The sequence below is a fragment of the Shewanella carassii genome (assembly GCF_019670705.1).
GTDB classification, from domain to species: Bacteria; Pseudomonadota; Gammaproteobacteria; order Enterobacterales; family Shewanellaceae; genus Shewanella; species Shewanella carassii.
Genome location: NZ_AP024618.1, coordinates 2,825,255 through 2,882,925, shown reverse-complemented (window position 1 = coordinate 2,882,925; position 57,671 = coordinate 2,825,255). Strand labels below are relative to the sequence as shown.

Annotated in this window: 48 protein-coding genes and 1 pseudogene (2 of these 49 running past the window's edge); 23 read left to right on the top strand and 26 right to left on the bottom strand. The window is 52.9% G+C overall.

The genetic code is table 11. The annotated features are described in order from the left end of the window. From K5621_RS13100 to K5621_RS13060, 9 genes and pseudogenes are all read left to right on the top strand, one after another. Window positions 1–438, top strand: partial view of a 3-oxoacyl-ACP synthase III gene (locus K5621_RS13100; RefSeq protein ID WP_096141333.1) — the 3' portion only. Its footprint begins 612 nt before the window's first position; the window shows 438 of its 1,050 coding nt (coding positions 613–1,050); its start codon lies beyond the left edge, outside the window; it ends in the stop codon at window positions 436–438. A 102-nt stretch (window positions 439–540) separates the two neighbouring features. Further along, window positions 541–1,527 carry an alpha/beta fold hydrolase gene (locus K5621_RS13095; protein WP_221049450.1) on the top strand — a complete coding sequence of 329 codons (987 nt, stop codon included), beginning with the start codon at window positions 541–543 and terminating at the stop codon, window positions 1,525–1,527. Window position 1,528: 1 nt separating this feature from the next. Then, complete coding sequence (locus K5621_RS13090; protein ID WP_221049449.1) at window positions 1,529–3,370, top strand: fatty acid CoA ligase family protein; 1,842 nt, start codon at window positions 1,529–1,531, stop codon at window positions 3,368–3,370. 112 nt (window positions 3,371–3,482) lie between these two features. Then, window positions 3,483–4,553 carry a 2-alkyl-3-oxoalkanoate reductase gene (gene oleD, locus K5621_RS13085; protein ID WP_425332446.1) on the top strand — a complete coding sequence of 357 codons (1,071 nt, stop codon included), beginning with the start codon at window positions 3,483–3,485 and terminating at the stop codon, window positions 4,551–4,553. A gap of 166 nt (window positions 4,554–4,719) precedes the next feature. Beyond that, window positions 4,720–5,109 (top strand): annotated as a pseudogene (locus K5621_RS13080) (ATP-binding cassette domain-containing protein); the annotation flags it as partial. A 240-nt stretch (window positions 5,110–5,349) separates the two neighbouring features. Further along, on the top strand, window positions 5,350–5,655 hold the full coding sequence (locus K5621_RS13075) for a hypothetical protein (RefSeq protein WP_025009827.1): 306 nt from the start codon (window positions 5,350–5,352) through the stop codon (window positions 5,653–5,655). A 228-nt stretch (window positions 5,656–5,883) separates the two neighbouring features. Continuing rightward, on the top strand, window positions 5,884–7,605 hold the full coding sequence (locus K5621_RS13070; protein WP_221049446.1) for a phospho-sugar mutase: 1,722 nt from the start codon (window positions 5,884–5,886) through the stop codon (window positions 7,603–7,605). Window positions 7,606–8,113: 508 nt separating this feature from the next. Further along, on the top strand, window positions 8,114–8,497 hold the full coding sequence (locus K5621_RS13065; protein WP_025009828.1) for a VOC family protein: 384 nt from the start codon (window positions 8,114–8,116) through the stop codon (window positions 8,495–8,497). A gap of 228 nt (window positions 8,498–8,725) precedes the next feature. After that, window positions 8,726–9,433, top strand: coding sequence for a helix-turn-helix transcriptional regulator (locus K5621_RS13060; RefSeq protein ID WP_100145426.1), 708 nt, complete (start codon window positions 8,726–8,728; stop codon window positions 9,431–9,433). 71 nt (window positions 9,434–9,504) lie between these two features. Here K5621_RS13060 and K5621_RS13055 read toward each other — a convergent pair whose 3' ends face one another. The 5 genes from K5621_RS13055 to K5621_RS13035 all read right to left on the bottom strand — a co-directional run bounded on the left by K5621_RS13055 (window position 9,505) and on the right by K5621_RS13035 (window position 11,874). After that, complete coding sequence (locus K5621_RS13055) at window positions 9,505–9,894, bottom strand: hypothetical protein (protein WP_167387694.1); 390 nt, start codon at window positions 9,892–9,894, stop codon at window positions 9,505–9,507. A gap of 27 nt (window positions 9,895–9,921) precedes the next feature. After that, window positions 9,922–10,230 (bottom strand): AzlD domain-containing protein, encoded by a 309-nt coding sequence (locus tag K5621_RS13050; protein WP_221049445.1) that lies wholly within the window; start codon window positions 10,228–10,230, stop codon window positions 9,922–9,924. Then, complete coding sequence (locus tag K5621_RS13045; protein WP_243891476.1) at window positions 10,227–10,997, bottom strand: AzlC family ABC transporter permease; 771 nt, start codon at window positions 10,995–10,997, stop codon at window positions 10,227–10,229. The genes K5621_RS13050 and K5621_RS13045 overlap by 4 nt, the downstream gene beginning before the upstream one ends. Further along, the gene (locus K5621_RS13040) at window positions 10,994–11,116 is read right to left on the bottom strand and encodes a helix-turn-helix domain-containing protein (RefSeq protein WP_308419683.1); all 123 of its coding nucleotides are present in this window, start codon (window positions 11,114–11,116) and stop codon (window positions 10,994–10,996) included. Before K5621_RS13040 ends, K5621_RS13045 begins: the two co-directional genes overlap by 4 nt. Before the next feature lie 308 nt (window positions 11,117–11,424). Continuing rightward, window positions 11,425–11,874, bottom strand: a complete 450-nt coding sequence (locus K5621_RS13035; RefSeq protein ID WP_221049444.1) for a hypothetical protein — start codon at window positions 11,872–11,874, stop codon at window positions 11,425–11,427. A 681-nt stretch (window positions 11,875–12,555) separates the two neighbouring features. Here K5621_RS13035 and K5621_RS13030 point away from each other — a divergent pair. From K5621_RS13030 to K5621_RS12990, 9 genes are all read left to right on the top strand, one after another. Beyond that, on the top strand, window positions 12,556–13,074 hold the full coding sequence (locus tag K5621_RS13030) for an Hcp family type VI secretion system effector (RefSeq protein ID WP_025009852.1): 519 nt from the start codon (window positions 12,556–12,558) through the stop codon (window positions 13,072–13,074). A gap of 155 nt (window positions 13,075–13,229) precedes the next feature. Further along, the gene (locus tag K5621_RS13025) at window positions 13,230–15,302 is read left to right on the top strand and encodes a type VI secretion system Vgr family protein (protein WP_221049443.1); all 2,073 of its coding nucleotides are present in this window, start codon (window positions 13,230–13,232) and stop codon (window positions 15,300–15,302) included. 4 nt (window positions 15,303–15,306) lie between these two features. Continuing rightward, window positions 15,307–15,834 (top strand): DUF4123 domain-containing protein, encoded by a 528-nt coding sequence (locus tag K5621_RS13020; protein WP_039035440.1) that lies wholly within the window; start codon window positions 15,307–15,309, stop codon window positions 15,832–15,834. A 1-nt stretch (window position 15,835) separates the two neighbouring features. Next, complete coding sequence (locus K5621_RS13015) at window positions 15,836–16,126, top strand: PAAR domain-containing protein (protein WP_025012114.1); 291 nt, start codon at window positions 15,836–15,838, stop codon at window positions 16,124–16,126. Between the two features lie 10 nt (window positions 16,127–16,136). Beyond that, a complete protein-coding gene (locus K5621_RS13010) occupies window positions 16,137–16,493 on the top strand; it encodes a hypothetical protein (protein WP_221049442.1) in 357 nt (118 codons plus the stop codon). Next, entirely contained in the window at window positions 16,483–18,282 is a 1,800-nt protein-coding gene (locus tag K5621_RS13005) for a lipase family protein (RefSeq protein ID WP_221049441.1), read from the top strand. The genes K5621_RS13010 and K5621_RS13005 overlap by 11 nt, the downstream gene beginning before the upstream one ends. Window positions 18,283–18,284: 2 nt before the next feature. Continuing rightward, entirely contained in the window at window positions 18,285–19,406 is a 1,122-nt protein-coding gene (locus tag K5621_RS13000; RefSeq protein ID WP_221049440.1) for a hypothetical protein, read from the top strand. A gap of 100 nt (window positions 19,407–19,506) precedes the next feature. Next, on the top strand, window positions 19,507–20,538 hold the full coding sequence (locus K5621_RS12995) for a hypothetical protein (protein ID WP_221049439.1): 1,032 nt from the start codon (window positions 19,507–19,509) through the stop codon (window positions 20,536–20,538). Between the two features lie 126 nt (window positions 20,539–20,664). Beyond that, the gene (locus K5621_RS12990) at window positions 20,665–21,690 is read left to right on the top strand and encodes a hypothetical protein (protein ID WP_221049438.1); all 1,026 of its coding nucleotides are present in this window, start codon (window positions 20,665–20,667) and stop codon (window positions 21,688–21,690) included. A 4-nt stretch (window positions 21,691–21,694) separates the two neighbouring features. Here K5621_RS12990 and panP read toward each other — a convergent pair whose 3' ends face one another. The 15 genes from panP to K5621_RS12915 form a co-directional block, all read right to left on the bottom strand. Then, window positions 21,695–23,341 (bottom strand): pyridoxal-dependent aspartate 1-decarboxylase PanP, encoded by a 1,647-nt coding sequence (gene panP, locus K5621_RS12985; RefSeq protein WP_221049437.1) that lies wholly within the window; start codon window positions 23,339–23,341, stop codon window positions 21,695–21,697. Between the two features lie 140 nt (window positions 23,342–23,481). Then, a complete protein-coding gene (locus K5621_RS12980; protein ID WP_221049436.1) occupies window positions 23,482–24,642 on the bottom strand; it encodes a glycerate kinase in 1,161 nt (386 codons plus the stop codon). A 54-nt stretch (window positions 24,643–24,696) separates the two neighbouring features. Beyond that, the gene (locus tag K5621_RS12975; protein WP_025886739.1) at window positions 24,697–26,055 is read right to left on the bottom strand and encodes a GntP family permease; all 1,359 of its coding nucleotides are present in this window, start codon (window positions 26,053–26,055) and stop codon (window positions 24,697–24,699) included. Window positions 26,056–26,211: 156 nt separating this feature from the next. Further along, window positions 26,212–27,360, bottom strand: a complete 1,149-nt coding sequence (locus tag K5621_RS12970) for a sugar diacid recognition domain-containing protein (protein ID WP_039033869.1) — start codon at window positions 27,358–27,360, stop codon at window positions 26,212–26,214. 8 nt (window positions 27,361–27,368) lie between these two features. Next, window positions 27,369–27,989 (bottom strand): uracil-DNA glycosylase family protein, encoded by a 621-nt coding sequence (locus K5621_RS12965; protein WP_221049435.1) that lies wholly within the window; start codon window positions 27,987–27,989, stop codon window positions 27,369–27,371. 78 nt (window positions 27,990–28,067) lie between these two features. Continuing rightward, window positions 28,068–28,646 (bottom strand): hypothetical protein, encoded by a 579-nt coding sequence (locus K5621_RS12960; protein ID WP_221049434.1) that lies wholly within the window; start codon window positions 28,644–28,646, stop codon window positions 28,068–28,070. 199 nt (window positions 28,647–28,845) lie between these two features. Continuing rightward, window positions 28,846–29,934 carry a M35 family metalloendopeptidase gene (locus K5621_RS12955; protein WP_221049433.1) on the bottom strand — a complete coding sequence of 363 codons (1,089 nt, stop codon included), beginning with the start codon at window positions 29,932–29,934 and terminating at the stop codon, window positions 28,846–28,848. A gap of 189 nt (window positions 29,935–30,123) precedes the next feature. After that, a complete protein-coding gene (locus K5621_RS12950) occupies window positions 30,124–32,211 on the bottom strand; it encodes an MtrB/PioB family decaheme-associated outer membrane protein (RefSeq protein WP_221049432.1) in 2,088 nt (695 codons plus the stop codon). Between the two features lie 12 nt (window positions 32,212–32,223). Continuing rightward, window positions 32,224–33,213: a DmsE family decaheme c-type cytochrome gene (locus K5621_RS12945; protein ID WP_221049431.1), complete on the bottom strand. Its 990-nt coding sequence runs from the start codon at window positions 33,211–33,213 to the stop codon at window positions 32,224–32,226. 67 nt (window positions 33,214–33,280) lie between these two features. Then, a complete protein-coding gene (locus K5621_RS12940) occupies window positions 33,281–35,263 on the bottom strand; it encodes a multiheme c-type cytochrome (RefSeq protein ID WP_221049430.1) in 1,983 nt (660 codons plus the stop codon). A 308-nt stretch (window positions 35,264–35,571) separates the two neighbouring features. Then, window positions 35,572–37,704, bottom strand: coding sequence for an OmcA/MtrC family decaheme c-type cytochrome (locus K5621_RS12935; protein WP_221049429.1), 2,133 nt, complete (start codon window positions 37,702–37,704; stop codon window positions 35,572–35,574). 713 nt (window positions 37,705–38,417) lie between these two features. Continuing rightward, window positions 38,418–40,604 (bottom strand): OmcA/MtrC family decaheme c-type cytochrome, encoded by a 2,187-nt coding sequence (locus K5621_RS12930; protein WP_221049428.1) that lies wholly within the window; start codon window positions 40,602–40,604, stop codon window positions 38,418–38,420. 95 nt (window positions 40,605–40,699) lie between these two features. Further along, window positions 40,700–42,631: an OmcA/MtrC family decaheme c-type cytochrome gene (locus K5621_RS12925; RefSeq protein WP_221049427.1), complete on the bottom strand. Its 1,932-nt coding sequence runs from the start codon at window positions 42,629–42,631 to the stop codon at window positions 40,700–40,702. 19 nt (window positions 42,632–42,650) lie between these two features. Then, window positions 42,651–44,762 (bottom strand): MtrB/PioB family decaheme-associated outer membrane protein, encoded by a 2,112-nt coding sequence (locus K5621_RS12920; RefSeq protein ID WP_221049426.1) that lies wholly within the window; start codon window positions 44,760–44,762, stop codon window positions 42,651–42,653. 10 nt (window positions 44,763–44,772) lie between these two features. Then, window positions 44,773–45,756 carry a DmsE family decaheme c-type cytochrome gene (locus K5621_RS12915; RefSeq protein WP_221051192.1) on the bottom strand — a complete coding sequence of 328 codons (984 nt, stop codon included), beginning with the start codon at window positions 45,754–45,756 and terminating at the stop codon, window positions 44,773–44,775. 429 nt (window positions 45,757–46,185) lie between these two features. Here K5621_RS12915 and K5621_RS12910 point away from each other — a divergent pair, with 429 nt between their 5' ends. The 3 genes from K5621_RS12910 to glnS all read left to right on the top strand — a co-directional run bounded on the left by K5621_RS12910 (window position 46,186) and on the right by glnS (window position 50,555). Continuing rightward, window positions 46,186–46,425 carry a FeoA family protein gene (locus tag K5621_RS12910; protein ID WP_039033911.1) on the top strand — a complete coding sequence of 80 codons (240 nt, stop codon included), beginning with the start codon at window positions 46,186–46,188 and terminating at the stop codon, window positions 46,423–46,425. Beyond that, on the top strand, window positions 46,418–48,712 hold the full coding sequence (feoB, locus tag K5621_RS12905; RefSeq protein ID WP_100145472.1) for a Fe(2+) transporter permease subunit FeoB: 2,295 nt from the start codon (window positions 46,418–46,420) through the stop codon (window positions 48,710–48,712). The genes K5621_RS12910 and feoB overlap by 8 nt, the downstream gene beginning before the upstream one ends. A gap of 163 nt (window positions 48,713–48,875) precedes the next feature. Further along, window positions 48,876–50,555 carry a glutamine--tRNA ligase gene (glnS, locus tag K5621_RS12900; protein ID WP_221049425.1) on the top strand — a complete coding sequence of 560 codons (1,680 nt, stop codon included), beginning with the start codon at window positions 48,876–48,878 and terminating at the stop codon, window positions 50,553–50,555. A gap of 60 nt (window positions 50,556–50,615) precedes the next feature. Here glnS and K5621_RS12895 read toward each other — a convergent pair whose 3' ends face one another. Further along, window positions 50,616–51,212: a Yip1 family protein gene (locus tag K5621_RS12895; RefSeq protein ID WP_100145476.1), complete on the bottom strand. Its 597-nt coding sequence runs from the start codon at window positions 51,210–51,212 to the stop codon at window positions 50,616–50,618. A gap of 187 nt (window positions 51,213–51,399) precedes the next feature. Here K5621_RS12895 and miaE point away from each other — a divergent pair, with 187 nt between their 5' ends. Beyond that, on the top strand, window positions 51,400–52,164 hold the full coding sequence (gene miaE / locus K5621_RS12890) for a tRNA isopentenyl-2-thiomethyl-A-37 hydroxylase MiaE (protein WP_221049424.1): 765 nt from the start codon (window positions 51,400–51,402) through the stop codon (window positions 52,162–52,164). Between the two features lie 153 nt (window positions 52,165–52,317). Here the strand turns inward: miaE and K5621_RS12885 are convergent, their stop codons facing one another. Continuing rightward, complete coding sequence (locus K5621_RS12885) at window positions 52,318–53,055, bottom strand: UDP-2,3-diacylglucosamine diphosphatase (protein ID WP_221049423.1); 738 nt, start codon at window positions 53,053–53,055, stop codon at window positions 52,318–52,320. Between the two features lie 10 nt (window positions 53,056–53,065). Then, window positions 53,066–53,560, bottom strand: coding sequence for a peptidylprolyl isomerase (locus K5621_RS12880; protein ID WP_100145482.1), 495 nt, complete (start codon window positions 53,558–53,560; stop codon window positions 53,066–53,068). A 144-nt stretch (window positions 53,561–53,704) separates the two neighbouring features. Here K5621_RS12880 and cysS point away from each other — a divergent pair, with 144 nt between their 5' ends. After that, window positions 53,705–55,084, top strand: coding sequence for a cysteine--tRNA ligase (gene cysS, locus K5621_RS12875; protein ID WP_100145484.1), 1,380 nt, complete (start codon window positions 53,705–53,707; stop codon window positions 55,082–55,084). 164 nt (window positions 55,085–55,248) lie between these two features. Here the strand turns inward: cysS and fabV are convergent, their stop codons facing one another. From fabV to K5621_RS12860, 3 genes are all read right to left on the bottom strand, one after another. Beyond that, on the bottom strand, window positions 55,249–56,451 hold the full coding sequence (fabV, locus tag K5621_RS12870) for an enoyl-ACP reductase FabV (RefSeq protein ID WP_221049422.1): 1,203 nt from the start codon (window positions 56,449–56,451) through the stop codon (window positions 55,249–55,251). Between the two features lie 116 nt (window positions 56,452–56,567). After that, complete coding sequence (locus K5621_RS12865; protein WP_100145488.1) at window positions 56,568–57,353, bottom strand: peptide ABC transporter ATP-binding protein; 786 nt, start codon at window positions 57,351–57,353, stop codon at window positions 56,568–56,570. Next, window positions 57,334–57,671: the 3' portion of a peptide ABC transporter ATP-binding protein gene (locus K5621_RS12860; protein ID WP_100145490.1), read on the bottom strand. The gene runs 670 nt beyond the window's last position; 338 of the gene's 1,008 nt are visible here — the last part of the coding sequence; its start codon lies beyond the right edge, outside the window — the gene reads right to left on this strand; it ends in the stop codon at window positions 57,334–57,336. Before K5621_RS12860 ends, K5621_RS12865 begins: the two co-directional genes overlap by 20 nt.

Genomic DNA, 57,671 nt, shown 5'->3' with positions numbered 1-57,671 from the left:
CAGTTGCTCGGTGCCAGTCAGTTGGCGGCGCCGGAGCATCATCAGATGTGTCAGTGGGGCTTTGTCGAGGTCGGTAACCGCCTCTACCGTGAGGTGATGCGCACAGATGCTGTTGCCCTTCTGAAGGAGGGAGTGGAGCTGGCACGCCAAACTTGGGAGCAGTTTTTGCAGCAGCGCCAGTGGCTTGCCGGACAGGTGGATAAGGTTATCTGTCATCAGGTGGGGGCTGCCAACCGAAAACAAGTATTGGGCGCCCTGGGCATTGCCGAGCACAAAGAGTTTCCCACCTTTGCCCGCCTTGGCAATATGGGCACAGTCTCTTTGCCTGTGTCGGCGGCGCTGGCCCACGGTGAAGGCTTTTTGCAGGCAGGCGACCGGGTGAGCTTTCTTGGCATAGGCTCTGGACTCAACTGCATGATGCTGGGGCTGCGCTGGTAAGCCCTTGATACAGGCTTTAGACAATGCCCATTTGACAGTGTCCATTCGACAGAGCCCATTAGAATAGTGCCTAAATAACCAAAATTAACAACAGGATAGCCAATGGCCACCCTAGATACACTCTTCCCGTTCAAGCGTCATTTCATCACGCTCGGCGGCCACAAACTGCATTATGTGCATGAAAAACCCGCCGGGATTAACGGCCGACGCCCCGATGCCGTGGTGATGGTGCACGGTAACCCCAGCTGGTCTTTTTACTACCGTAACCTGGTGCAGGCGTTAAGCGACCAATATGAATGTGTGGTGCCGGATCATATCGGCTGCGGCTTGTCCGACAAACCGGGCGATGATGCCTATGACTACACTCTGGCGCAGCGTATCGACGATCTGGAAGCACTGCTGGACAGTCTGGATATTCGCAGCAATATCACACTGGTGCTGCATGACTGGGGCGGCATGATAGGCATGGGCTATGCCGCCCGCTATCCCGAGAGGATTAAACGCCTGGTGCTGCTTAATACCGCCGCCTTCGGTTTGCCAGAGAGCAAGCCCTTGCCGCTGGCGCTGAAAATCTGCCGCGATACCGCGCTTGGCACCCTGCTGGTGCGGGGCTTCAATGCCTTCTCGTCCGCCGCTTCCTATGTGGGAGTCAAACGTGCGCCCATGGCTGCGGATGTGCGCCGCGCTTATGTGACACCATTCAACTCCTGGCAAAATCGAATCTCGACTTTGAGGTTTGTACAGGATATTCCGCTCAAGCCCGGCGACAGAAACTGGGACTTGGTGCAGTCGATTGATGCCAGTTTGCAGCAGTTTACCCAAGTGCCGACCATTATTCTTTGGGGCCTCAAGGACTTTGTCTTTGACCAGCACTTCCTTGAAGGTTGGCAGCAGCGTTTGCCCCAAGCCGAGCTGCACGCCTTTGCCGACTGCGGCCATTATATTCTTGAAGACGCCAGTGATGAGGTGATAGCCCATATTCGCCGCTTTATCGCTGAAACGGCAGTGGCTAAAAGCGCCGACGAACAAGCATCTACCCCTGAAGAAAATGCATCGGCGGAAATCACCCCAGCCGGGAGCGCTGACTGAGATGCTCCCACCCGCCGAAGACTCGCAAGCGGCTGCCAATGAACCGGCCCCAGAGGCAAACTCCGCCAAGGGGCACAACCTGTGTCGCCACCTGAAGCAGGCGGCCATTAGCCAGAGCGAGGACCTGGCGGTTGCCGTGCAGCGCCGCCGCGGTGGCAAGTTCAGTTACCAGGAGCTTGATTTCAAGACCCTGGACAGCGACAGCGACCGGCTTGCTAGCGCCTTGCTCGACTATGGCTTCAAGCCCGGGATGAAAGCCGTGCTTATGGTGACTCCGGGGATAGAGTTTTTTGTGCTTACCTTTGCCCTATTCAAGGCGGGGATCATCCCTGTGATGGTGGACCCAGGTATGGGGATCGCCAAGCTCAAGCAGTGTCTGGCGGAAGCCGAGCCCGACGCCTTTATCGGGATCCCCAAGGCCCATGTGGCCAGATTGCTGTTCGGTTGGGGCAAACCCAGTATCCGCTTGTTGCTGACGGCTGGTGAAGGCTTTCTTGGCCGTAACCCTCCTTGGGGTGGCAGCAGTGTCAGCCGTTTGCTGGCCAGGGCACCCGAGTCAGTCACATTTCCCATGGCACAGCTAGGCGCGCAGCAGATGGCGGCTATCTTGTTTACCAGTGGCAGCACCGGCACTCCAAAAGGCGTGGTCTACAGCCACGGCATGTTTGAGGCGCAGATAACCGCGCTGCGAAATGACTATGGCATTCGTCCCGGCGAGCGGGATCTGTCTACCTTCCCACTGTTTGCCCTCTTTGGTCCGGCGCTGGGGATGGCATCAATTGTGCCTGAAATGGATGCCAGCAAACCGATAACCGCCAGACCGGAAAACCTGTTTGCCGCCATAGAGCACTATGCCTGCAGCAATATGTTTGTGAATCCCGCCTTGCTCGACCGTTTGGGACGCGGCGGAAACGGGCGCCAGCTGCACAGCTTGAAGCGGGTGATATCCGCCGGTGCGCCGGCCGACCCCAAGGCGATAGCGCGTTTCTCCGCCATGTTGGCCGAGGATGTCGAAGTGCTCAACTCCTATGGTGCTACCGAATCCCTGCCTGTCTCCATGATTGGCAGCAAGGCGCTTGGCGCTACCGCCGCCATCACCGACAAGGGCGGCGGCATCTGTGTCGGTAAGCCGGTATCCGGAATAAGGGTCAGTATCATAGGGATCAGTGAAGAGGCCATCGACAGCTGGTCGCCGACTCTCGAGTTGGCGACGGGGGAGATAGGCGAAATCGTCGTTGACGGCGCTGTGGTCAACCAAAGCTACTATCGCCGTGAAGGCGCCAACAAGCAGGCCAAGATTGCCTATGAAGGCCGGCAACTGCACCGGATGGGCGATCTCGGTTATCTTGATGCCGAGGGTCGCTTGTGGATGTGTGGCCGCAAGGCCCACAGAGTGGATGTCATTAAGGACGGTGAGCTGCAAAAACGCTATCTGTCTATTCCCTGTGAGCGGATTTTCAATACCCATCATCAGGTTAAACGTTCGGCACTGGTTGGCGTTGAACTGATGCAGAATAAGCGTGGCGGCGGGGGGACAGTCCAAGAGAGCACTTTCCTTGATAGCACTTCTCTTGATAACACTTCCCCTGATAGCACTGTGCCCGAAAAAGTACCGCTTATCTGCGTCGAGCTTGAGCAATCCCTGTCGCCAGCCGAGCAGCAACAGCTGTTTACCGAGTTGCAGGCACTTGCCGACAAGCAGCCACTGACCCGGGGCATCAGGCATTTTATGTTGCATCCGGGGTTTCCCATGGATGTGCGCCACAATGCCAAGATATTTCGCGAGCAACTTGCCGTTTGGGCGCAAAAACAGTTGGCTGGAAACGGCTGGAAGCCAAAATAGATAACAGAGACAGAAACCCACTATGGCCACATCTGCACCACAATCTCAATCACCTGAGTCAATAGCCTCGTCGCAGGATTTGCCAGCGGCTTTATTACAAGAGACTGCGGCTTTGTCACAAGAAAACGGGCATGATGAACTTCATCCCGAGCTGTTGGCGCTGGCCCGGGAACTCGCGACCCGAGTCAAGCGGGTGTTGGTGACAGGCGCCGGAGGCTTTTTGGGAGAAGCCATATGTCGGCCGCTGCTGGCCGCCGGTATTCAAGTAGTGGGGGTGGCCAGGGGCCATTATCCGGCGCTCGAGGCCATGGGCGCCACCATGGTGCGCGCCGATATTTGCGACAAGCAAGCATTGAAACAAGCCCTCGATGGCTGTGAGCTTATCTTTCACGTTGCCTCCAAGGCTGGAGTCTGGGGCAGCAGAGCAAGTTATTTTCGCCCCAATGTGTTGGGGACAGAAAACATCATCGCCTGCGCCCGTGAATTGGGGATTGGTTATCTGGTCTATACCAGCACGCCGAGTGTCACCTTCGATGGCAAGGATGAGGCAGGTATCGATGAGTCGGTTCCCTACGCCAGGCATTATCTCAATCATTACGGCGCCTCCAAGTCGGAAGCGGAAGAGTTGGTGCTGGCCGCTGCCCAAAACGGCTTGAAGACAGTGGCTATTCGGCCGCACCTGATTTGGGGGCCTGGCGATCCTCATTTGGTGCCCCGCGTGCTGGAACGAGGTCGCAAGGGCCGACTCAAGTTGGTGGGCCGTGAAGACAAGTTGGTGGACACCATTTATATCGACAATGCCGCCTTTGCCCACCTGAGTGCGGCCAGAAGCCTGCTGGCCGAACCTTGTCGCTGCAATGGCAAGGCCTATTTTGTCAGTAACGATCAGCCCCTGACGATGGCGGCCATGCTCGACAGCATTCTTGCCTGTGACAACTTACCCGCGGTGGAAAAGCGGGTACCTGCCTCTTTGGCCTACGCCATTGGTGCCATGCTTGAAGGACTATACCGACTGCTGGCTATCAAGCAGGAACCGCTGATGACCCGCTTTGTCGCCAAACAACTTTCCTGCAGCCACTACTACGATATCTCAGCCGCCAAGCGCGACTTGGATTACAGGGTCATCGTCAGTATGGAGCAGGGAATGAATAAGCTAAGGCGCTCTCTTGGCCACTCGAACTAAGCTCAAGAACATCATAAGCAAATGATATGTTGCCGCGGTTGCCCGGTACAAAACCTGTGTTTATTTATATCGAATTCAAGGCTAAACACATCAGCTTCCCTCTTGCCGACAGTCGCCTTAGCCTGGGGCAAGTCAGCCTTGAGCACCTTCCTGAGGTGGCAATCCAGGCAAATCCTCTTTGATGCGCGCCATAGCCGCATTGCAAAGTGCCGATAGCGGCAGCATTAGTTTCGACGGTATAGACATTCTCAAACAGCCGCAAAAATTGCGCCAGTACCTGGGGTATCTACCGCAGGATTTTAACGTTTATCCCATGATAAAGAAGGGCGCCGAGCAGAAGGTACCGCCGGATGAGTGGATTGATATTGGCGCCTTTAAGATCTACCCGGACAAGCCCAAACAGGATGAACAGGTGTTGTCGCTGCAGAAATACCGGCTCAAGAATGGCGAGAATCATCTTGAACTTGTGCTGAGCGAAAAGCCTGCCTATGTCGGGGTCGATCCCTTCATCAAACTGGTGGACCGGGACTCGAAAGACAATATTTTCAAGCTCTGATCTTTAACGGCCTACTTGGCGTTTTTACATTTAGGCTTTGTCAGTGAAATCAGCGACTGTCGCAGACAGGCTGCCATTCATCTCCCCGATACTCTGGGCTCGACTATAGTTTATGGATATGGCCAGTCGATGACCGCCTCACCTGACTCGCCATAGAATCACTATGCTTTCGCCAATTCCGCTGTACTCGAACGGCTGACAGCGCTTTGAGTGACTCAAACTTCTATAAGGAATGGGATTATGTCTATGGTCAGTGCCAAAGAGTTTGCCGACTGGCTTTATAAGCGTTTCGAGCAGGTAGAGCATGGGGTCAGCATGAGCCGTGAGGATATCAACCAGCTTACCGGCAGGCAGAATTTCTCCATGGTGTTTGTCCATGATATCCACTATGAATTGATGCAACACGGCATGGCATTTGTGACAGATACCTCCCGGGAACAGTTCTTCCTGGTGCGTGTCTGTCCCATGCCCTGGCGACAACAACTGGAGCAGCAATTTGACAAGGAGATCTTCAATAACGTTATCTCCATCAATATGTCCCGCTGAAATAGTTGCACCTATCTGTTTGTAAGTCACAGGTGTTATGACGGGAGCCCGCTCTACAAGAGTTCTCATTGCCGCTGCAAACACCACATACGGATGGCAAAGGGCTGACTTAAGTAGGAGGGCCTACGTTAAAGTCCGAACAAAATCATAAAATTAATGCAAATTCACTTGTCGCGGACCCGAGTTTTTCTTACTTTGGAATGAAACTGATTATCAAAGAGGCCACCTATGAATACTCATCTGGAGCTGCAACTGAAACATTGGCTGGAGATAGATCCCGACCCTAAAACCCGGGATGAGCTGTTGAGTCTTAAAGCCGAAGGCAATGAAACTGAATTGGCCGCTCGCTTTGCCGGTCGCTTGGCCTTCGGCACCGCCGGTCTCAGGGGCGTGGTTGGCGCCGGTCCCATGCGGATGAACCGTTTGGTTATCCGTCAAACCACAGCGGGCCTAGGGCAGTATCTGCTTGCCCAGGTTAAAGATGCCGCCAGTCGCGGTGTGGTGATAGGTTTCGATGGTCGTCATGATTCACGTACCTTCGCCCATGATGCCGCCAGTGTGTTGACCGCCATGGGAATTAAGGTGCGCCTCACCGCCAAAGTGGCCGCCACGCCGCTGGTGGCCTTTGGGGTGAAACACTTTGAAGCTGCCGCCGGTATCGTAGTGACCGCCAGCCATAACCCGCCGCAATACAATGGCTACAAGGTCTATTGGGGTAATGGCGCGCAGATCATTCCGCCACATGACTCAGGTATTGCTGCCTGCATTGACAAGGCTGCCAACGAAGAGCTGCCTTGGCTGGAGCAGAGTGAAGCCACCAAGCAGGGTAAACTCATCTGGCTGCAGGATGATTTCTATCAGGACTATCGCCGCGGTGTGTTCCATGCCGATGTGTTGCAGCACAAAACGGCGCCCGAAAGGGTGAGCCTGGCCTATACCGCCATGCATGGTGTTGGCGCAGAAATGGCTAAGACAGTGCTCAAGGATGCCGGTTTTACTCAGGTTTATTCTGTCGCTGCCCAGGAAAAACCGGACGGTGACTTCCCAACGGTTAAGTTCCCCAACCCGGAAGAGAAGGGCGCCATGGATCTGGTGATCGCCGAGGCCAAGCAGCATCAGGCGCTGCTGGCCTGTGCCAACGATCCGGATGCCGACAGGCTGGCGGTAGCAGTGCGCCGTGATGATGGCGAGTACCAAATGCTCACCGGCGATCAGGTGGGGGCCTTGCTGGGCCACTATCTGTTGTCCAAGGCGCCGGCCAATCAGCGTCTGCTGGGAACCACCATAGTCTCTTCAACCTTGCTCTCCAAAATCGCCAAGGCCAAGGGCGGTGAGTTTTATACCACGCTCACGGGTTTCAAGTGGCTCACCAATGTTGGTATGCAGCGCCAGAGCGACAGCAATAAATTCCTGTTCGCCTATGAAGAGGCGCTGGGCTATACAGTGGGCAGCATGGTGTGGGATAAGGACGGCCTGTCGGCGCTGGTGGCTTTTGCCCAGCTGACAGCCGAGCTGGTGGCACAGGACAAAACCATCTGGGACAGACTGGAAGAGATCTATCGCGACTATGGTTTGCACCTTAATACTCAGGTGAGCATAGCGCTCAAGCCGGGAACGCCGGATATCGGGGCCCATCTGCGGGCCAATCCCCCCGAGTCTATTGCGGGCATGGCAGTATTGGTGACCGAGGATCTCAAATCGGCCGAGCGACGTTACGCCGATGGGCGGCGGGAGATCATTGAATTACCGGCCAGTGATGTGCTGACCTTCCACCTTGAAGGCGGTGCCCGGGTGATAGTGCGGCCCTCAGGAACCGAGCCCAAGATCAAGTGTTATTACGAGGTGGTTGAGCCTATGCAGGCAAGCGACAGCCTGGCAGATGCCGAAAGCCGGGCCAGAGCTGCGCTGGATGCCTTCGTCAGCGGCCATCAGGCGTCACTGCCCAAGTAACCTACTGCCCGGAAAGCCGCTGAGAAGATAGATGAAGGCCCGCACTGCGGGCCTTTTAGGGAAGGTGCGAACAAGTCCCATGTGTGCTCTGCGTCGGTTTACGGACCTGGATGCAAGGCGTGGTTCGCCGCAAATGGCCCTAGTCCTTTGCAAGAAGCAGAACACAGCAGGCAGGTCTATAAGCCACGCCCTTTGGGGCTTTCACAGCAACAGGCTCTCTGCGTTATCCGACTTTGACAGGCCCCGGCATGCCTTCAGTCAGATGCCTTGAGCGCCAATTGCTGTGCAAGCCACTCTCTACATCAAGAGAATGCCACGAGGACTTATTCGCACCTTCCTTAGGTCATGCTTATTACCATGCGAATTTTATTGATGTTTTCGCTCAGACTACTGACAACAGGTTGTCAGCAGCACCAGTGCATACTTGTTTTCGTCCTGAGAGCCAAGCTTGTCAGGACGGCGGAGGATGGTCCTCCTGCCACAACTGAATCAACATGGAGATGTGAAAATGTCAGCAGAAATCCCTTTGGTCTGGAGTGAGATCCCGGTTGCCGATATGGCTCGCGCCAAGCGTTTTTATCAAGAGGTGCTGGGACTGCACTGCAGCGAAGACCCTATGCCTGAGTGTGAGTATGTCAGCGTCAGCCGCACCAGTGGTGATACCGCTTGCTTTGGGCTGATTAAACACCCGCAGATGGCCCCTTCAATGACGGCATCCGTGGTTTACCTCCACCTGGGTGACAAGCTGGGTACCACCATAGGTCAGCTGGAAGCACAGGGTGTGCAAATCCTCTTGCCACCTATGCCCATCAAGGAAGGTGAATGCGGCTATTGTGCCCAAATAGCCGATTCCGAAGGCAACCGACTTGGCTTGTGGGCCATGCAGTTGTAAGCTCAGCGCTGTTATCTTTATCGGGACCGACGCAATGTCGGTCTTTGCTTGAATGAATACCATAGCGCATAGGAGTTTACTCAGTTAGCAAGAATGAAAGGGTGGCAGGCTAGTAGGGCAATGCGTGGTGTATAGGGATAAATCGACATTGGTCTGCGCTGTAAGCCTGGCGTTTCAAGCCAAACTTTGGAAGTCAAATCAAACATCTATAAGGAATGGTATTAAGTCATGCGCCGCGCCGACCGTTTGTTTCAAATAGTGCAGATCCTGCGCCACCGCCGTTTGACCACTGCGGCCGTATTGGCCGAGCGCCTGGAAGTCTCTGTCAGAACCATCTATCGAGATATTCAGGATCTCTGTCTCAGTGGTATCCCCATCGAAGGGGAGGCCGGGCTTGGCTATCTGCTGCGTCAGGAGGTGAGTGTCCCGCCGTTGATGTTCAATGAGGCCGAACTGGAAGCGATTCAATTGGGGATCCGTATGGTGCAGACCTGGGGCGGCAATGAGCTGGGCAAGGCGGCCAAACAGGCGCTTATCAAGGTTGAAGCCGTGGTGCCTGAGCGTTTGCGGGCGCTGCAGAGTTTGATGTTCTCACCGGACTTCTATCTGGATCAGCAAGAGTTTGTTTATCTTGACCCACTGCGTATTGCCGCCAGGCTGCGCCACTTTGTGTTGCTCGACTATCAGGATGTAAAAGGTATTGCCAGTCAGCGCAAAATAAGGCCGCTGGCTATCTACTTTTGGCGCGGCACCTGGACCTTGTTGGCCTGGTGTGAACTGAGAGACGACTTTCGCTCCTTTCGGGTCGACCGTATCGTTAATCTGTCACAGTTGCCGGAGCGTTTCCCCATTACCCCGGGCCAGGAGATGGAGGACTTTGTCCGCCGTATGGAGGATGACTATCAAAGACAGGAGCAAAGCCAGGGCGAAAGTTGATCTTACTGACGCTTGACCGACAGGGCGCTGGCGTGAAAAGCCAACTTTGAACATTCAAAATGTCAGTTCCCCTAAGACATTATTCCTTGCTCCTGCAACAGGTAAGCTATCAAATCTTTCAGGTAATCAAAGCTTTCAAAGGTTTCCCGTAAGTCGAAAAAATTCACTACCCGGTATTCGGCACTGGGGAGGTGAAACACTATGCTGTCCAGGTTGCCTTCATGGCCCAGCTGTAAAAAGTCATCCTGCTCCAGGCTGCAGTGCAATAGTTCGTCGATTGAGTTAAGGATGACATTGTTAATTTGGATGCCATTGGCATACCTGAGTAAATCCAGATAGTCGCGGGGCAGTGAACCTGGTGGAATAGATTCCCAGACATTAAGCAACTGATCGATTTGCGCCTCCGTTGCCGGTGGATTGCAGTATAAATCGTCTTGGTGCTTCTTTAGCGTATCGAGCAAAATGTTCGTCCTCATACAGCGCTGATGCTATTGGGTATAAATCCAGAAAAACACCGCCATGCTGACGATAGTGGTCAGCAGGGTGTTGCGGGTCAGCAGTGCCAGTAAGGCCGCCAGCAGGGCACAGCTGAGGTAGGGATTGCTCAGGCTCAGTTGCAACTCGCCGTCTCGCAGAAACACTATGGGGGCGAAGATGGCGCTTAATACCGCCGGTGCCGAAAAGCCAAGGAAAGCCTGGGTTTTCTTGCCAAGCCGTATCGGCAGCCCGGGCTCAAGCAGTAAATAACGGCTGAGTATTACCAACAGCGCCATGGTCAATATGGTTACCCAAATCATGCCTGCTCCTCGCCTTTATCTTGTGTTGTCTCAACCGGTTTAACTGGACTGCTGCCCAAGAGGCTTTGATAGAGATACCCCACAGCCATGGCGGTTACGGCGGCGATCAGCAGGCCTCCCGGGATTGCCAGTGCTTCACACAGGACGCTCAGCAACATGGCAGTGAGCACACATAAGGCGGTGGCAACATTGACTATCCTCGGCACCACCAAAGCGATAAAGGTGGCTGCGATGGCAAAATCCAGTCCCAAAGAGCCGAGATTATCCATAGAGCTGCCGGCGAGAATTCCGGCCAGGGTTGCCAGATTCCAGCCAAGATAAAAACTCAAACCAGCTCCCAGGGCGTACCAGGGCCTAAGGGTACTTTCCTTGCTTTGATTGGCCACCGCAAAGAGTTCATCCGTGAGCAGAAAACCCAGTGTCAGGCGCCAGCGCAGTGGCAAGGGGCTGATGGCTGGACGCATCGCCATGGCATACAGCAGATGACGCGAGGTGATCAATGCCGTGGTAACCAAAATGGCCAGTAGGCCTGAACCTGCCTTTATCATTCCGAGGGCGACCAATTGCGCCGAGCCTGCGAAAACAAATAGGCTCATGGCTTGACTCTCTACGGCGCTGAGGCCGGTTTCTAGTGCCAGCGAGCCGGCCAATATTCCCCAGGGGATAACAGCTAAAGTCAGCGGCATTACCGCCAGGGTACCCCGTAAAAATTCGCGGCCCCGGTTAAGTTCCTGAACGCATGATGATTGCTGATTGTGTATGGTCAATCTTGACTCCATCTTGATGATTTTTCTGTTTGAACAAATTGGCCCGGAGTGGTGCCGAATGCCCGTTTGAATTGACGGTTCAAATGGCTTTGGTCGCAAAATCCTGAGTCTTGTGCCACCTGGATGGGGGACTACCGGGGATTGTTACGGCCAATCCTGGCCGCCATGAAGCAACAAGAATAAGTGTTAAGGTATGATTGAGTGAAAAGGGGGCCACACACTTAGACCAAGTCTTAAACTGTAACTAAATTAATTGGTTAAGTTTTGCGCAAAGGTCACTTTGGATATAAAGGTTAATCCAAACCCCAGTAAATTTTAAAAAGAAATTTATCAAACTAACTCTAACTTGTACCTATATCGATGCTCAAACTCAGGGCGACCTCATTGCAGATGTCTTTACCCGGTAATAAGCGCATCAACCCATTCATTACATTATCAATTCTTTAACTGCTTCTTCTATTGTGAGTTTCTTTTCTGATTTAATCTCTATCGAATCGGTCAATGGTGGAAAGTCTGTTCTACAGAAAGAAGGTGATACTTTATATGAGTAATCTCTTTCTCCTTCTTTGTAGGTTATTTCGTCGCCATGTAGTGATATAGGACAATCAACATCGAATTGTAGGACAAAAATGGATTTTATAATTACATTGCCATTCTCTTCTATTATTTCATTATTGATAGAGTTGAATAGATCCGAAAAGAACCCTCCTAACATATCATCAGCATCAAACTCGTTTATATTAGGGTTGGTACATGTGAGTCTTATGCTTGGAGATAGCTCTAAACCGCCAATTTCTATGATTGGGTAATGTTTATCCTCCACTATTTTTGTTATATCCGATGCGCGTACTTCTGTGTGGCAAAAAACGTAAAACATTTTACTTCTATCATTTTTCTTTAAAAACAATTGGATGGACTGTTGGTATGAAATTATATTTCTCGCTAAATGTCAATGCGAATCGGCAGTTTAGCACGGCAGTTGCAGGGGCCATGATGATGGATTAGATAGTCAAAGTCCGCTGATTATCAAATCTTGGTTCATGAAAATGTCCAATCTCCTACTTCCATCTAACTTATCAACTGGCCGAGACAGAGAGGTAACACGACAAATATGATTGACTTGATACAGACACTATTGAGTTGCCATGAGGCAGCTGAGGCTCCAGTGTTCAAGGCTCACCAAGGTCAGGCCTATGTCTATGGCGCTCATCATGATTCCTCTGCCGGCCTCTCTATTTCGCATATTATCCGGCATATTAACCCGGGACCTTGCGTTGGATATTCTGTACACATACCCGTGCCGGTAAGAGAGGGATTGCGACGGTCAATCTTGTCCGCCATAAAGCAGCAAAAAATAAGTTTTTAAGGTATGCCTGACTGATTGGGCAATTTCTTGCCCGCCGGGCAATTTTTTGCTCAAGTTCGGGCAATTTTTTGCCCAGCCAATTAGGCTATTTTTTAAACAGTAACGAAATCAATTGATTAAATTTTGGCACGAAGGTTGCGTTAGCTAGGAAGGTTAATCCAAACCTCAGTGAATTTTAAAAAGGAATTTATCATGCCAACACCATGTTATATCTCTATCGAAGGCCAAACTCAGGGCAACCTCACTGCCGGCGCCTTTACTGCGGAATCTGTCGGTGACATCTTTGTGGAAGGCCATGAAGACGAGATGCTGGTTCAGGAGTTCAACCACATTGTGACTGTGCCAACCGACCCTCAGTCTGGCATGCCTTCCGGTCAGCGTGTGCACAAGCCGTTCAAGTTCACCGTCGCGCTGAACAAAGCCGTTCCCTTGATGTACAACTCACTCTCTTCCGGTGAGAAACTGACCAAGGTTGAGCTCAAGTGGTACCGCACTTCTATCGAAGGTAAGCAAGAGCACTTCTTCACGACCAAGCTGGAAGGCGCCACTATCATAGATATCAACTGCAATATGCCTCACTGCCAGGATCCCAATAAGGCTGACTTTACTCAGTTGGTTGAAGTGTCCATGGCTTATCGCAAGATAGACTGGGATCACGTCAGCGCCGGAACCTCTGGAGCCGACGATTGGCGCAAGCCCATCGAAGCATAATTCATTCAGCAACTGTTTTCTAAGAGGTGTTCCGGCTGATAGCCGGGCGCCTCTTGTTATCTGATGTAAAGGTTTTGCAAATAGGTTTTCGATGACATTAAAAGAGTGATTCTATCGGATTAGAGTCAGGACGAACTCGAACAAGGATACCGGCTATGTTTTATCTTGGCAGTGGTTTGCGGTTTCATTTCAAGGCAGAAGCGGAGGCGGACGATAGTTTCAACCTGCTGTCGTTTGATTTTGATGAGCAGTTGTCCTCGCCCTTCAAGGGAGAGTTGATATTACTGAGCCGCAGGGATGATATTACTGCCGAGCAGATAGTCGATAAGAATGGCGTCTTGAGTATTTGGCAGGACGGTGTTCGAGTCAGGAGTTTTCACGGCATAGTCAGTCGTTTTGCCAAGGAAGACTCGGGCCATAAACAGACCCAATACAAGCTGACCATGGAACCTGCCATGGCGCGGCTGCGGCTGCGGCAAAACAGCCGTATCTTTCAGGAAAAGTCCCTCAAACAGATTTTCAGCACCCTGCTTGATGAAATGGGTATCAGTGATTATGCCTTCAGTTGGGATGCACGCTACGAGTCGGAAAAGCGCGAATACTGTGTTCAGTATCGGGAGTCGGACTTTGACTTTATCACCCGTCTTGCGGCTGAGGCCGGGGTGTTTTGGTATTTCGAATTCAGTGACGACAAACATACGCTGATTTTCTGTGATGCCACCAGCAAGCTGCCAGCGGCCAAACAACTATTCCCCTATAACACCTTGAGCGGCGGTGACAGCGAAGTGCCTTTTGTCCGCAGCTTCAGTTACGCCAAGCAACTGGCGAGTGCCAAGGCTGAACTCAAGGATTACAGCTTCAAAAAGCCTGCTTATAGCTTTTTACAGGATGATATTGCCAATCAGCTCGACTTCCAGCAAGCGGGATCTGAAGTGCTTTATGAGCACTATGATTATCCTGGGCGTTACAAGGATGACGCCCAGGGAGAGCTTTTCACGCGCGCCAGATTGCAGGCGTTACGGAATGAAACCCAAATGGCATCGGCAATGTCCGATATTGTTGATGCCGGTGCCGGTATCAAGTTCAACTTGGGCGAACATCCAGATGCGGCGTTTAACCGTGATTGGTTGCTTGTGGGGGTAAAACACAGCGGAATACAGGGCGCAGCGGCAGAGGAGGGGAACAGTAGCACCCCGACTCAGTATCAAAACCAGTTATTGGCAATTGAAGGGCACCTTCCCTGGTTACCGCTTCCGGCCACCAAACCCTTGGTGACAGGGCCACACATGGCTATTGTCGTGGGGCCGGATAATGAAGAGATCTTTTGTGATGAATTTGGTCGGGTCAAGGTGCAGTTTCCCTGGGACAGATATGGCCGGGCCGATGAGCACAGCAGCTGTTGGGTTCGTGTCAGCCAGGGGTGGGCCGGTGGTCAGTACGGTTTTATGGCGGTTCCACGCATTGGTCATGAGGTCATAGTCTCTTTTCTTGAAGGCGATCCGGACCAACCTATCATTACCGGTCGCACATACCATGCTGCCAATCCTGTGCCCTATGTATTGCCGACCAACAAAACCAAAACCGTGCTCAAGACCCAAACCCACAAGGGGCCGGGATTCAATGAGTTGAGTTTTGAGGATGCCGCCGAAAATCAGCTCATCTATTTGCATGCCCAGAAAGATCATAAGCTGGAAATCAACCACGACCAGCACTATCAGGTGGGTAACGATAGAGAAAAGCACATAGGACGGGATCAGCGCCTGAACGTGGGGCAGGATGAGTTTCTGGAAATAGGTCGAGATCAGCAGGCATTGATTGGTCAGGATCAAAAGCTGGAAGTGACCAGAGACAGGCAAACCCTGATCAAGCGTCATTATCGCCTCGAAGTCATGGATCGTCGTCACGAGTACTCCAGAGCCAATCACGATTTGGAAGTGGGCGGCCATTACACCCAGAAGGTTGAGGGAAAGGTGTTATTGGAAGCCGGTGAAAGCGTACTGGTGCACACCAAGTCGCTCACCCTCAATGGCTCGGAGAAAGTCACTATTCAGGGGCCAGGAGGCAAGATACTCATAGATTCCGGCGGGATCACTCTCGAAGCTCCCAATATCAAGCTCAAGGGGCCAGTGGCTGTAACAACCGGAGCCAAGCCTCAATTGGCGACGTTGAAGAGTGCCGCAGAAGAGGGCAACCCGATAGTCGATCTTTGTCCCGATTGCGGAGAATAACAGTATGACTATGGTGAAAGAAAATAGCCTCAAGGCGTTTGGGCCCAACTACTTGGTCTTGGATGCAGCGCTATGCCCCGAGCCCTTGTGGTTTGCCAAAGGGGCCGGAGCCGAGTGTCATAGCCTATTTGATTACAGGGATCAGGCATTGGTGGATAACGGCCCCTGGTTACTCCATCTTGCGGGACAGGATGAGCTGATACAACTGATGCTGGAGAAAGACACCCATGGTCACAGCGCGCTGTGGTGCAAGAGTGAGCTAGCCCTGCAGTCACTGAAAGAAGCACTGGGGCAAAGGTTGTATGCCGTCAAGCCTGATGGTGAAACTACTCGTTTTCGTTTCTACGACCCCAGGGTCTTACATCACTATTTAACCGAAGAAACGCAGGCCAGAAGGGATGCATTTCTGGAGCCTTTGGGGTCAGTGCTCTATGCATCGCTTAACCCCTTTCATTTCAATAGCCATTGGCTGAATTGGCAAAGGGAGCCGGACGGATACGGCTGCCAGGCGATATCGATTAAGGAGGATTAATATGGGGACTCCGGTTGCTTTGAAAGGACATCAACATATTTGCCCTATGTTCAGCGGCAATACCCCTCATGTTGGTGGACCGATAAACCAGGGAGAAAGTGCTCTGACGGTCAACGGTATTCCTGTGGCCTTAACCGGGCACAAGTGTGACTGCCAGGTTGGCGGGCCAGATACCCTGGTTCAGGGACATCCGAGTTTGACGGTCAATGGCATTGCCGTGGTATTGCAGGGTGCGTCCACGGCCCATGGCGGCAAAGTCATTCAGGGAGATGCTGCCTTGACAGTGTCTTAAGGAGAAGCGAATGAGCTGGGAATTGAGTCAGGAAATCATGGATGCGATGCCAAACTGGCAAAGGCGAAACCAGATCCATGCCCTCGCACGTCACCTGTTATCACTGGAAAGTCCACCAACAGATGAGCAGGCATGCTATGACTGGCTCGAGCAGCAAGTGAGTCAGGCTTATCAATATGGATTCACCGAGCTGGGCCATCTGCGCTTGGTGGCCGAGGCCTTGTTTTTGGCACAAGTGTCACTCGATGACCCGAAAGTGAGTACCATAGTCACCAAGACCGGCTTGCCTTCAGGACGAGCGGCTATCTTGTTGCAGTGGGCCAAAGAGCGGCAAGCGACCGTTAAGGAGTCTGGTTATGAGTTGTAACGCCGATTGTAAATGCCGCAAGGGTATTGTGGCGCTGGTGTTCGTCCCCGGCATTATGGGCACCCGATTGATGAATAAAAAGAGTGGCGACTCAGTATGGGATCCTGCTGCCGGGGGAAAGTTCAGTGGTCCCAGCAGTACCGCCATGGAGCTGAAGGCCGAACGTGAAGCCGAGCTTGCTGCGGCGCAGGCGGACGATGATGATGGTTTCTTTGAGGGGATAGGTAAATGGTTTAATCGAAAGTGGATAGGGATAAAGGAAAAGGGACGCGGAATAGCGGAAACCGGCCGTAAGTACCGAACCAAAGCCGCCGCCTGGCATCGGATCAAAGATTTGATTTTTGCCGGCCCGGTGCAGCGTAAGGCCTTGTTGGTTAATGGTAAAACTAAAAAGAAAGGGGATCCGATAATCGATCGGGATGATCATTTATTGGTGGAAGACCCAGGCACCGAAGACTATTTCAGGGTCTATACCTCAGTACCCAAGTCGCAGATGGAACTCAAAAAGCGTCGGGGTTGGGGCGAGGTGTTGTGGGACAGCTATGGCCCGCTGCTTCGATATCTTGAGTCGAAGGAGCCGTTATTTAAACGCCTGTATCCCGGGCTGCAATTCCCGGTATTTGCCGTGGGCTATAATTGGATGCGCAGCAATGAATACGCCGGGAAGCGACTCAAGGATAAACTTGAGGAATTCAGGACACAGTTACTCGAAGAAGATAAAGAAGGCGATAACCTGGGGCTGACCAGGGACGATATTAAGTTTGTGGTCATCAGTCACTCCATGGGCGGATACGCCTCCCGCGCCGGCTTTATCCTAAGCGGCTTGGAATCTCAAGTCGAAGCGGTTATCCATGGCGCTATGCCAACTCACGGCAGCCCCTCCACCTATTTTCAGTTTCGCTGCGGCGCCGTCGGCCACGGTGCTGTGGGGCAGGTCGTCAAAATGGTGCTGGGCAAGAACGCCGCCGATACCACGGCAATACTGGGCTTTTGTCAGGGCGGGCTGGAGCTGATGCCCAATAAGCTCTATGTGGATGCGGCCAATAAGGGGGAGTGGCTGTTTGTCAATAAGGACCCGGCGAAACAAGCCGTCAAACGAGAACTGTTGCAGATAGGCTATGGCAGTGGCATTTATGATTTCTACCGCCGTTTCGATACCTGGTATAGCCTGGTGCAGCCTCCCTTGTTGGCACCTGAGCTGGGCACATCAACGGATGAGCAGTTAATAGAACATAAGAAAGCATTTACAAAACGTATCACTGATTGTGAGAAATTTCATGACCAACTGGCGGCTAACTTTCACGCAACGACCACACTGCTCTACAGCAATAACCCGGACACCAAGGCGTTTGACACCTGTGAGTGGCAATTGCAGAACAGCTTGACCCCGGGGCTGGAGACGGCGGCGGTGGAGCGCTGGCAAGTCATAGGCGATGAAAACCATGACTGGCTCTCGGTCAAGGGCGAAGTCAAGCTGCTGAGCCGCAGTGAGCTGGCCGAGCATGAACGCAAGTTAAAGAGCTGGATGGAGCAGAACCGCTATGGCCATCACCATGCCCACATGCCGCCTAGGGCTCAAAGCGCCAGCTTCAGGTTGGGTAGCGAGACGGCCAAGGGTGATGGTACCGTGCATGAAGGCGCGGGCAAGTATCCCAAAGGGGTGCAGACTATCGGCTTGGTGGCGACCCAGGATCACCAGGGGTTTTACAATTGCCCCGATGTCAGGGAACTGATGGTCGGTGTGCTTCAGTCTTGGCTGCCGGATATTCACCAGAAATTCAAGGGGTAGAGATGGCAGAGGGTTATCGCAAGATTATCAAGCAAGGGCTGCTCGGCAGTCTGGTAATGGTTTGTTTTTGGCAGGGAGAAGTTGTGATGGCGCAAGCGGAAAAAATGCAGCAAGGACCGGCGAGTATGGTTTTTACCAAACACTGCGTGGGCCGTTTTGAGTTTGAGTTACCCCAAGAGATGCAACTGCTCACCTCGGGTTATGGTCAACCGCAGTTCTCTATCGATATCTATCATCAGGATGATAAGGCAGAAAAGAAAGGGGTGATCACCGGTGAGCATAGGCTTGAGCAATGGCTGGAGTATGTGGAGGAATTGCGTAGTAAGGCTGCGAAATATGGGCCTACCAAGTACGTGATTAGAGACCTGGAACCTGAACTTAAGACATTAGTTTATAACGAAGATTCCAGAGTTTTAATGAATGATCCTAATGCTAAACATGATTTCTCTAGCTTTTTCTTCAAGGATTTTCCGGAGCAGCAGTTGGGGCTCAGCATTGATGGCCGTGCTAACAAATTCATTGCCCGTAATGCCCCCAATGTGGATGAGATATTGCAGCAGCGGCTGCAATGGATGCGTCAGGCGATAGAGAAGATTGAATATCAGCCCTGGCCGCATAAGCAGGCGGGTGTCTGTTTGCAAAGAAATATCTTGATCGCCAATCTTCAGCCACCGATTACCCCTTCAGGGCCTTATCCAACGAGCGCGTATAAGGAAGGCTCTTATCACGAAAACTATCAGGCGGAGTTTTTTAACGGAAAGGATTCACTGTTTGAGATCATCGTGAACGTGTATGGCAAAGGCGAGGAAAAGGGCTTGAAAGAGGAGCTCAGCCGCTACAGCGGTATGATGGCCTTTTTTGCCAGCAGCAAGACCAAGGTGGCCGGGCGGGAAGGACGGCTGTTTATCAGTGATGGTAAATACTCGGATACCCAGCGGGAGTTCACCTGGGTCAGCACCGACAGCAAAATCAACAGTGTCCGTTATGCCCATATGGAGATCAGCGGCAAGATAGAGATCAAGGACTTTCCGCAGATGGCGCCCTTGAATGCCACCGAGATGATAGTAGGGCTGCTCAAAAGCGTGCGGGTGCGGGAAAACGGTATGGTCGGGGTGAAGGACTAGCGAGAGGAATGAAAGGAAGGCGCCATTGATAAGAAGATGCTTAAGTTTACTGTGGCGAAAGCTGTGGCCCTGCTGCCTGGTTTGTGCAGGTTTCCCGCTTTTGACGTACGCCGAGGAGATACCGCCTGGGCCGGCCGGCATGGTGTTTACCAAACACTGCGTGGGCCGTTTTGAGTTTGAGTTACCCCAAGAGATGCAACTGCTCACCTCGGGTTATGGTCAGCCGCAGTTCTCTATCGATATCTACCATCAGGATGATAAGGCGGAAAAGCAAGGAGTGATAACCGGTGAGCATAGGCTTGATCAATGGCTGGAGTATGTGGAGGAGTTGCGCCTAAAAGATGCTGAGCTTCATCCAACCAAGTATGTTATCAAAGATTTGGAGCCGGATTTGAAAACAGTAGTGTTTTACACAGATTATCGAAGATATGGTCCAGATAAAAAACACTACTTTGCCAGCTTCTTTTTCAAGGATTTTCCGGAGCAACAGTTGGGACTCAGCATTGATGGCCGTGCTAATGAGTTCATTGCCCGAGATGCCCCAAATGTGGATGAGATATTGCAGCAGCGGCTGCAATGGATGCGTCAGGCGATAGAGAAGATTGAATATCAGCCCTGGCCGCATAAGCAGGCGGGTGTCTGTTTGCAAAGAAATATCTTGATCGCCAATCTTCAGCCACCGATTACCCCTTCAGGGCCTTATCCAACGAGCGCGTATAAGGAAGGCTCTTATCACGAAAACTATCAGGCGGAGTTTTTTAACGGAAAAGATTCACTGTTTGAGATCATCGTGAACGTGTATGGCAAAGGCGAGGAAAAGGGCTTGAAAGAGGAGCTCAGCCGCTACAGCGGGATGATGGCCTTTTTCGCCAGCAGCAAGACCAAGGTGGCCGGGCGGGAAGGGCGGCTGTTTATCAGTGATGGTAAATACTCGGATACCCAGCGGGAGTTTACCTGGGTCAGCACCGACAGCAAAATCAACAGTGTCCGTTACGCCCATATGGAGATCAGCGGCAAGATAGAGATCAAGGACTTTCCGCAGATGGCGCCCTTGAATGCCACCGAGATGATAGTAGGGCTGCTCAAAGGCGTGCGGGTTAGAGAAAACGGCATGGTCGGAGTGAAGGACTAGCTATAAGAATGAAAGGTTGGAACTCTTGATAGGAGCGAAACTTTGATAAGAGCATGCCAGAAGTCCTTAAGTTCACTGCGGCGAAAGCTGTGGCCCTGCTGCCTGGTTTGTGCAGGTTTTCCGCTTTTGACGTACGCCGAGGAGATACCGCCAAGACCGGCCGGTATGGTGTTTACCAAGCACTGCGTGGGACGTTTTGAGTTTGAGTTACCCCAAGAGATGCAACTGCTCACCTCGGGTTATGGTCAGCCGCAGTTTTTTATCAACATCTATCATCAGAACAATACCGACCGAAAGAAAGGGGTGATAACCGGTGAGCATAGGCTTGAGCAATGGCTGGCTTATGTGGAGGAGTTGCGTATTAAAGACGCCGAACACTATCCGACCAAATATGTTATCAAAGATCTGGAGCCGAACTTGAAAACGGTGGTGTACTATAAAGACCGCAGAAAGTTAAACAAAGATCCAAACGCCAAGCATTTTTTTGCCAGCTTCTTTTTCAAGGATTTTCCGGAGCAGCAGTTGGGGATCAGTGTTGAAGGCAGTGCCAATGAATTCATTGCCCGCAATGCGCCCAATGTGGATGAGATATTGCAGCAGCGGCTGCAATGGATGCGTCAGGCGATAGATCAGATTGAATATCAGCCCTGGCCGCATAAGCAGGCGGGCGTCTGTTTGCAAAGAGATTTATTAGTTGCCAATCTTCAGCCACTCAAAGACGAACTCGGAGATTATCACGAAAACTATGGGGCAGAGTTTTTTAATGGTGCAGACAAAGGCTCAATGTTTAAGGTGTTAGTGAATGTGTATGGCAAAGGCGAGGAAAAAGCCTTGAAAGAGGAACTGAGCCGCTACAGCGGGATGATGGCCTTTTTCGCCAGCAGCAAGACCAAGGTGGCCGGGCGGGAAGGCCGGCTGTTTATCAGTGATGGCAAATACTCGGATACCCAGCGGGAGTTCACCTGGGTCAGCATCGACAGCAAAATCAACAGTGTCCATTACGCCCATATGGAGATCAGCGGCAAGATAGAGATCAAGGACTTTCCTGCAATGGCGCCCTTGAATGCCACCGAGATGATAGTGGGGCTGCTCAAAGGCGTGCGGGTGCGGGAAAACGGCATGCAGGGCGTGGCTCAGCATCGCCCTCAATAAATGTTTAGTTGCAGGCTTGCTTTAGCACCTGCAGTAGCCCGGTTTCAGAAGCTGCCAGCTCAGTTTGTTCGTTTAATACATCTGCCAGTATGGTGTCTGTGGTCAGCGGGTTGGCCAGCACCACCCGGAATACAGTCACGGTTTCTCTGTGATAACGGGCGGGTTGGATCCGGGTGCGGGACACAAAAGATTTGCCTTGTTCACGTTGTTTCTTCTGGATGGCACGAGTGAGGTCATCAAGAATGCCATTGATCTCTTTGACCTTTTCAAGATTGCCCTGTGCCAATTGCCGGCTCAGAGCGGTTTGTGCCCAAGAGGGGCACCAACGGTAGGTGAGCAGGCACAACTCGGGCGCACTCACCAGTTCAAATTCGCTGTGTTGCTCAATCAAGCCGGCAAAGAAGCGGGCCTTTTCCAGCGAATTATTGATCAGTATTTCATAGCCTTCCTTGCCGATTATCTGCATGCAGGCATGCACCAGCATGGCCATTCCGGGGCGGGAACCTTCCAGAGTCTGGCTGCCCAAATCCTTGGAACCTTTACGCAAAATATATTCGGCATGATGCACTATCGCCCGCGCCAGTTCAGGCTGTTTGAACAGCACCATACCGGCACCCATAGGAACATACATCTGTTTATGGGCATCTATGGTCACTGAGTCGGCCAGTTCTATCCCTTTGAGCAGATGGCGATATTTGCTGGATAACAAGCTGGCTCCGCCCCAGGCGGCATCAACATGAAAGTGGCAATTGAGCTCGGTTGCCAACTCGGCCAGCTCAGGCAGAGGGTCTATATTGCCGGTTTCTGTGGTGCCGGCGACGCCGACTATCGCCATGACTCGGATGCCCTGTTGGGCCAGCTTGGTGGCCGCCTCGCGCATGGCGTCGACATCGACCTTATTGTTGGCATCGGTCGCGATTGAAACTATGTTATCCCGGCCAATGCCCAACAGATCGGCGGCTTTGCCCAGGGAGTAATGGCCGCGCTCGGACACCAGTATCGCCAGGCCCTTCCAACCGTAGTGGCAGAGCGCCGCGCCTAAGCCTTCGCGGTTGATACCGCGAAATTGGCCGTCAGCCTTGAGCAGTTGGTTGCGGGCAATCCATAGGGCGGTGATATTGGCCACAGTGCCGCCGGAGCAGAAGGCTCCCAGAGCATGATTGGCGCTGTGCATCCACTGGTGATAGAAGTCGGTGGTTTCGCCATAAATGAGGTGATGCATCATCCCCAGCACCTGCCGCTCCAAGGGAGTGAAGGCCTTGGAGGTTTCGATTTTGACCAGATTCTGATTCAGGCCCACCATCATTTTCGACAAGGGCAACACGAAGTAGGGCAGTGCCGATGTCATATGGCCGATAAAGCTGGGGGCGGCGGTGTGTACTGAATGCGCCACCAAATTCTGCATCATCTCTTCTGTGTAGTCAGAAACAAATCTGGGTTGACGCGGGATTTCAAAGGCCTGGAAATCCTTTTCGATTTCACTCAGGGGCTTTTCCAGTGCGGCAATATTCTGGGTCAGGAAACCGGCGAGATCTTGAGACAATGCCTGCTCTATGCGGCTCAGGGTCGATTCCGGTGCTTCGGGCACGGTAAAGATACGCATCAGAGAGTTTTCTGAGGCGGTGGCCTGGCGTTGCTTGCTGGCGGTCATTGGGCTTTGGTCTCACACTGTATCTGCCTGTGTCTGCACAGGTCTTGAAATGGCAGCTCACTTTACTGCAAGGATTGCGGTCAGACAAGTTGAAACTGAAACGAAAAAGCGGCGGGCCACAGAGGTTGACCCGCGAAAAATCAATTGGCGTTATTCAGTTGCAGAGCCAGCAGAGCGGCGATATTGCTCGAGGTGCGCAGCAGATTGGCTCTGGCTTCGGCCAGCGCCTTGGGCAAGTCGCTGGCCGAGGGAATGATATCAAAAATGGCGCTCATTCCCTGCTCCAGCACCAGCTCTGAACCCACGCCCAGACAGCCGGCAATACCAATCACGGGAATATTGCGCGCCTTTGCCAGGCGCAAAACTCCCATGGGTGTCTTGCCATAGATGGTTTGTCCATCTATGCGTCCCTCGCCGGTGATAACCAATGCGGCGCCTTCGAGTTTGGCATCAAGCCCGACGGCCTGCATGACTATGTCGATACCGGGGCGCAGCTCGGCGCCCAGAAATGCCATCACCCCAAGTCCCATGCCACCGGCGGCGCCGGCACCACTTTGCAGGCGCTTATCTTCAAAGCCGCTCTGAGCCAGGATATCGGCAAAGTGGCCGAGGGCGGCATCAAGTTCGGTGACCATTTCCTCAGTGGCTCCCTTTTGCGGCCCGAATACCGCCGAAGCGCCGCGCTCGCCACATAAAGGGTTGTCCACATCACAGGCCACTTCAAAATGGCAGTCAGTTAGCGCCGGATGCAGTTGGCTGCAGTCCAGTGTTGCCAAGGCCGCGAGTGCCGCCCCCCCTGGGCCTATCTCCAGCCCGGCACTATCCAATAGTTTGGCGCCCAGCGCCTTGGCCATACCGGCGCCGCCATCATTGGTGGCACTGCCGCCAAGGCCGATGATGAAGTGGCGAATGCCACGCTCTATGGCATCGATAATCAGCTCGCCGGTGCCGTAACTTGTGGTGAGCCTTGGATTACGAAGCGCCGGGCTGACATGATGCAGCCCGGAGGCGGCCGCCATTTCGATAACTGCAGTTTTGGCGCCATGAGTGCCTTCTGTACCCAGAATACCGTAATGGGCCTTCACAACTTGTCCGAGTGGGCCACAGACTTCAAGCTCGACCAGGTGACCGTTGGTCGCATCGACCATAGATTGCACTGTGCCTTCGCCGCCGTCGGCCACCGGCACTTTGAGGTACTCGGCATCCGGCAGCCTGAGTTTAAAGCCCGCTTCAATTTCATTGGCCACTTCGAGAGCGCTCAGGCTTTCCTTGAAGGAATCCGGTGCTATCACTATTTTCATCTGATTTCCTGTACAACGGGCTGCCGGTGAAACCGGCAGCAGCAAGGGAAGAGTTTAGAGCAGAACCAGGCTAAGCAGCCAGACGAAGATGATGGCGGTGATCCCCTGAATTAGGGTCGCCATAGTCTGAGCCCGGTAGGCCTGGGCTACGCTCATACGGCTAAACTGAGTAACCACCCAGAAAAAGCTGTCGTTGGCGTGGGACACTGTCATGGCTCCGGCGCCTATGGCCATGACGGTCAGCACCCGGCCCATTTCGCTGCCAAGGCCGATATCACCCAACATGGGGGCCACCAGAGCCGAAGTGGCTACCAGCGCTACAGTGGAGGAGCCTTGAGCCGACTTCAGTGCCGCTGCCACCAGGAAGGGCATAAAGATACCTATACCCAGAGCCGACAGTGAAGTACCGATAAAGTCACCGATAGGCGTGGCTTTGATCACAGCGCCAAAAGCGCCGCCGGCCCCGGTAATCAGCAGTATGGGGGCGGCAACAGCCAGGCCCTGTGAGATACGATCGGAAAACTCTTTGACCTTGTTGTCGCCCTTGAGCAGCAAGAGTGACAGCCCCAGGCCTATCATCAAGGCATTGAGCGGTTGGCCGAGGAAATGGAACAGGCTGAACAGCATGCCTTCACCCATGGGCTTGGAGGGGAAGGCGGCGATAGAGCCAAGGCAGATCAGCAAAATAGGAACAAAAATAGGTGAGAACGCCGCCAAGGGGCTTGGCAGTTTGCCATAAGCAGCCTTGAGTGTTTCAAACTCTTCGGCAGAAGCCTTGAGCTCTTCGGCGCCTTCGCCATCCGGCTCAGTGTTCATAAAGCGGTTGGCCCAGAGTAAACCGGCGAAGGCGGCAACGGCAGAAACCAGAATACCTACTGCAATCACCAGCCCCAGGCTGGCTTCCAGTTGCAGGTTACCGGCGGCGGCAATCGGGCCGGGAGTGGGCGGCACAAAGGTGTGGGTAGCATAGAGGCCGGTGGCCAGGGCAACGCTCATGGCAACGCTGGAAACCTGCATTCTATTGGCCAGAGACTGTTTCAGGCTGTTGAGGATCACAAAGCCCGAGTCACAAAACACTGGGATGGAAACGATATAACCTATGATGGACATGGTCAGAGTCGGGAAGCGCTGCCCGAGCACCTTGATGACCACATCGGCCATGGTGATGGCCGCGCCGCTCTTTTCCAGCACTGTGCCTATGATAGTTCCCAGGACTATCACCAGCCCTATATAACCAAGAATACCTCCAAAACCACCACTGATGGTTTTGGCGATTTCCCCGGCGGGCAGGCCGAATCCGAAGGCGGCGATAAATGACGCCAGCAGCAGCGTCAAAAAGGGGTGTAGTTTAAATGTTGAGGTGGCGATGACAATAAAGATGATCACCGCCAATAGTACTAGTACCAGGCTCATAAGTGTCCCTTATTGGGTCGTTATTTATGTAGGGGTTGGGGCGCCGGCGCGAAGGCGGGCTGGCGATTATTATCCCAGTTGCCGCGCCGTGATGGCTTTAGGGAAAAATACGGAATTCCCCCCTGAAAGTGGCTAGTTTTTTGTGCGTATGCACAATTATTTGTGTTCCAGGCGACTGAGGACCTCTCCCAGGTAGAGTTGCAGCAATCCATCCAGGCTTTGCAGCTCTATGCCGGTGATCTCACTGATACGTTCCAGACGATACCTCAGGGTATTACGGTGAATAAACAATGCCTTGGCACATTGTTGCTGGTCACCGAAGTGTTGCAGATAGGCACTCAGTGTACGCAGCAACAGCCCCTTTTTGTCATGCTGCTGCAGTTTGCGAAAAGGTGCAGCCAACTCCTGACCGCGCCAGCTATTAACCAGCCCGGACAACAATACCGCCAGCGCGTGATCCTGATAGAGGTACTTGGTCTTTTCCGGCGCGCGCTTTTTCCCTAATCTCAGGGTTTCCAGCGCGGTTTGATATGAACGCCGAATACCGCCTTCACCGGGAAAGAAATGCCCCAGCGCGATTTTGAGTCGGCCCTGGGTGTCGGCGGGCAAACGGGCAAGCAGTTTCTCGATTCGCAGATCCTCAAGCGCCGGATCCCAGCTGCGACCATCGAGAAAGGCGGGTTTGAGGATCACCAACTGATCCATGGCGGTCATGGCCACCAGATTGTCCCTTTGCGGATACTCGAGTAAACGCTGGATCTCCTTGAGATCAGTGGCCTTGCTTTCGCCTTTGGCTAGTTCTATCACGGCGGCAACTCTGGGTTTTTGCAGATCTATCTGCAGCTGGGCGGCCCAGGCACAAAAATCGCTTTCGCTATAACTGTCACGTTTCAGCAGTTGCAGAATAAACTCTTCCCGCTGGCGTTTATGCCAGAGATCCAGCTCGAGGGAGTTGGCTTGCTCGACCATCATTTCGGCAGTCATTTTCAACAGCTCACCATAGTGCAGCAGCTCTGCCGGATTACCGGTAATGCCGACAACGCCGATTATCTTGCCGTGGTAGTGCAGCGGCAGGTTGATCCCGGGTTTGACGCCGTGCAGGCTGTGGCGACTGCCTTCATCTATCACCACAGTGCGGTTTTGGGCTATGGCCAGAAGGGCGCCTTCATGGACACTGTTGAGTCGCTGTTTGTCGCCAGAGCCGAGGATCACCCCTTGACTGTTCATCACATTGATATTGTGGTCGATGATGTTCATGGTGCGATCCACTATCTGCTGCGCGGTCGCGGCGTCGAGAAAATACATGCAGGCCTCTAATGTGCGAGTAACTCGGTGACTCTCTGCCTGAGCCTGGGTAACAGGTTTTGCTCAAATTCCGGGTGCTGTTTAAACCAGAGGCGATTACGCGGACTCGGGTGAGGCAGCACCAGTTTTGTCGGCCACAGCGAGTCAGCTTCTGCCACGGCGGTACTGACGGACGCCTTGGCCAGCGGACTGCCCTTGAGGTGCCAGGCCATGGCGTATTTGCCAAGGATCAGTGTCAGCTCAATATTGGGCAGGGCGGCAAAAAGCCTTGGGTGCCAGGTGGCTGAGCATTCTGGCCGCGGCGGCATATCTCCCTGTTTGCGCCCCTGTTTTTCAACCGTTCCCGGATAGCAAAATCCCATGGGAATGACGGCAAACCGCCTGGGGTCATAAAACTGCTCGCGGCTCACCCCCAGCCACTGCCTTAGCCGGTCGCCGCTGGCATCGTCAAAGGGCAGGCCACGCTCATGGGTTATCCTGCCGGGTGCTTGCCCCGCGATTAAAATCTTGGCGTCAGGGTGGGCCTGCAGTATAGGTTTGGGCGGCAATGGCAGTTTATCCCGGCACAGGGTGCAGGCTCGCACCTCATCGAGTAGCGGAAAATCACTGGGCAGAGCGGCAGTTTTCATTATATTTCCTGGTTTTTGATGGATATCAGACCCTACTTAGGCTTCGAAAACTTGGCTCCGAAAATCAGGCTTCGAAAATCAGCTACCAAAAAAGTGTTGCCAGGCCTGAAAGCCTTCATACAATGTCAGCCCCAGCGCCGCCAGCAGCAACACTATCCGGCTGAGCTTAAAGCCGTTTTCTTTACGCTGTTGCCAATCGCTAGCACTCCAGGCGATAAGCATCGCCGGGATAGTCAGTGGCCAGATGATATTGGCCAGCAGCAACAATAAGGCAGAGGTTGCCAGCAAGCGCCAACCGGCCTGAGCCCCGGCGACCTTGGCCGAGTTTTTCAGTTGCAGTGGCAGCAACGCCAGTGCCACGGCTATCAACACCAGACCGAAGTTCATACTGAGATCGGCAACAGAGGCATGATCCCAGAGGACAAGTAACAGGGTCATGAGCGGAATGGGCAAGGCCCAATAGATATGGCTGCGGATAAACCCAGGGCGGCTATATTGGCCGTTGAAGTAAAAAAACAGCTGCAGTAGCAGGTTAACCAGAGTAAAACCACCCAGCACCAGTATAGTAAACACCCCGGCCATTAAACCGTCGGGTTGTGCGGCCATGGCCGATAGCGGAAAAAGGGCGACCAAGGCACAAGGATATTTCAACTTCATCAATAGATTCTCATCATAAAGGCTGGCCTTACATTGGCTTAAAGGCGAAAGGCTTGCAAGTGCTTGATGGCCGTTATGGGATGGCTCTGAGACTATGAGGAAAAAAGGGGCAGTTCCGTCCGCCCAAGCTCACAAGGTAACAGGGAGGTGGGCCGGGGGAACCGGCCCACGAAAGGTAAACTAATCTGCTGTAGCTTTCTTAGTTTTGAAAGGGAGTGTTTTCAGCAAAGTATTCGTGGCTATCGGCGTTTTGAATCGCCTGGGCCGGGTTACTCAGGGCCAGCGATTTGGCGCCACTTTGGCCGTAGACAATGTCATCGGTTCCCGCCACCACATTGAAGTGACTCATTTCATGGACTATGGTGCCGCCCTTGGAGTCGGTGCCCGATACCGGCGCGCTCCAGAAGGCGTTACACATGTAGATCTTGTAGGGCTGAGTCGGGTAAACGTAGGCGTAATAACTCTTCTTGCAGCTGCAATCGAAGGTGAGCGGCTGATTGTTCAAGGCTGAGTCTATGGCACTGAAGTTACTGCTGACGGCATTCCAGCGACTACTGTTGTAGCTGCCAAACCAGGTGGCATAACGCACTGAGCTTGAGGGATTGTTGTTGCTCGCGAGGTATTGCTTGCTGTCGGCCGCCATGGTGCGGGCGGCGTCCAGTCCCGCCAGAATATCGCTCTGTTGGGAATTGCTGCAACGGCCGGTAAAGCTGATACCGTCGGGCGCCGCGTTGCCATCGCCACTGCCGGGTTTACCCTTGTTGACGCCGGACTTGAATTCACGGCCTTCCACATAGAAGCTGACCGGATCTGAATGTATCCCTTCTATCCCTAAGCGGGCCAGCTTCTTTTGTTGGCCCGGGTTGGGGGAGAAGAGTTGCAGCGAACTGACATCATAGCTTATCTCGTAGTTGCCACTGCTGCTCATGTCGTAAAGTGAGGACAACTCTACCTGATAGGACACACTCTCACCGGATTTGAGCTTGATATAGTCCTGTTTGCCGGGCGCCGGGCGTTTGAAATGGGCACCCAGATAGTGACGCTCAAGGCCATCGGCATTGACTTTGAACAGGGATTCTTCCACTCCATCAGCGGCTGTGTACCACTTGAGCAGTTTAACCGGCTGGTTGGCGTCATTGGTTAGGGTCACAGTGACCAACACGTTATCACTGGCCTTATAGCTCTGCTGGCTCATCTCCAGGCTGGCACGAATGCCATCGGCCAGCACGCTGGTACTGGAAAGGGCCGCGAGCAAGGCTATTCCTTGTAGTGTATGAGTGATTCTCATGCCATTGTCCTCAGGTCATATAATCTTAATTGTTATAATTGTTACAAATATGTAACGTTTCGCAGTGTAAGCTGCAAAAAGGGCCGCTGGCAAGAGGAATTTTACCGAATGCTTGTTGGTTTGAGGTGAAGGCGGGAAGAGATAAAAAAAGCCCGCGAAAAGCGGGCTTTGGGGAGCTAAGAGCGAGAATTACAGACGGTAGTTGACGCTCAACATGATCAGGTGAGCCGTGTAGTCATGGCTGTTGTCACCAAAGCTGACCAGGTTCCAGATACCATCCGGGGCGATATCGTTACCTGCGTCGTTGTCCTCGTATTTCTCCATCTTGTAGTCAAGACGCAGCGCCATTTTCTCAGTAGCCTGATACTGGGCATAGAGGTTGACGTTGTGCACTTTGGCGTAGTAATCGCCATAGTCGCCCGTGATGCCTTGGCGTACCTGAGTGCTGGAGTCCGAGTCAGAGTAGGTGTAATCCAGTCCCAGACGCAGTTTCTTCTCCAGCAGGTTGTCGTAGGCCAAACCGGCACCTATGACGTCCACCTTGTCTTCCACGGTTCCTGTCCAGGTGACAGTGCTGAAGTTGCTGCTGCCGGCCTGATCTGAGTCGATGGTCTGATGGTTGTAGAAGGCGCTCAGGCTGAGATCGTCTGTCAGCAAATAGCTGATGCTGGCGTCATAGCTGAGGTCTTTGGATTCAGTCAAACCGATAACCGTGTTGTTGTAGTCATCCAGCGCATAGCGGGCACCGAAATCTAGGGTCAGAGTGTCGATAGGGCTGTGGGTCACCCTGGCTTCAACCTGAGTGCGCTTGCGGTCGGCCAGATTGTACTTGCGCAGCAACTTGTTGGACTCGGAAGAGGTCCACTCAGATGCTTCGTACTCTGAGCCATCGCGCTTGCCATAGCTGCCCTTGATCCACATATTCCAGTGTTCAAAGCTGTTGAGACTGAAACGGGCCCAAACGCCGTTCTCGTCGGTGATTTCCCTGTCCTGATAGCTGCGTTCATCACGACGGTAGTCATAACCTGCGTCCAACTTCATGCCGTTGGCAATCCGATAATCCATGGCCAACTTGGCCTTGTGACTGGTGTTGTCATAAGGGGTGTTGTAGGCCACACGACCACTGACGTTATTGATACTGATCTGGGTCCATTCCTGGATCTGGGTTTGGTTGTCCCTGTCGTAGTAATCATAACTGCCGCTGATCCGCAGATTGCGGGTGGCGCGTTTGACCGCCTTGAGGTTCATCCCCAGGATATCGACTTTGCCATCCAGGGATTCCTGCGGCAATTGATAGCCGTAACCCGAGGTGATAAAGGCCTCATCCTGGGTCATCTGTCCGGCGAACAAACGGCCGCTGACCACGGCGCCTTTCTGGGCGAATTGGCCGCTCAAGGTCACAGTGTGAGACTCGTTATCCGGATCCAGGCTCATATAGCCCACTCTTTGGGCACCAAAGGTTGGGTTGAAGGCGTTGTCGAATCTCAAGGTCTGGATATCATTCTTGAAGAATGAACCATTGTAGTTGAGTGCGGTAAACCAGTTGTCACCCTTGAGTTTGATCCCGGCCTCGACGGTATCTGTGGTGTAGTCCACAGGCTCGGCCAGCATCATTGACTGGTTGAAGAAGCTGCCGGACGCGGTTTTCAGGCCGGTTTTTTCTTCGCGCATATAGGTGACATAGGTGCTCCACAGCTCTTCACCCTGATATTCAAGACCTAGGCCTGCGCGCTTGCGCTTGAGCGACAGCTCCAGTGGGCTCAGGCTGTCATACAGCATGGGCATCTCGCTGCTGCCACCGGCTGTCTGCCAGCTAGCCGGCAGTGTCAGGTTGCCGCTGCCTGCTCCCAGATAAGGGCTCATGGCTGAGTCTGTCTTATAGGTGTGGATCTGACGGTAGTTCAGGTTGATGTTGTACTGCCCGAGTTTACCGGCATTGATATCGACCCGGCCGTTTTCCATACCCAGGTTATCGGCTTCGATACTGGCTCGATAGCCGTTTTCACCGCTATAGCTCAGGTCAGCGTCCACCTTGCCAGCAAAGTCATCCTCGGCGGCAAAGGCGTTGGCAGAACGGATATCGTCAGAGTCGTTATAGCCAACTCCGGCGCCAATAGTGCCGGATACACCGGTTTCACTGACGCAACCCTTACAGCTCCAGGCCGAAAACTTGACCTTTTCGGTATTGGCGTTGGTCAAGTCATAACCGTCAGCGGCCATCGCCAGGCTGGCAGGAGCCAGCAGAGCCAGGGTGATCAAATTAAGTTTGAATTTCATCTTCCCGCCTCCTTAGCGTTGGAACAACTTGCCGGATGGATGGTTGGAACCATGGATCTGGCTGTGACAGTTCAGGCAGCTGCGACCACCGGTAAAGGCGTTGTCGTTGACCTGAGAACCCATGCCAGTGTTACCCAGATAGGCACGGCTGGCGTGGCCATCGCTGGCGTGACACTGTTGACACAGTTGCGGAGCGCGGGTCTTAAGCATGCCATCGTTTACACTGCCGTGAGGGTTGTGACAAGTGACACAGTTCTCTGTGACCGGTGCATGCTCCCAGAGTTTTGGGCCGCGCTTCTCCGCATGACAGCTGTAACAAGTGTCATTGACCGACGCCTTGTTCAGATCGGCGTCTGTGGTGCTGCCGTGAGGGTTGTGACAGTCGCTGCACACCATTTGTGCCCACTTCAGCGGGTGGCTGGAACGCTTGTTCATATCAGCCTTTTGCTTGGTGTGACAGCTGGTACAGACTTCCATCTCAGTGTTCTTGGAGAGCACAGGATCCTTGGCGGTATGCACGCTGTGGCAAGAAGCACAGGCTACATCGGCGTTGTCGTGGTGACCGCCGTTCCAGGACATACGCTCGTCATCCTTGTGACAGGAGAGACAGACGCTGTTTTGCTTGTCTGCTGCCAGGGTTGAACCCTTACCGAAGGTAATCATGGGTTCTTTTCCGCCGCGGTTGTGGCTACCCATGGGGCCGTGACAGGCTTCGCACTGAAGTCCGGCCATAGGACTCTTGCTGGAGTCGATGGCGCCATGAACCCCTTTGAACAGGTCCATGACTTTTTCTGACTTTTTGTGGCACATCAAGCAGGAGTCGGCGCCTTTGGGAGAGTAGCTGCCTTCGGCAAACTTCTTATCCAAGGTGGCTTCCACTTCTTCCGGAGTCATTTGGGCGTCCCACTTTGCGGCATGGGCCGCCTGGGTGGCGCCAAAAGATAACACTGCCGTCGCCAGCAGGGCGCTTAGCAGTGAAGGTAGGTTTTTGCTGATTCTCATATTAGGCATCCTTAATTTGTCCAAACCCTTGAAAGACGGGGGAGATAACTCCCCCGGCCTGGGCAAATTACATCTTCACCTGAGTGTGATCTGCGGCGGTTGGCTTGTGGCAGTAGAAACAGGTTTCCAGCTGCGCAGCCTGGTTGGCAGCGGTGTAATCACCATCTACCACAGCGCCGTAGGCTTCCAGTTGCTCCTTGGTATGTACCATGTAGTCACTACCCACAACGTGGCAGGAGGTACAAGTGGCCGTGATAGGCGTGGTGTACATTTCTTTTGCGGTTGCCAGAGCGCCTTTGTTCTTGAAGGCGTCAAGATTCAGGTCGTTGTGACAGGCTGAACAGTTGCCACCGATCAGGCCGTGAGCCTTTTCAATGTGGGTCTTGTGCAGTTTCATCTCCAATGCGCCTTTGTTGGCACCGCTGGCGTATGTACCATCAGGAGTATGACAGGCCACACAGCCATCAACACCGACGGTGAGCTTGCCGTTTACTTCGCGGCCCAGCTGTTCTGTCATTACAAAGCCTGAGTGGTGGCCTTTGTGCAGTTCGAAGGTGTCACTGTGACAGCCCTGACAGGTAGCGAAGTCCACTGAGTCGATATGACGGTGACTAGGTGCATCACCTGACTTGGTACCGAAGGCCAGTTGAGCTTTCATGCTGGTGGTGGCAACGCCATCGGCACAGGCGATCAGTTCGCTGCCCTGGTTGCACATTTCCAGACCGATAAAGCTAAAGGCGGTATCGGCATCACCGGCACCGAAAGGCAGGTCCTGAACGGTGAATTGCAGCTTGCCGTCAACCAGAGTCACGGCGTCCTGCAGCTGACCGTCTTTAACCAGATCTTTGGCGACCTTGGCTTTATCGCTGCCAGGGCTTTTTTTGTAGCCCATGACAGGGAAGTTAGGGCCCACGTTGGTGATGGTTTCCAGGCGCTTGATCTTGGCCAGATCCTTGTTGGCATCCAGCGCATTGCCGGCCTTGTCCAGCAGGGTCACAGTCAGAGTGGCACTGTTGTCGGCGTTGCCTGTCATCTCTGCGGCCAGACCGCGCTGAGCGATAACGGCGCGCTTATCAGCGGTTACACCTGTGTGCAGCTCTTCAGTCCACTGGCTGTTGTGACAGGCGATACAGTTGGAGTTGTCGGTTTGTTGGCTGTGGCCCTGGCCGGCAGCAAAGTCGATGTTGCTATGGCAGCTAGCGCAACTTGCCGCAGTAGGCACTTTGGACCAGTTGCCCCAATCGGGCGTCAGCTCGACATTGGTGTCGTTGTGACAGGATTGGCAGCTGTTAAGCGCATCCAGCCCTAGGTCCTTGTGCTTGGCGTGAATAAGGACATTGAACTCTTTTCCTTCACCAACCCGACCAGGAGTGTGGCAAGTGGCGCAATAGTTGACATCAGGATAGCCACCGCGGTGTATGACATCAGCTAAATCACCGTGACAGGTATTACAGCTCTCTGTGCTCACTAGCTTGCGGCTATAATCGGCGGCAGCACCTGAGTTGGCATTGAAGTCGACGAAGGCGTTGCTGTTGGGGACCAGAGTGCCGTCAGGCAGTGGTGTGTTGTAAGCACGCAGCAACACCCGCTGAGCCAACTCAGGATTGAAGTTGATTGTGCCGTTACTCAGCTCGCTCAAGGTCTTGCTAAAGGTGTAGCTGTAGCTGCCGTTCTTGTGGTCGATGAAAGTGCCTGCACAGCTGCTGTTTACTGTGCAGTCTTCGTTGCCGAAATATTGCCACTGAGAGGCATTCCCGGCACCGGTTGCGCCTTCTGGTAACAACTGAGCGGCGGCGAAGCGGAACCGCTGCAGGCCAACTACCGGCATATCCTCTTCATTGGTCACGGTAAATTCAACCGTTGGGATTCCGCCTTTGACAATGGCCTGCTCAAAGTTGAAATGCAGCGCTTTGATCTCCCCTGCGGGCTCGCCGCCAGGGTTACCTGGATTACCATCGTTGCCATCATCGCCACCGCAGCCGCCTAAGGCCAGAGTGGCTGCACTGGCTGCCAGCAGCAGTGCGAGTCTGGTTTTTTGTGCGTTCATCATCTTGTTCCCTGCAATAGTTTAAGTACCTGGTTATGGTGGGTTGAGTTGTCTCAACCGCATTGATTATGTAATTGGCCCTTAACCCGACACCGGAAATAGCATTTCCTGCGCAAAGGCTACCCCAAGCGGTGCCGAAAAGCTGTATAACGGGCACTAATGTGTGATATGGATCTCCATGTTAATACTATGGTTTTTCGAGTGGCTCACAAAACAAGATCTGGATCAAAAAATGTTGTTTTATTCATCCAATTTCAAGAATTTGAAATACTGAAAAAGAGAGGCCGAAGCCTCTCTTCAAAGGGAAGGAATTAGTAACCGAATCTCCAGTTGGCGTGTGCTTCCAACAGTTGTGAATCCGTATGACAAGTAGAGCAGGCTTCCTTGACTTGTGGGTATTCACTTGCAGGTACACCGTGGCCTGTACCTATCACACCACCGTTGGAAACTATGTGGTTGATAGTGGTTTCATTCAGGCCGTATGGCGGTTGATGACAGCTGGCGCAAGCGGCAGTCTGTGGCGATACCAGAGTCTGCTCTGTGCCATCTTGAGTCTTACCGAAGGCTACCGGCGCGGCATCGGCGGCAATTTTCTTCAGTGAGAAGCCGTCTTTACCGTGACAGGTTTGACAGTCTGTCTTCTTGAAGAAGCCGCTGCCTGAGCTGTCATACAGATAGTGCTTGGAATGCACTATATACGCCAGGTTGGATGAACCGTCACCCTTCTTGTCACGGGTACCATTGTGGCAGGAGGCACAGCCATCGATGTCGTTGGAGAAACGGTGTGTAATAGCCGTGGTGTGACACTGCTGACATGCAGCCATTTCGGCATGTTGAACCCTTGGTGTCGCATCGACTTTGCTGCCATCGATATTGAAGTAAGTCGTATCGGATGGTACATAAGGGCCGGAGTTGGTAATTTTTCCATCAGCATCAAATTCGCAATCGGCCACGGTTCCTGTGCCGTCAAAACAGACATGCAACTGGCTGCTCAGAGCCACTTTCACTTCTGGCGTAGCCATGACTTCGGCGACTTTGAAAGCGCCATCGCTGAAGGTGACATTAATGCTGCCGTCGGCGCCTGCACTGAAATAGCGATAGCCCACTTTTTGGTAATTAACCAGGAAGTCGTCTTTGACTACGCCGTTGAAGACGATGGCGCTGGTGTCACCACCATATTTATATGGGCTGGAGTCAATCTGCGCCAGCGTCACATTGGTGTCGCCATGCTTGACTGTCATATTGGCCGTGACTGTCTTGTTCGTCTCATCATAGGTCATGCTATTGAAAATGACGCGGGTCTTGGCGGCTTGGGCACTGTCGTTGTTGCTGTAGTGAGCGCGCTCGGCACCACGGGCTCCATCAGGGTCATTGTGGCAGGAAACGCAGTTTTGTTTTTTCTCCTGGATCTGGTTGTTTTCTGCATCCCAGTGCCAGGAAGGTACGGCAAATGGGCTGTTGTGACAATTCAGACAAGTTGCGGAATCTTTGTCGCCTTTCCAAGCATCGGCCAGGGCCAGGTTGTCATCTGGCTGGTGACAGGTCTGACAATTACTGGCTGATTGCGGATAGATACCGTTGTAGAAGGCATGGCTGTGAATTTCGTGTGCCATTCCCTTGATGGAACCATCGAATTTGTGACTGCTAATCACCTGGCCATTTTCGTCCTTGTCTTCCTTCATGTAACTGTTGTAATCGGTGTGACAGAAGGTACAGCTTTCCAGCGTGACGTGTTTGCCGCCGTGGAATGCCAGTTCACCATCATGACCGGGTCTGTGACAGCTTTGGCAAGTTTCATCGGCGATAACTGGCTTGGGTTTGGCCTGAGTGGTATCGGAGGAGGGCTGCCAGTAGAAGAAGCTGTTGTTAACCAGATTGACGTTGGCCGCGTTGGCTGTCTTGATACCCAGATAAATACCATTGACCATATCGGCCTTATAGTCGTATTTACCCAGAGTATCTATGGCTTTGTTCAGTTTTAGTGTGTAGGTGCCGTCCTGATTGTCAGTCAGGCAATCTTCACAGTTTTTTCCCTGGAAGTAGGAAGAACCCGTGTAGAGACCGTCGCCTTTGTCTTTGTTAAAGTAGCTTAGCCAGATCTCTCTGGCTTGGCCTTCTACATCAGTCAGGCCTTCAATCTCATCTTCGCTGCCGACGCGGCCGAAGGAGACTGCACCAATATCAGTGTTCTTCAGACCAAATACGGCGGCGCCGTTGGCATCAGACAAACTGAAGTTGATAGTCAGGAAACCATCGGTGTCGACAGATGCTGAATTAATATTGGATTTTAGCGTATTGACTTTACTTATGGGGGTTCCAACCGGGCCTGGTTTTCCTGGCTCGCCATCCTTTCCATCGCTGCCACAACCGGTCAGCATTAACGATAGTAAACCGGCTCCCAGCATTGCCGTGGTTGCGGCATTGAAATTAAACCGTTTCATCATGATATTTCCCTGCAAGTGTTTTTAATTATCACTAACCAACGGTTAAATAAAAACAAATGTCATTAACCTTGGCTAATGTGTGGAATTATGTTTCCAAGGCAAGGCTAATCAAGAGTTAAGGAATAAGCAGCCGCTTTCACTCGGATATGTGACTGAGATCGGACTATTTCTTAAGTGGTAGTTAACTTGGTTTTTACTATGTAAATTTGGTTGAATTTTGGTTATGTTGCAAATTGTTGCAGCTTAATGGCTTGGAAAAAGTGAACTATTTCAGTCTCGTGTAACTGAAATTACCAGCCTTCATCGGACGGGGGTACGCCATTATATTGGGAACATCTTTTTTAGGATAGGCTGGATAATGAGTCGAAATGCATGGTGTAGCGCGTTTTGTACGTCACTGAGCTAAAGCCGAACCATTGGATAACACCTAAGTAGAAAGTTTACGCACATAAAGAAACTCTTCCCGGAAGAATAGTGGCAACTTGTTGGTAACCTCCGGTTTTCATTGTTGGTCTTTTAAGCCTGTGATAATCGCCAAACTTCTATACATAAAGGTGTATGCCTTGGCTCTTTTGGCATAAAAAACCATTCCCGCCTTAAAGCGGGAATGTTTTTTTTATGAAGTGTTTGATGCATGGACTCTGGTGGTTAACTCTTATTCTTCCTGAGTCCAAGGTATCAAACAATAGTTAGCTCTTAGCCACCGCAGATTGTTAGTTTCCGTGTACTTGCATCAGCTGAGCCGGGGTATGACAGGTGGCACAGGCCTCTTTGGCACGATTACGGACATCGGCCTCATCCATGCCATCCAGAATACCGCCGTTGGCTTGAATATGCGATTTGGCGGCATCACTCAGGTATTTTTGGTGACAACTTAGACAGGAGCCGGCATCTGAGGATACCCAGATATCCGCGCCGCCATTGCTGATGTCACCATAACGCCAGACGCGATCCGCTGACCGACCCAGAGTGATACCTGTGACGCTGCCGGAGGACTCGGCATGACAGGTGGCACAATCGGTTTTCAGCACAGTGCCGGACTTAAGCCCTGCATACTTGAGGAAGTGGCCTTCACGCTCGTGTGCCTTCCAGGCAAAGCTTGAGGGGATCTTGCCACCGGGATAATCGGCGTCATTACGCAGTGTCTTATCCGGTGTATGGCAGGTTTGGCAGTTGACACCATTGTCATAGTGATGGATCTCCTTGCCATGACAACTTTGGCACTTGGTCGGATCTATAATGGTGCGGCGGGCCATGGCATCCATACTGCTGTCGACACCATTGTTACCCCAGACAAAGCGGTAGGGCTCCTGCTGGATAGCCACAGAGCGAACTCCATCGGTTGCGCAGTCCGTCAGTTGAATATCGGCAACACCATAACCGCCGTTATTGAAGCAGGCTTCCAGCGCCGACCAGATTTCAAAGCTCTTGCCATCCGGGCTTGCCGGCATATCAAACGCCGGAGTCAGAGTATAGCTCTTGCTGGTGGCGTCAAAGCTGCCTTCACTGAGACGAATACGGCGCTGGCTGTAGGAGGCTTCGTTATAGGCAGGGTAGTCCTTGTCTATATCCCAGCCGACTATCATACGGCTGCTCTGATCGATAAAACTTTGATCCATGGCGTTGCCGTCTTTATCCAACACCTGCACTTTAAAGGTCATCTTGCCGGCGTTGCTGCTGACCTCCAACACCTTGACGCTCAGCTCTGCCGCCAGAGTGTAAGCTTGCATCACATCACCGTGGCGTTTGGCTGCGCTGCCGGTACCGTGATAGGTATTGTCAGTGTTGTGGCAAGCCATACAATCAGTGCTGGAGTGGTGGGATGAAGGTTTTTCCGTGTGACAGGCGACACAGGCAGTATTGCTTTTCTCGGCCTTGAATAGGTCGGCATTGGCCGGAGCGCCACTGCCTTCCTGGTGACAGACGCTACAGTCTGAAGCCGGCTTACGGGGGAAGCCGACCACACCATAGTCGTGGACGCTGCCGCCATAACCGACAATCTTGTATGGCGCCGGCACTTCGTTGCCGTCGGCATCATAGGTGTGACGCTCTGCGCCGCGGTGAATGGCGTGGATCAAATAGGTGAACTCCACGCTGTTACCCGACTCAGGATCTCCTGAGGTCGCAGTATGGCAGGAGGCGCAGTTTTCCAGCGCTATGCGCCGTCCGCCGTGCAGCTCCAGGCTGTCCGGTTGGTGACAGGTGTAACAGGCATCTATGGCGACTACATTGCGGGTCTGAATGCCTTCTGTCTTGCCGCTGGACGGTTGCCAATCATAATGGGCATTGGCGGTAATTTGAGGCAGTTTCAGTTCCAGCGTGGCCCTTTGAGTGGCATCGGCATCATAAGCTATGGCCAGCGGCTCTGTGACTTCGGCAATATTGACCTGATAACTATAGCTATAACTGCCGTCACCATTGTCGACCAGGCAGGTCTCGCAGGCGCTGGCGGCTTCGACTCCAGCCTGATACTGAGGCGATGGACTGAGGTTGTCCACCCCATCGGGAACCGATGATGGTTGTTTGAGGCTATTGATATAGGCTTGCCATTGGAATCCCCAGTCGGCTTCTCTGGCTTCTTCGCCTTCACCTATGGTTTCGGTCACATGTGTCAGCTGAGCGATACCAAATCTGAGGTCATAGTCTTTGTTCAGACCCAGCACTGCCACACCATTGGCGTTGGTCAACATAAAGTCGACCGTGACCTTACCTGCTTCCACTTTGGCGTCGGTAAACTTGACCTTGAGTGTCGGAGTGGCATCGATATTCACTCCGATCACGCCGTCCTTACCGTCTTCGCCATCCTTGCCGTCACTGCCACATGCCATGAGCGTCAGCGACATCAGAGTGGCCAATGCCAGGCGGGTATGCCCTTTAACCAGTCTTGAGCTTTTCATCATTATTTCCCTGCATTGCTTTGATTGCACGACTGAGCCAGTGTTTAAATACCGGCTCTTTCCTGTTATTGCCGCCCTTAAAGGGCGGCTTATTGTTGTTACTGAGCGATAGGATGCACCTTGGTGACATCGGCCAGGCCACCCTGCCCATGACAGGTGGCGCAGCTTTCCGTTCCTGCCTTGGCATCGGCTTCAGCGCCTTGGAACACGGCCCCTTGTTGTGTCATATGGTTGCGGGCACCATCGCTCTGGTGGCAGTTACTGCAGATTGCCGCCGTGGGGCTGGTGAAGCTGCCGTCATTCAGGCTCAAGGGTTGCACCGCCGATTTGAGCGGCAGCGCCATACTCAACACGCCATTTTCATCTTTGCTGTGGCAGTGAGCACAGTTGCCTATGTTCCCCGGGAACTGCAGCGTCTCGAATCCTTCGTAGCGTGCCGAGTGCAACGCATGGATCAGCTGTTTGAAGTCGGCGCTGCTCGCTGATGGATTGGCAGCAGTGGCATCGGCTTGCATATTGGGGTTGTGGCACAGCTGACACTGACCGGCCAAGTCGTTGCGAGCACCGTGGAAGTTCAATTGCTGATCGCCATGACAGCTGCCACAGGTTTCGTTGCTGACCACCTGGCGTCTCCCGGCCGTGGTGAGCCCGGCCATGTTGAATGACTGGTGGCTCGACTTGATAACCAGCACACTGGCGGCGTTGTCACTGCAGTCGACCAGCATGCCTTGGCTGGCACAGACGCGACCCTGAATCGCCAGGGTACCTGCATCGGCTTCACTGCCGGCGGGAATGGTCAGTCCATCCAACTGATACTGATAGACACCATTACTGCCGGACAGCGGCGCCACTTCATGTACCCTAATTGAACGGGCAGAGCGGGTGGCGTAATCAAAGCTGGTGCCCCAGTTGGCATAGACTCTGAGATCGCTGACAAACACCTGTTTTTCGGCGCTGTCGTTATAGGCTGCACCTGTCTGCGGGTTACTCAGCTTGAGCGAGAAGCTCAAACTGCTGCCGCTGACACTGGCGTTGGTGACCTCGGCCTTGAATTGCCCAAGGGCCACCAGGTTCTCCTGATTGGCGTGGACTTCACGGGTCCAATCCGGATTGTGGCAGGCGACACAATTGCTGTTATCCGCTTGCGCCGGGTGACCTTCGCCTTTGACGAAGTCGATATCGTTATGACAGCTGCCACAGGACTCCATGGTTGGCACCCGGAACCAGTTGTGTTGTTCGCTGAGGGTTTCGTCCTCTTTATGACAGGTCTGACAGTCAGACAAGGGTTTGGGGAATCCGGCCAGGTGCTTGGCATGGATCATTTGCGGGAAGATGTTTTCCGGATTGCTAACCCGAGTGGCATTGTGGCAGGTGACACAGGTTTCCACCTGGTTATAGTTACCGCCGTGAAACGCCAGGTCATTGTGACAGCTGTTACAGGTGTCGATGGAGACAATGTTGCGGCTGTAGGCCGGAGCACCCGCAGGTGGCTGCCAGTCGTAATGGTCATTGGTTACCGGCAATGCGGTGCCATCTGCCAGCGTATCACCACCGAGTTTGATCACCACTCTGTGGGTGGCGCCGGTGATTTCAGCTATCTCATTCATACCGTCGAAAGGGGCACTGAAACTGTAGGAGTAGTTGCCATTTTTATGGTCAACATAGGTGCCCGGACAGCTGCTGGAGCAGGTCTCTGAAGTGAAATACTGCCACTCACTGCTGTTGCCGGCCCCACTGCTGCCTTCCGGCAACAACTGCGCGGCAATGAAGCGTCCTGAGGGGATACCGACTACCGGCTCATCATCCTGATTGGTGACCCGGTAATCTACCCGGGTAATGCCCTCTTCGAGGGCTGTTTCCTTGACCTCAATATTGAGCTTACTGATATTCATCGCCGGTTCGCCGCCCGGTTCGCCGGGGGTTCCCGGGTTGCCATCATCACCACCGCAACCTGAGAGAGCCAACATGGCGGTCAGCAGGGGCGCGCCTAGGTAAAACAGGGGAGTTTTTGGGGTGTATTCCTTTGACATCGCTCTTCGCCTCTTGCTCTTATAGGGAGTAACTCAGTGTCAGCCCCAGATAGTGGGCGTTATAGTCCTGGCCAAGATCTCCAAAGCTGAGTACGTTGGGGATGCTATCCGGGGTTAATCCCTGATTGAGCCAGTCACTGTCCTGATAGTGTTCAAACAACCAATCCAGCCTCAATGCCATCTTGTCGCTGAAGTGATACTTGGCAAAGGCGTTGAAGGTATGGCGACGTGAATAGTAATCGCCGTAATCCAGAGTGAGCCCCTGGCTGACATCCGTCTCGCTTTCGCCTTTTGAATATTGCCAGTCGAAGCCCAGATCCAGTTGTTTATCCAGCAATTCGTTATAGTAGATGCCGAACCCGGCGACAGTGCTGCTGTCGCTGGCACGGCTGTACCAACCGCTGGGGCCGAAAGAGGCTGAGCCGGTTTGATCTGTATCCTGCCAGTCCTGATTGAGCCAGGCATTGAGGCCAAACTGGGCTGAGAATTGATAGTTGCCACTGAGGCCGTAGCCCCAACTGCTGACTTCATCCAGGCCGATAAGCGTTTCATCGTAGTCTTGCTGTTTATGATTCAGCGCCAGGCTGAACGACAGGGCATCGCTGAAGCGGTAATCGTTTTGCAGTCGCAACAGGGTTTGTTTCCTATCCGCCAACCAATACTGACGCATCCAAGGATTATTGGGGCTTTGGCTCAGCTCGGATGCTTGATAACTGCCGCCACTGCGCTCACTGAGTTCACCTTTTAACCACAACTGCCAATCGCGGCTGGCACGCAGGTTCAGCTTGGCAAATACGCTGGATTGGAACAGGGATTCGCGCGCCAGATCGCTATAGCTGTGGTGCTCATACTCGTAACCTGCGTCCAGAGACAGGGCGCGGGTAAAACGGTAGTTGAAGGCGATATCGGCGCTTTGGCGGGTGTGGTCATAGGCCGCGGGTGTGGCACTGCCCTGGTGCCAGCTGTCACTGCTCACCTGTGGCCAGTCTTTAAGTTGAGTCTTGTTTTCCCGATCGCGATAGTCATAACCACCGCGAACCGACAAGCCTCTGCTGAGGCGAGCGGCATACTTGAGTTTGAGTTCCAGCACATCGACCTGCATGTCGCCATCGATTGCGGGCAACTGGGGTGAAGGACCATTGATGGTGGCCGGTAGCAGCGCCTGATCCTGAGTCATGCGGGTAAATGCCGTGTGCATCAATATTTGATGTCCGGCCTCGGCTAACTGCAGATCTGCGCCGACTCTCAGCGCCTTGTTATCCGGATTGTCGGCGAGTTGGCCATTATAGGCGGCGCCGAATGTGGGAAAGAAGGCGTTTTCCCAATAGAGAGCCTGATAGTCGTTGCTGTATTGGCTCAGGGTCGAATTGAAGCCAGCCAGCCAGCCCCTTCCTTTGAAATAGAGTTTGGCTTCCAGCTCGTCAGTACTGTCATCCACCCGGGTGGCCAATGCCATGGAGTTGGTAAGAAAGTTGCCGTTGGTTTGGCGGGTACCATCGCGTTGCTCGTGACGGTAATTGAGCCCCGCCTTATAAAAGCTGCCCAGGTAATGGGCATCCAGCGTGAAGCGATCCCGCTTCATTTCCAGTCGCTGGCTTGTCAGGCTGTCATCAAGCCCAGGCATTTGTGAGGTGAGGGCAGCTGCTTGCCAGTTGTCTGGCAACATCAATCTGTTGGCCTGATTGGTATAGGGGCTCATGCCATTGTCCGGGCCGAAGTTGGCCAAGGCGCGATAACCAAGACGGATATCAAATTGGCCGGGTCTTCCCATGCTCAGGCTGGCGCTGCCGGTGTCATAGCCCAGTTTGTCGGCTTCAATGTGGGTGCGGTAACCCCGCTCACCATAAAAGACGACATCACCGCCAAGGTGCCCGGTGGCGCCATCGGCATCTGTGCCACTAGTATTGGCAAACACAGCATTGTCGCCGTCATTGTAGGCCACACCGGCTTCAAGCGTGCCGCGGCTTTCCTGTGGCAACTTGCACTGGCCGCAACTCCACTTGTCCTGTTTGAGCTCGGTGCGATTGACCTGTTGCAGCGAATAGCCACCGGCCCAGGCAGGCTGCATCACGCAGGCTATGGTGAGCGTCAGCAGTGACAGTTTCATCTGTGTCTGTTTCTCGATAACCATACTCAGCTCCTTATCGCTGCAAGAGTTTGCCGGATGGATGGTTGGAACCATGCACCTGGGTGTGGCAGTTCAGGCAGGAGTTGCCGGCGTTATAGGCGTTGGGCATCAAGCCGGTTTGCTCATTGGCCGGGAAGTAGGCTCTGGCTGCATGGCCGTCGGAGGCATGGCACTGCTGACACAACTGAGGCGGTTTGGCCAGCAGCATGGCTTCGTTGACGCTGCCATGAGGGTTGTGACAGCTGGCGCAGTTGTCTGTAACCGGAGCGTGTTCCCACAGCTTGGGCCCACGCTTCTCGGCGTGGCAGCTGTAACAGTTTTCGTTGACCGTCATCTGCTTCAGGCTGGCGTCGCCCAGACTGCCGTGAGGATTGTGGCAGTCGCTGCAGACCATCTGCTCTGTGCGTATCGGATGAGCGGAGCGTTTGTGGATGTCGGCACGTTGCTCTGAGTGACAACTGCTGCAAACGGCGACTTCGGTTTCACGGCTCTGGATGGGATCCTGGCCTGTGTGCACTTGGTGACAGCTGGCACAGGAGACTCCGGCGGTGTCGTGATGGCTGGCACTCCAGCCTAGACGCTGTTCATCCTGGTGACAACTGAGGCAGACGCTGTTCTGCTTGTCGGCCGGTACCGGCGAGTCGGCACCGAAGGTAATCATCGGCTCTTTGCCACCGCGGTTGTGTTTTCCCATGGGACCGTGGCAGGCTTCGCATTGCAGATCGGCCATCGGAGACTGAGAGAGATTCGGGTTGCCGTGGACACCATCAAAAAGCGCCATCACCTTCTGATTCTTTTTATGACACATCAGGCAGCTGTCAGCGCCCTTGGGGGAGTATTTGCCTTCGGCAAACTTGGCATCCAGAGTGGCTTCAACTTCGGCCGGATCCTGGTTGTCCCAAGGGGTGGCTTCGGCCACAAAGGCCAATAAAAACAATAAGGGGAGAGCACAACCCAACCTCCAAAGGTTTGGTCTACTCGAGTTATCCATTTTCATCATTCCATCCTGAGCACAGTCTATGCCGACTTATAGTTATATGTATCTTTCAGTAATTTATTAAATTACTAATGAATAAGAATAGAGCAAAAAAATGACAAGATGCTAACTTTTTGATGACATGCGAGGAGAAAAAGACTGATTTAAAATAGAAAACCTATAAATTGTGATCTTTACCTCATTTTGAGTGGATTGCCCCCCGGCGGTACAATCGATGTACCGGATTTAAAAACAGTGACTTTGAACACCTTTATTTGCGGCCAAACGGTTTATTCGCGCGAACTTTTGTCCCATAATACCCAACACAATTGAAAACTATTATCGTTACCAGTTGAAAAGCTTGATCCAGATAAAGTTATTATTTGACGGTTTCAGGTAGAATCGGAACATTACCCGCATGTTTACATGCCGTTTTCTGTGGTAGAGGCAATGAAGTTAAGTGAATTGAAACCCGGTGATCGCGCCATGATTTCCGAAGTGGGTCACCTGGATCTGCCCGCAGTGGTTAAGCGCAAGCTCCTGTCCATGGGGATCACCCCAAATACCCGTTTTTCTTTGATCCGCAGGGCCCCTATGGGATCTGGCCTTGAGCTGGATATTCGTGGCAGCAAGTTGTGCATGCGTCAAGACCTAGCACAGATTATAGAGGTGGAAAAGGCCAATGACTAAGCAGTTTCATTGCGTCACTGTCGGCAACCCTAATGCCGGTAAGTCGACATTATTCAATGCCCTGACAGGTGCCAATCAACAGGTGGGCAATTGGTCCGGGGTGACAGTCGAAAAGAAGACCGGCCATTTTTCGCTTAACGGCGATGACGTATTTCTCACCGATTTACCCGGCATTTATGATCTGCTTCCCGCCGGTAGCAATTGCGATTGCTCGCTAGATGAGCAGATTGCTCAGCAGTATCTGGCCAACCAGAAAGTAGATGGCATTATCAACCTGGTGGACGCCACCAATATCGAGCGTCACTTGTACCTAACGGTACAACTACGCGAGCTGGGTATTCCCATGGTTGTGGTGCTCAACAAAATGGATGCGGCGGTCAAGCGCGGCATTCGGGTTGATATTCAAGCTATGAGCCGTGAGCTGGGTTGCCCTGTGATAGGAGTGACTTCTAGAGAAGCCAAGGATGTCGAGCGGGTCAAGGAGCAAGTGATAGCGCTGCTGGAAGGGCGGGTTTCCGAGTCGCCTTTGATGCTGCAGTATGATGCCACCATTGAAACCGGCGTGGCAGCGATTATGAGCAGTGACGCTCAACTGAGTCGTGGCCGTGCCTTGGCCATGTTGGCCAATGGTCTGGGCTGTGGTTCTTGCCAGAACAATTCACTCGATGAACAAGTCTCCAGAGTGACAGATAAACTGGCACTTGAGGGCAAAGACATAGAGATCATGGTCGCCACCACTCGATTTGACTTTGTTGAGTGCGTTTACAAGGGCTCGGTCAATGCCGATGGCCAACTGACGCTGAGTGATAAGCTCGATAAATTGGTATTGCATCCTGTGCTGGGTATCCCGGTATTTTTGCTGGTGATGTACCTGATGTTCATGTTTGCCATCAACGTGGGCAGTGCCTTTATTGACTTCTTCGATATCAGTGTCGGCGCGCTGTTTGTTGATCACTTCGGAGCTTGGTTGGCTAACATAGGCGCTCCAGCCTGGTTGGTGACTCTGCTGGCCGGTGGTATAGGTCAGGGGATCCAGACGGTATCGACCTTTATTCCGGTTATCGCGGCGCTGTTTTTGGCTTTGTCTGTACTGGAAGGCTCTGGCTATATGGCCCGAGCCGCCTTTGTGGTTGACGGTTTGATGCGTCGCATCGGCCTGCCCGGCAAGGCCTTTGTGCCCATGATTGTCGGTTTCGGCTGCTCAGTGCCTGCCATCATGGCGACCCGCACACTGGGCAGTGAGCGTGAACGTATCGTCACGGGTATGATGGCGCCCTTTATGTCCTGTGGTGCCAGATTGCCGGTATATGCCTTGTTTGCGGCGGCTTTTTTTCCTGATTCAGGTCAGAACCTAGTATTCGGTCTCTATCTCATCGGGATTGTTGCGGCGATAGGCACAGGCCTACTGCTGCGCAAGACCTTGTTGCCAGGAAACAGCAGTGCCGTGGTGATGGAACTGCCAAGCTATGAAATGCCCAAACTTAAAGCGGTGGCTTCCCGCACAGGTAAGCGCACCAAGAGCTTTATTCTCGGCGCTGGCAAGACCATTGTTGTGGTAGTAACACTGCTCAACTTTATCAATGCCATAGGGGTTGATGGTAGTTTTGGCCATGAAGACAGCCAGGAGTCGCTGCTCAGTGTCGCCAGTCAGAAGATCACCCCGGTGTTTTCGCCCATGGGGATAGAGGAAGATAACTGGCCGGCTACGGTTGGGATAGTGACAGGGATCTTTGCCAAAGAAGCGGTTGTTGGCACACTCAATAGCCTGTATAGCACAACCTCCAGTGGTGATGGTGAGCTTACGCCTTTGATGGACAGCTTCTCCGAGGCGCTGGCGACCATTCCAGCTAACCTGTTCGGCATAGTGATGGAAGATCCGCTCAAGTTGTCTGTGGGTCATGTTGAAGATAAAAACCTGGCTGCCGAAGAGCAGGGGGTTGATAAGTCTACATTCGGTGCGCTGCAGGCAGGATTCAGCGGACAATTGGCGGCCTTCTCCTATCTGTTGTTTATTCTGCTCTATACCCCTTGTGTGGCCGCTATGGGTGCACTGGTGAATGAGTTTGGCAGTCGTTGGGCTACCTTTGCCGCTACCTGGACCTTTGCACTGGCTTACGGTAGCGCCACTGTGGTCTACCAAGGCGCGACTTTTGCCGAGCATCCATTGCAGTCCAGCGCCTGGATAAGCTTCTTTGTCCTCGCCCTGATTGGTTTCTATATGTGGCTGAAGCGCAAAGGCCGCAAGACCCAGGAGATTATTCCAGGCATTAAGATAGTGACCGAGTAAGGTTGCAGATAAAAAAGCAGCTCTTGTGGCTGCTTTTTTGATCATGGCGCCGGGTTTGACGAAGTGCGCCGCAGTTTTTATTCTAGAAGGATTGTAACCGGGCATGATCTGTAGGATCATGCCTCTTTTCGTTAGACAGCCATTGTTCGCAAAGAGGAATTTCATGAGTCATGTGGACACCGAAGTACGTCCAAGTAACTTCATTCGCAATATCATAGATGAAGATTTGGCGAGCGGTAAGCACACCAATGTGCACACCCGTTTCCCACCGGAGCCTAATGGCTTCCTGCACATAGGCCACGCCAAGTCTATCTGCTTGAATTTCGGTATTGCCAGGGACTACCAGGGCCAGTGCAACCTGCGCTTTGACGATACCAACCCGGAAAAAGAAAACATTGACTATGTAAATTCCATTAAAGCGGACGTGCAATGGCTGGGCTTCCAGTGGGCCGGTGATATTCATTACTCGTCAGACTACTTTGATAGCCTCTACGGTTATGCCGTTGAGTTGATCAAAAAAGGTCTGGCTTACGTGTGTTTTCTCAATGGCGAGCAGACACGCGAGTATCGTGGCACTCTGAAAGAGCCCGGCAAGAATAGCCCTTATCGTGATACCAGCGTTGAAGAAAACCTGGCGCTGTTTGAAAAGATGCGCGCCGGTGAGTTTAAAGAAGGCGAGTGTTCACTGCGGGCCAAGATAGACATGGCATCACCTTTCATGTGTATGCGCGACCCGGTGATCTACCGGATCAAGTTCGCTCATCACCATCAGACGGGTGATAAGTGGTGCATCTATCCCATGTACGACTTTACCCATTGTATCTCTGATGCGCTGGAAAATATCACTCACAGCCTTTGTACGCTGGAGTTCCAGGATAACCGTCGCCTCTATGACTGGGTACTGGATAATCTGGATGATTTCAAGATCCCCAACCGTACCCGTCAGTATGAGTTTTCACGCCTGAATCTGGAATATACCCTGATGTCCAAGCGTAAGCTCAACGAGCTGGTGGTACGTCAGTTGGTCAATGGCTGGGATGATCCTCGCATGCCGACTATCGCCGGTCTGCGCCGCCGCGGTTACACCCCGGCCTCCATCCGAGAGTTCTGTGATCGCATCGGCGTGACCAAACAGGATAACCTGGTGGAAGTGGGTATGCTCGAAGCCTGCATTCGCGAAGAGCTCAACGACAATGCCCCGAGAGCCATGGCGGTTATTGACCCGGTTAAGGTGATCATTGAGAACTATCCTGAAGGGCAGTTGGAGCATGTCAGTGCGCCGGTGCATCCCAATAAGGAAGAGCTGGGTAAGCTGGGTAATCGTGAGCTGGCCTTTGGCCGTGAACTTTATATCGATGCGGCCGACTTCCGTGAAGAAGCTAACAAGCACTACAAGCGTCTGGTGATGGGCAAAGAGGTGCGTCTGCGCAATGCCTATGTGATCAAAGCCGAGCGTTGTGACAAGGACGCAGACGGAAAAGTCACCACCATTTACTGCAGTTATGACCCGGAGACTCTGGGTAAAAACCCTGCCGATGGCCGTAAGGTCAAGGGCGTGATTCACTGGGTCGAAGCCACCAGCGCTGTGCCTGCCGAGTTCCGTCTCTATGATCGCCTGTTTGTCGATGCCAATCCGGCCGCGGCAGAAACTGTGGACGAAGTGCTGAACCCGGAATCTTTGGTGGTTAAGCATGGTCTGGTTGAAGCTGGTCTGGTACAAGCTGAGGCCGAGAAGGCTTATCAGTTTGAGCGTGAAGGTTACTTCTGCGCTGACAGCAAGGACTCAAGCCCAGATAAGCTGGTATTTAACCGCACTGTGGCATTAAGAGATTCATTCGCTTAATGCTTCGAGGATACAGATAGAAAAGGCGCTCATTGAGCGCCTTTTCCATGTCAGCCACTACTATTGCAGTATTGGGCCGAGTCCCATGCTCCAGAGGATCACGCTGCCGGCCATCAGAGCGACCAGGAGTACTAAACCTGCAGTCACCACAGAGCTGGCATAGATAAAGCCTTTTTCCTCGGGAATGTTCATTATGATAGGGACCCCGGTATACAGCAGGTATACCGAGTAGCTAAGACCTATCAGGCCTATCACCATAATAAACCAAAGCTCTGGATAGAGCGCCGCCAGTCCCACCATAAACAGTGGGGTGGCAGTGTAGGAAGCCAGTTCCAGGCACTGGGTAAAGTCCGGATGGGCATCAAAAGTTTGTCCCATCCAATAGGCCAGGTAGGCGAGGGCGAACACACCGAAAACCAGGCCGCAATACATGCCGGCGCACATGATGAAACCGCTTTGAGCTGTTAGAAACAAGGGTTCGCCGGCACCAGGATTCCAGCCGATATGCACAGCGGCGATATAACTGCAGATAGAAGGGATGAGCGCAATGAGTAGCAGGTGACTGAGACAACTTTTTAATGCCTCATGGTTTTGTTCTATGGTTTGCCATTCCTGTTTAGGATGGGTATACAATCCCATTAAGTGATTCAATACCATTATAATTATCCTTATTCCGCTTTGACTTTTGCTCGCCAAACTGCAGACGAGCGTTTTACCGCTCTGCGTTTATTTATTGAACAAAAACAGCGGGGCGTCAAGTTTGCGCTCCGAGAGGTTGTGGGCATAGCATTGGCTTGCTGGTAGACTTGGCGGCCTTGAAAACTCTTGTGGAAGCTTGACCTCAATGCAGCAGTTACTCGCCCCTGTAAAAGAATTCCTGGCCTGTGAAACCCCTGACAGCTGGATAGCAGCTGCCAAAGAGGAGCATAGACTGGCCGAATTGCTGATAGATCACTGTAATTGTGAGCTTAAGGCGGCGCAGACGGCGATGTTTTTGGTCCGCAAGTATGCGGTGGACAAGCAAAGTGGCGAGCAGTTGCTAACCTGGGCCAAGCCCTACGAAGAGTTTGTTTATCGAAACGACAGGGATATGGCGGCCTTTCTGGCCAGAGAGGTGAAGAAGAACGAGTTGATTGGTGAGTTGACTCCCAGGGCGGGGTTCCCCCATGGCCCTGAACTTATCGCCAAGATGATCCGCCTTATCAAAGAGGAGTTCCATCACTTTGAACAGGTGCTGGAACTGATGTTGGCGCGCAATATCCCATACAGCAACATCCGCGCCGGTCGTTATGCCAAGGGGATGATGAAGCATGTTCGCACCCATGAGCCTGCGACTCTGATAGATAAACTCATAGTGGGCGCCTTTATCGAGGCTCGCTCCTGTGAACGTTTTGCCAAGTTGGCGCCTTGGCTCGATGATGAGCTTAAACGTTTCTATATTTCACTGCTGCGTTCTGAAGCGCGCCACTATCAGGATTATCTTTCATTGGCCGAGGCGATTGCCGGCGAGGATATCAGCGCCAGAGTGGCTTATTTTGCCAAGGTGGAAGCCGAGCTTATTCTAGCGCCGGATGATGAATTCAGGTTTCACAGCGGCGCGCCGCTTTAAGCTACTCGATGTTGCGCCAATACTAGGTAAATGCAGATGCCGACAGGGTCGGCAACTGCTGGATTGGGAGGGTTTTATCGGTTATCAGGGCTGGTCAGATTCAATACGGGCCGACACAGCCAAACAGATAAAACCCGAACCGAATAAGCTCCGTTAAAGCCGGGTCTGCGGGCTTTTCTCTATGAAAGGCAGGCTAGTCAGTGCTATGTTATCGGCGCTGATACTCAAGACACTTCCCTGCTCATACCAGTCTCCCACCACCAAGCGCTGCTTATTTCCCGCTAATTGATGGATATCCGGTCTATGGGTGTGACCGTGGATCATCAACTCGGCGTCCGTACTGGCAAACAGTTCATCAACCGCACTCGGCTCAACATCCATTATCTCAATGCTTTTCAGCTGATTCTGCATCTGGCTGTTTTGCCTGAGCTTGGCGGCAATATTGCTGCGGGTCTTTTTCGGCAGATGGCGATATATCCAGCGGGGCAATGCCATATTGCGAAACCGCCGAAAACGCTGGTAGGCCTTGTCCAGAGTGCAGAGGCTGTCGCCATGCAGCAGCACTGTCTTGTGGCCATAGAGATCCAGTCGATACACCTCAGGCAGTAAGGTTATCCCCGCTTTGGCGGCGTATTCTTTCCCCAACATAAAGTCGCGGTTGCCGTGGATAAAGTACACCGGCAGGCTGCGGCTGACTTCATAGAGACGCTCGGCCAGCGCCAGGGCAAAGGGCTCGGCCAGATCATCACTGACCCAAACCTCAAACAGATCCCCCAAAATATAGAGAGCGTCGACCTGTTCAAGACCGGTATCGAGGAAGTGATAGAAGGCGTTGAGGATATCTTGGCGATCGGCACTGAGGTGCAGATCGCCGATAAAGAGAGTGCGCATTCAGAAGTTATCAGTCAGCTATGGTCACTTTCTCGATGATCACGGCTTCCAGAGGCACATCCTGGTGCATGCCGCGGTTGCCAGTGCTTACGCCTTTGATGGCATTAACCACGTCCATACCTTCTACCACTTCACCGAATACACAGTAACCCCAGCCTTGGATTGACTCGTTTTTGAAATCCAGGAAGGTGTTGTCGTTGACGTTGATAAAGAACTGCGCGGTGGCGGAGTGAGGATCAGAGGTGCGGGCCATGGCTATGGTACCTGTCTTGTTTGACAGGCCATTGTTGGCTTCGTTACGCACAGGGGCATTGGTAGGTTTCTGTGACATCTGCTCGGTAAAGCCGCCACCCTGAACCATAAAGCCATCGATAACGCGGTGGAAGATAGTGCCATCATAGAAGCCTTCCTGGGCGTACTTGATGAAGTTCGCCACAGTCAGAGGGGCTTTTTCACTATCCAGCGCCAGTTTGATGTCGCCGTGGTTGGTGTGCAATGTAATCATGATTAGATCCTCAGGATAAATTTTGTTGGCGGATTCTAACTTATCCGACTCCGGCTATAAAGGGCAGTATTCAAGAGCTTGTGGCAATGCTAAACTGCCAGATTCGTTTTACCCACTAATCCTATATTGTTGAAGAGAAAGTCGATGTTGAAGATATACAACAGTCTGAGCCGCCAAAAAGAGGAATTTAAACCGATTAACCCAGGTAAAGTGGGTATGTATGTGTGTGGTGTCACCATATACGACTTGTGTCATATCGGTCATGGCCGGACCTTTGTTTCCTTTGACATGATAGTACGCTACCTGCGTTACGCAGGTTACCAGGTTAACTTCCTGCGCAATATCACTGACGTGGATGACAAAATCATCAAGCGCGCCAATGAAAATGGCGAGAGCTGCGATAGCCTTACCGAGCGTCTCATCGGCCAGATGCACCAAGACTTTGATGCCCTGAACATGCTGCGCCCCGATATGGAGCCAAGGGCGACTCTGCATATTGCCGAGATTATCGAAATGGTGGAGGCGCTGATTGCCCGTGGTCACGCCTATGTGGCCGATGATGGCGATGTGCTGTTCAGCGTCGCTTCTTTCCCTGAATACGGCAAACTTTCCGGGCAGAACCTGGAGCAGTTGCAGGCCGGTGCCCGGGTCGAGGTGGACGAGCACAAGCGCGATCCCATGGACTTTGTGCTGTGGAAGATGTCCAAGCCTGGCGAACCGACTTGGGATTCACCTTGGGGCCCGGGTCGCCCCGGTTGGCACATTGAGTGCTCTGCCATGAACAGCAAACACCTGGGATTGCATTTCGATATCCATGGCGGCGGCAGCGATCTGCAGTTCCCGCATCATGAAAATGAAATCGCCCAGTCTTGCTGCGCCCATGACACGCCTTATGTGAACTACTGGATGCATACCGGCATGGTGATGGTCGACAAAGAGAAGATGTCCAAGTCGCTGGGTAACTTCTTCACCATTCGCGATGTGTTGGCGCATTATGATGCCGAAACAGTGCGCTACTTCCTGTTGTCCGGCCACTACCGCAGTCAACTGAACTATTCGGAAGACAACCTCAAACAGGCCAGAGCCGCGCTTGAGCGAATTTACACAGCGCTCAAAGACCTTGACCTGAGTGTTACAGCCGCGCCTGCCGAAGAGTATGTTGAGCGCTTCAAGGCGGCGATGGATGATGACTTCAATACTCCCGAAGCCTACTCTGTGCTGTTTGAGATGGTGCGTGAAATCAACCGCCTCAAGGGCGTGGATATGGCGGCCGCCTCGGCCCTTGGCGTGTCACTGAAACAACTGGCCGATGTTTTGGGAATTGTCAGCTCTACACCTGAAGCCTTCTTCAAAGGTGAGGGCAGCGATGATGAGGTGGCTGAGATCGAAGCGCTTATTGCCGAGCGTAACCGTGCCCGCGCCGAGAAGGATTGGGCGGCGGCTGACGTTGCTCGCGACAGATTGAATGAGCTGGGTGTGGTGCTGGAAGATGGTCCACAGGGTACCAGTTGGCGCAAGAAGTAATTCTGCAACAGAGCACGGTTTAACATATGACGCGTTGCTCTGGGAGTTAAATACCAATAAAAACGCCGCGATTAAGCGGCGTTTTTATTGAGTCAATGCTTTGAACGCCAGGTTTAAATGCTGCGGCTTGGATGCAGCAGCACTCGGTGTTCGGCAAAGCTTGCTTAGAGCTCAATCACATCAAATTCGACGGCTGGATTGACATCGGCTTCGTAGTCTATGCCTTCGATACCAAAGCCAAACAGCTTGAGGAATTCGGCCTTGTACTCTCGGTAGTCGGTCAGCTCACTGAGGTTTTCTGTGGTGATTTGTGGCCAGAGATCGCGGCAATGCTGCTGGATATCTTCTCTCAGCTCCCAATCGTCCAGGCGCAGGCGGTTGGCATCATCTACTTCTGGTTTACTGCCATCTGCCTTGTAAAGGCGCTCGCTGAACATACGGTAAATCTGTTCCATGCAGCCTTCATGCAGGCCTTCTTCGCGCATCTTCTTGAATACCATGGCGATATACAGTGGCATTACCGGAATAGCCGAGCTGGCCTGAGTGATCACACTCTTAAGTACGGCGACATTGGCACTGCCACCCTTGGCGGCCAGTCTTTGGTTCAGTTCGCCGGCGGCGCGGTCGAGATCCATCTTGGCTTTACCCAGAGCACCATGCCAGTAGATAGGCCAGGTCAGCTCTGTACCTATATAGCTGTAAGCAACTGTCTTGCAGCCATCGGCCAGCACACCTGCCTTGTCGAGGGCATCTACCCACAGTTCCCAATCCTGACCACCCATCACAGTCACAGTGTCGTTGATTTCCTGCTCTGTCGCCGGTTCAACCGAGGCTTCAATGATGGTGTCTTTGTTGGTGTCTACCGCTGTAGAGCGATATGACTCGCCGATAGGCTTGAGGGCAGAGCGGATCACTTCGCCGCTGTCAGGCAGTTTACGCACGGGTGAGGCCAGTGAATAAACTATCATGTCTATCTGGCCCAGATCGGCCTTGATCAGCTCAATCACCTTGGCTTTGGCTTCATGGCTGAAGGCATCACAGTTGATGCTCTTGGAATACAGGCCTTCAGCCTTGGCAAACTTGTCAAACGCCGCCGAGTTGTACCAACCGGCTGTGCCTGGTTTGGTCTCTGTGCCGGGCTTTTCAAAAAAGACCCCGATAGTGGCAGCGTCGGAACCAAAGGCGGCGGCAATACGGGAGGAGAGACCATAACCACTGGAAGAACCTACCACCAGTACTTTCTTGGGGCCGTTGGCTATCTTGCCTTTGGCTTTGGTGGTGTTGATCTGTTCCAGCACGTTGGCTTCACAGCCCAGAGGATGAGTAGTGGTACAAATGAAACCACGAATTTTAGGTTTAATAATCATGTCTTAGCTTCTTCTTCCGAAAACTGTCATTAGGATAAGTATTTCAACTTGAATTGGTACTGATTTTTTCAAAAAGCCTGCCAACAGGGTAGTGGTTGGAGCAGTTTGACTCATTCTCAACGCTTGCGGGTCAATTGTGCCTGCTCTTGCAGCAACCTTTGGGTGTATTCATGTTGCGGATCATTAAACAGGGTCTCGGTGGCGGCCTTTTCCACCATCACCCCCTTGTGTAGCACCATGATCTTGTCGCTGACATGACGAATAACATTGAGATTGTGGGACACAAATATATAGGAAAGTCCCATCTCTTTTTGCAGCTTGAGCAGTAGGTTGAGGATCTGGGCTCGCACCGAGAGATCCAGGGCTGTCAGGGCTTCATCGGCGATAATGATCCTCGGGTTGAGCATTAAGGCCCGAGCCACAGCTACCCGCTGCTTCTGTCCTTCGGAAATCATATGGGGGTAAAACTCCACATGTTCCGGCAGCAAGCCCACTTTACGCAAAGTCTCAACCACCTGCTCGCTGCGGGCATGGGCCGACAGCCGGGTATTGAACCTCAGCGGCTCATTGAGCAGCTCCCCTATGGTCAGCCTTGGGTTGAGTGAGGTGTTGGGATCCTGGAATATCATCCGGATAAGTCTGCAGCGCTGTTTCAGATCATGGCTGTCGAGTGGCTCGCCATTGAACAGTATTTGCCCGCCGCTGCGGCATTCGGCACCGACCAAAATACGGGCCAGAGTGCTCTTGCCCGAACCGGCTTCACCGGCAATGGCCAGCGTTTCACCGCTGTTAAGCTCAAACGAGATGGGCGCCAAGGCCTCTGTATATTGGCGGCGAAAGCCCTTGTAACCGCTGAAATAGCGTTTGCTCAGGTCTGTGACTTTAAGCAAGGGAGTCGTCATCAATAGGCTCACTCTGGTAGGGGAAATGGCAGGCGTAATATCTGTCTTTATGATGGCTCAGCTGCGGTTGCACCACACATTGTTTACGGGCTTCCGGGCAGCGAGGCCCCAGGCGACAGCCTATCGGCAGATGTTGCAGCGCCGGCACCGAGCCCGGAAGGGTCGGCATCAATGTTTTGTGGGCGGCCGGATTAGAATAGTCCGGCATGTTGTCCAGCATCGCCTTGGTATAGGGATGATAAGGCTGTTCAAGCAATTCAGTGGTGGGGCCGGACTCCATCACCTGACCGCTGTAGAGCACCGTCAGCCGGTTACACC

Coding starts and splice junctions, on each gene's coding strand:
- K5621_RS12975 (WP_025886739.1), bottom strand. CDS start 26,055: ATGAGCCTGGTACTAGTACTATTGGCGGTGATCATCTTTATTGTCATC.
- feoB (WP_100145472.1), top strand. CDS start 46,418: ATGACTAAGCAGTTTCATTGCGTCACTGTCGGCAACCCTAATGCCGGT.
- K5621_RS12865 (WP_100145488.1), bottom strand. CDS start 57,353: ATGACGACTCCCTTGCTTAAAGTCACAGACCTGAGCAAACGCTATTTC.
- panP (WP_221049437.1), bottom strand. CDS start 23,341: ATGACCGCCAGCAAGCAACGCCAGGCCACCGCCTCAGAAAACTCTCTG.
- K5621_RS12910 (WP_039033911.1), top strand. CDS start 46,186: ATGAAGTTAAGTGAATTGAAACCCGGTGATCGCGCCATGATTTCCGAA.
- K5621_RS13075 (WP_025009827.1), top strand. CDS start 5,350: ATGTCTATGGTCAGTGCCAAAGAGTTTGCCGACTGGCTTTATAAGCGT.
- K5621_RS12940 (WP_221049430.1), bottom strand. CDS start 35,263: ATGATGAACGCACAAAAAACCAGACTCGCACTGCTGCTGGCAGCCAGT.
- K5621_RS13090 (WP_221049449.1), top strand. CDS start 1,529: ATGCTCCCACCCGCCGAAGACTCGCAAGCGGCTGCCAATGAACCGGCC.
- K5621_RS13070 (WP_221049446.1), top strand. CDS start 5,884: ATGAATACTCATCTGGAGCTGCAACTGAAACATTGGCTGGAGATAGAT.
- K5621_RS12895 (WP_100145476.1), bottom strand. CDS start 51,212: ATGGTATTGAATCACTTAATGGGATTGTATACCCATCCTAAACAGGAA.
- K5621_RS13030 (WP_025009852.1), top strand. CDS start 12,556: ATGCCAACACCATGTTATATCTCTATCGAAGGCCAAACTCAGGGCAAC.
- K5621_RS12880 (WP_100145482.1), bottom strand. CDS start 53,560: ATGATTACATTGCACACCAACCACGGCGACATCAAACTGGCGCTGGAT.
- K5621_RS13035 (WP_221049444.1), bottom strand. CDS start 11,874: ATGTTTTACGTTTTTTGCCACACAGAAGTACGCGCATCGGATATAACA.
- K5621_RS12930 (WP_221049428.1), bottom strand. CDS start 40,604: ATGATGAAAAGCTCAAGACTGGTTAAAGGGCATACCCGCCTGGCATTG.
- K5621_RS13010 (WP_221049442.1), top strand. CDS start 16,137: ATGAGCTGGGAATTGAGTCAGGAAATCATGGATGCGATGCCAAACTGG.
- K5621_RS13025 (WP_221049443.1), top strand. CDS start 13,230: ATGTTTTATCTTGGCAGTGGTTTGCGGTTTCATTTCAAGGCAGAAGCG.
- K5621_RS12935 (WP_221049429.1), bottom strand. CDS start 37,704: ATGATGAAACGGTTTAATTTCAATGCCGCAACCACGGCAATGCTGGGA.
- K5621_RS13005 (WP_221049441.1), top strand. CDS start 16,483: ATGAGTTGTAACGCCGATTGTAAATGCCGCAAGGGTATTGTGGCGCTG.
- K5621_RS12960 (WP_221049434.1), bottom strand. CDS start 28,646: ATGAAGTTGAAATATCCTTGTGCCTTGGTCGCCCTTTTTCCGCTATCG.
- K5621_RS12915 (WP_221051192.1), bottom strand. CDS start 45,756: ATGAAAATGGATAACTCGAGTAGACCAAACCTTTGGAGGTTGGGTTGT.
- fabV (WP_221049422.1), bottom strand. CDS start 56,451: ATGATTATTAAACCTAAAATTCGTGGTTTCATTTGTACCACTACTCAT.
- K5621_RS13015 (WP_025012114.1), top strand. CDS start 15,836: ATGGGGACTCCGGTTGCTTTGAAAGGACATCAACATATTTGCCCTATG.
- K5621_RS13060 (WP_100145426.1), top strand. CDS start 8,726: ATGCGCCGCGCCGACCGTTTGTTTCAAATAGTGCAGATCCTGCGCCAC.
- cysS (WP_100145484.1), top strand. CDS start 53,705: ATGTTGAAGATATACAACAGTCTGAGCCGCCAAAAAGAGGAATTTAAA.
- K5621_RS13020 (WP_039035440.1), top strand. CDS start 15,307: ATGACTATGGTGAAAGAAAATAGCCTCAAGGCGTTTGGGCCCAACTAC.
- K5621_RS12885 (WP_221049423.1), bottom strand. CDS start 53,055: ATGCGCACTCTCTTTATCGGCGATCTGCACCTCAGTGCCGATCGCCAA.
- K5621_RS12950 (WP_221049432.1), bottom strand. CDS start 32,211: ATGAAATTCAAACTTAATTTGATCACCCTGGCTCTGCTGGCTCCTGCC.
- K5621_RS12945 (WP_221049431.1), bottom strand. CDS start 33,213: ATGAGAATCAGCAAAAACCTACCTTCACTGCTAAGCGCCCTGCTGGCG.
- miaE (WP_221049424.1), top strand. CDS start 51,400: ATGCAGCAGTTACTCGCCCCTGTAAAAGAATTCCTGGCCTGTGAAACC.
- K5621_RS12980 (WP_221049436.1), bottom strand. CDS start 24,642: ATGAAAATAGTGATAGCACCGGATTCCTTCAAGGAAAGCCTGAGCGCT.
- K5621_RS13050 (WP_221049445.1), bottom strand. CDS start 10,230: ATGATTTGGGTAACCATATTGACCATGGCGCTGTTGGTAATACTCAGC.
- K5621_RS13000 (WP_221049440.1), top strand. CDS start 18,285: ATGGCAGAGGGTTATCGCAAGATTATCAAGCAAGGGCTGCTCGGCAGT.
- K5621_RS12955 (WP_221049433.1), bottom strand. CDS start 29,934: ATGAGAATCACTCATACACTACAAGGAATAGCCTTGCTCGCGGCCCTT.
- K5621_RS13095 (WP_221049450.1), top strand. CDS start 541: ATGGCCACCCTAGATACACTCTTCCCGTTCAAGCGTCATTTCATCACG.
- K5621_RS12925 (WP_221049427.1), bottom strand. CDS start 42,631: ATGTCAAAGGAATACACCCCAAAAACTCCCCTGTTTTACCTAGGCGCG.
- K5621_RS13065 (WP_025009828.1), top strand. CDS start 8,114: ATGTCAGCAGAAATCCCTTTGGTCTGGAGTGAGATCCCGGTTGCCGAT.
- K5621_RS12965 (WP_221049435.1), bottom strand. CDS start 27,989: ATGAAAACTGCCGCTCTGCCCAGTGATTTTCCGCTACTCGATGAGGTG.
- glnS (WP_221049425.1), top strand. CDS start 48,876: ATGAGTCATGTGGACACCGAAGTACGTCCAAGTAACTTCATTCGCAAT.
- K5621_RS12970 (WP_039033869.1), bottom strand. CDS start 27,360: ATGTATTTTCTCGACGCCGCGACCGCGCAGCAGATAGTGGATCGCACC.
- K5621_RS12920 (WP_221049426.1), bottom strand. CDS start 44,762: ATGGTTATCGAGAAACAGACACAGATGAAACTGTCACTGCTGACGCTC.